The sequence below is a fragment of the Haloferula sp. A504 genome (assembly GCF_044385805.1).
GTDB lineage: Bacteria > Verrucomicrobiota > Verrucomicrobiia > Verrucomicrobiales > Akkermansiaceae > Haloferula.
Map to the genome: position 1 here is coordinate 1 of NZ_JBISBU010000002.1, position 57671 is coordinate 57671.

51 protein-coding genes (1 of these 51 running past the window's edge) are annotated in these 57671 nt (G+C 65.3%); 20 read left to right on the plus strand and 31 right to left on the minus strand.

Annotated features, from left to right (window positions below):
- Window positions 1-220: 220 nt before the first annotated feature.
- From ACG2LG_RS01025 to cyoE, 4 genes are read right to left on the minus strand one after another with little or no spacing between them, the layout of a single operon-like run.
- On the minus strand, window positions 221-781 hold the full coding sequence (locus tag ACG2LG_RS01025; protein ID WP_396255562.1) for a DUF420 domain-containing protein: 561 nt from the start codon (window positions 779-781) through the stop codon (window positions 221-223).
- Entirely contained in the window at window positions 778-1473 is a 696-nt protein-coding gene (locus ACG2LG_RS01030; protein ID WP_396255564.1) for an SCO family protein, read from the minus strand. Before ACG2LG_RS01030 ends, ACG2LG_RS01025 begins: the two co-directional genes overlap by 4 nt.
- Window positions 1470-2264: a hypothetical protein gene (locus ACG2LG_RS01035; RefSeq protein WP_396255566.1), complete on the minus strand. Its 795-nt coding sequence runs from the start codon at window positions 2262-2264 to the stop codon at window positions 1470-1472. The genes ACG2LG_RS01030 and ACG2LG_RS01035 overlap by 4 nt, the downstream gene beginning before the upstream one ends.
- An 18-nt stretch (window positions 2265-2282) precedes the next feature.
- Window positions 2283-3206 (minus strand): heme o synthase, encoded by a 924-nt coding sequence (gene cyoE / locus ACG2LG_RS01040; RefSeq protein WP_396255567.1) that lies wholly within the window; start codon window positions 3204-3206, stop codon window positions 2283-2285.
- Between the two features lie 114 nt (window positions 3207-3320).
- On the opposite strand from cyoE, the gene ACG2LG_RS01045 reads away from it, so the two are divergent.
- The gene (locus ACG2LG_RS01045; protein ID WP_396255568.1) at window positions 3321-3545 is read left to right on the plus strand and encodes a hypothetical protein; all 225 of its coding nucleotides are present in this window, start codon (window positions 3321-3323) and stop codon (window positions 3543-3545) included.
- A gap of 194 nt (window positions 3546-3739) precedes the next feature.
- Here ACG2LG_RS01045 and ACG2LG_RS01050 read toward each other — a convergent pair whose 3' ends face one another.
- Complete coding sequence (locus tag ACG2LG_RS01050; RefSeq protein WP_396255569.1) at window positions 3740-5215, minus strand: sulfatase; 1476 nt, start codon at window positions 5213-5215, stop codon at window positions 3740-3742.
- Window positions 5216-5264: 49 nt separating this feature from the next.
- Window positions 5265-6332, minus strand: coding sequence for a nucleoid-associated protein (locus ACG2LG_RS01055; protein WP_396255571.1), 1068 nt, complete (start codon window positions 6330-6332; stop codon window positions 5265-5267).
- Between the two features lie 98 nt (window positions 6333-6430).
- Between ACG2LG_RS01055 and upp the strand changes: the two genes are divergently transcribed.
- Window positions 6431-7048, plus strand: a complete 618-nt coding sequence (upp, locus tag ACG2LG_RS01060) for a uracil phosphoribosyltransferase (RefSeq protein WP_396255573.1) — start codon at window positions 6431-6433, stop codon at window positions 7046-7048.
- A gap of 17 nt (window positions 7049-7065) precedes the next feature.
- On the opposite strand, the gene ACG2LG_RS01065 is transcribed toward upp, so the two are convergent.
- The 8 genes from ACG2LG_RS01065 to ACG2LG_RS01100 all read right to left on the minus strand — a co-directional run bounded on the left by ACG2LG_RS01065 (window position 7066) and on the right by ACG2LG_RS01100 (window position 15247).
- Complete coding sequence (locus ACG2LG_RS01065; RefSeq protein WP_396255575.1) at window positions 7066-7479, minus strand: EF-hand domain-containing protein; 414 nt, start codon at window positions 7477-7479, stop codon at window positions 7066-7068.
- A gap of 52 nt (window positions 7480-7531) precedes the next feature.
- Window positions 7532-9055 (minus strand): PhoH family protein, encoded by a 1524-nt coding sequence (locus ACG2LG_RS01070; RefSeq protein ID WP_396255576.1) that lies wholly within the window; start codon window positions 9053-9055, stop codon window positions 7532-7534.
- Between the two features lie 172 nt (window positions 9056-9227).
- Window positions 9228-10316 carry an AMP-binding protein gene (locus ACG2LG_RS01075; protein WP_396255578.1) on the minus strand — a complete coding sequence of 363 codons (1089 nt, stop codon included), beginning with the start codon at window positions 10314-10316 and terminating at the stop codon, window positions 9228-9230.
- The gene (locus ACG2LG_RS01080; RefSeq protein ID WP_396255580.1) at window positions 10298-11257 is read right to left on the minus strand and encodes an enolase C-terminal domain-like protein; all 960 of its coding nucleotides are present in this window, start codon (window positions 11255-11257) and stop codon (window positions 10298-10300) included. The genes ACG2LG_RS01075 and ACG2LG_RS01080 overlap by 19 nt, the downstream gene beginning before the upstream one ends.
- A 117-nt stretch (window positions 11258-11374) precedes the next feature.
- Window positions 11375-12250: a 1,4-dihydroxy-2-naphthoate octaprenyltransferase gene (menA, locus tag ACG2LG_RS01085; protein ID WP_396255582.1), complete on the minus strand. Its 876-nt coding sequence runs from the start codon at window positions 12248-12250 to the stop codon at window positions 11375-11377.
- 99 nt (window positions 12251-12349) lie between these two features.
- Window positions 12350-13489 carry an autotransporter domain-containing protein gene (locus tag ACG2LG_RS01090; protein WP_396255584.1) on the minus strand — a complete coding sequence of 380 codons (1140 nt, stop codon included), beginning with the start codon at window positions 13487-13489 and terminating at the stop codon, window positions 12350-12352.
- Window positions 13490-13637: 148 nt separating this feature from the next.
- Window positions 13638-14453, minus strand: a complete 816-nt coding sequence (gene menB, locus ACG2LG_RS01095; protein ID WP_396255586.1) for a 1,4-dihydroxy-2-naphthoyl-CoA synthase — start codon at window positions 14451-14453, stop codon at window positions 13638-13640.
- Window positions 14454-14470: 17 nt separating this feature from the next.
- Window positions 14471-15247 (minus strand): hypothetical protein, encoded by a 777-nt coding sequence (locus ACG2LG_RS01100; protein WP_396255587.1) that lies wholly within the window; start codon window positions 15245-15247, stop codon window positions 14471-14473.
- Window positions 15248-15440: 193 nt separating this feature from the next.
- On the opposite strand from ACG2LG_RS01100, the gene ACG2LG_RS01105 reads away from it, so the two are divergent.
- The gene (locus ACG2LG_RS01105) at window positions 15441-21962 is read left to right on the plus strand and encodes an immunoglobulin domain-containing protein (RefSeq protein WP_396255589.1); all 6522 of its coding nucleotides are present in this window, start codon (window positions 15441-15443) and stop codon (window positions 21960-21962) included.
- 105 nt (window positions 21963-22067) lie between these two features.
- Here ACG2LG_RS01105 and ACG2LG_RS01110 read toward each other — a convergent pair whose 3' ends face one another.
- The 5 genes from ACG2LG_RS01110 to ACG2LG_RS01130 form a co-directional block, all read right to left on the minus strand.
- The gene (locus ACG2LG_RS01110; RefSeq protein WP_396255590.1) at window positions 22068-22802 is read right to left on the minus strand and encodes a ubiquinone/menaquinone biosynthesis methyltransferase; all 735 of its coding nucleotides are present in this window, start codon (window positions 22800-22802) and stop codon (window positions 22068-22070) included.
- Window positions 22799-24541, minus strand: a complete 1743-nt coding sequence (locus ACG2LG_RS01115) for an RND family transporter (protein ID WP_396255591.1) — start codon at window positions 24539-24541, stop codon at window positions 22799-22801. The genes ACG2LG_RS01110 and ACG2LG_RS01115 overlap by 4 nt, the downstream gene beginning before the upstream one ends.
- A 70-nt stretch (window positions 24542-24611) precedes the next feature.
- Window positions 24612-25790, minus strand: coding sequence for an NAD(P)/FAD-dependent oxidoreductase (locus ACG2LG_RS01120; protein ID WP_396255593.1), 1179 nt, complete (start codon window positions 25788-25790; stop codon window positions 24612-24614).
- 9 nt (window positions 25791-25799) lie between these two features.
- Window positions 25800-26339 (minus strand): YceI family protein, encoded by a 540-nt coding sequence (locus tag ACG2LG_RS01125; protein ID WP_396255595.1) that lies wholly within the window; start codon window positions 26337-26339, stop codon window positions 25800-25802.
- Between the two features lie 291 nt (window positions 26340-26630).
- Window positions 26631-27110, minus strand: a complete 480-nt coding sequence (locus ACG2LG_RS01130) for a hypothetical protein (RefSeq protein ID WP_396255597.1) — start codon at window positions 27108-27110, stop codon at window positions 26631-26633.
- A gap of 311 nt (window positions 27111-27421) precedes the next feature.
- Here ACG2LG_RS01130 and ACG2LG_RS01135 point away from each other — a divergent pair, with 311 nt between their 5' ends.
- The 6 genes from ACG2LG_RS01135 to ACG2LG_RS01160 all read left to right on the plus strand — a co-directional run bounded on the left by ACG2LG_RS01135 (window position 27422) and on the right by ACG2LG_RS01160 (window position 32375).
- On the plus strand, window positions 27422-27775 hold the full coding sequence (locus ACG2LG_RS01135) for a hypothetical protein (protein ID WP_396255599.1): 354 nt from the start codon (window positions 27422-27424) through the stop codon (window positions 27773-27775).
- Window positions 27776-27888: 113 nt separating this feature from the next.
- Window positions 27889-28890 carry an extracellular solute-binding protein gene (locus ACG2LG_RS01140; RefSeq protein WP_396255601.1) on the plus strand — a complete coding sequence of 334 codons (1002 nt, stop codon included), beginning with the start codon at window positions 27889-27891 and terminating at the stop codon, window positions 28888-28890.
- 90 nt (window positions 28891-28980) lie between these two features.
- Window positions 28981-30570 carry an ABC transporter permease gene (locus ACG2LG_RS01145; RefSeq protein WP_396255602.1) on the plus strand — a complete coding sequence of 530 codons (1590 nt, stop codon included), beginning with the start codon at window positions 28981-28983 and terminating at the stop codon, window positions 30568-30570.
- Window positions 30571-30575: 5 nt separating this feature from the next.
- Window positions 30576-31544, plus strand: coding sequence for an ABC transporter ATP-binding protein (locus tag ACG2LG_RS01150; RefSeq protein ID WP_396255604.1), 969 nt, complete (start codon window positions 30576-30578; stop codon window positions 31542-31544).
- Between the two features lie 136 nt (window positions 31545-31680).
- Window positions 31681-32037, plus strand: coding sequence for a hypothetical protein (locus tag ACG2LG_RS01155; protein WP_396255605.1), 357 nt, complete (start codon window positions 31681-31683; stop codon window positions 32035-32037).
- A gap of 146 nt (window positions 32038-32183) precedes the next feature.
- On the plus strand, window positions 32184-32375 hold the full coding sequence (locus tag ACG2LG_RS01160; RefSeq protein WP_396255606.1) for a hypothetical protein: 192 nt from the start codon (window positions 32184-32186) through the stop codon (window positions 32373-32375).
- Between the two features lie 49 nt (window positions 32376-32424).
- Here the strand turns inward: ACG2LG_RS01160 and ACG2LG_RS01165 are convergent, their stop codons facing one another.
- The 4 genes from ACG2LG_RS01165 to ACG2LG_RS01180 all read right to left on the minus strand — a co-directional run bounded on the left by ACG2LG_RS01165 (window position 32425) and on the right by ACG2LG_RS01180 (window position 36908).
- Entirely contained in the window at window positions 32425-33984 is a 1560-nt protein-coding gene (locus tag ACG2LG_RS01165) for a thiamine pyrophosphate-binding protein (RefSeq protein ID WP_396255607.1), read from the minus strand.
- Window positions 33985-34091: 107 nt separating this feature from the next.
- A complete protein-coding gene (locus ACG2LG_RS01170) occupies window positions 34092-34667 on the minus strand; it encodes an REP-associated tyrosine transposase (RefSeq protein WP_396255608.1) in 576 nt (191 codons plus the stop codon).
- Between the two features lie 113 nt (window positions 34668-34780).
- Entirely contained in the window at window positions 34781-36292 is a 1512-nt protein-coding gene (locus tag ACG2LG_RS01175; protein ID WP_396255610.1) for a GIY-YIG nuclease family protein, read from the minus strand.
- 79 nt (window positions 36293-36371) lie between these two features.
- Window positions 36372-36908, minus strand: a complete 537-nt coding sequence (locus ACG2LG_RS01180; RefSeq protein WP_396255612.1) for a hypothetical protein — start codon at window positions 36906-36908, stop codon at window positions 36372-36374.
- Between the two features lie 269 nt (window positions 36909-37177).
- On the opposite strand from ACG2LG_RS01180, the gene ACG2LG_RS01185 reads away from it, so the two are divergent.
- From ACG2LG_RS01185 to ACG2LG_RS01195, 3 genes are all read left to right on the plus strand, one after another.
- Window positions 37178-38014 (plus strand): MotA/TolQ/ExbB proton channel family protein, encoded by an 837-nt coding sequence (locus ACG2LG_RS01185; RefSeq protein WP_396255613.1) that lies wholly within the window; start codon window positions 37178-37180, stop codon window positions 38012-38014.
- Window positions 38014-38433 (plus strand): ExbD/TolR family protein, encoded by a 420-nt coding sequence (locus tag ACG2LG_RS01190; RefSeq protein ID WP_396255615.1) that lies wholly within the window; start codon window positions 38014-38016, stop codon window positions 38431-38433. Before ACG2LG_RS01185 ends, ACG2LG_RS01190 begins: the two co-directional genes overlap by 1 nt.
- 199 nt (window positions 38434-38632) lie before the next feature.
- Window positions 38633-41011: a tetratricopeptide repeat protein gene (locus tag ACG2LG_RS01195; protein WP_396255617.1), complete on the plus strand. Its 2379-nt coding sequence runs from the start codon at window positions 38633-38635 to the stop codon at window positions 41009-41011.
- 95 nt (window positions 41012-41106) lie between these two features.
- On the opposite strand, the gene ACG2LG_RS01200 is transcribed toward ACG2LG_RS01195, so the two are convergent.
- The 3 genes from ACG2LG_RS01200 to ACG2LG_RS01210 all read right to left on the minus strand — a co-directional run bounded on the left by ACG2LG_RS01200 (window position 41107) and on the right by ACG2LG_RS01210 (window position 43468).
- Complete coding sequence (locus ACG2LG_RS01200; RefSeq protein ID WP_396255619.1) at window positions 41107-42282, minus strand: rhomboid family intramembrane serine protease; 1176 nt, start codon at window positions 42280-42282, stop codon at window positions 41107-41109.
- 89 nt (window positions 42283-42371) lie between these two features.
- On the minus strand, window positions 42372-43052 hold the full coding sequence (gene secG, locus ACG2LG_RS01205; protein WP_396255620.1) for a preprotein translocase subunit SecG: 681 nt from the start codon (window positions 43050-43052) through the stop codon (window positions 42372-42374).
- Between the two features lie 68 nt (window positions 43053-43120).
- A complete protein-coding gene (locus ACG2LG_RS01210; RefSeq protein WP_396255622.1) occupies window positions 43121-43468 on the minus strand; it encodes an aspartate 1-decarboxylase in 348 nt (115 codons plus the stop codon).
- Window positions 43469-43602: 134 nt separating this feature from the next.
- Between ACG2LG_RS01210 and ACG2LG_RS01215 the strand changes: the two genes are divergently transcribed.
- Window positions 43603-44649, plus strand: coding sequence for a CAP domain-containing protein (locus ACG2LG_RS01215; protein WP_396255623.1), 1047 nt, complete (start codon window positions 43603-43605; stop codon window positions 44647-44649).
- A gap of 54 nt (window positions 44650-44703) precedes the next feature.
- Here ACG2LG_RS01215 and ACG2LG_RS01220 read toward each other — a convergent pair whose 3' ends face one another.
- Window positions 44704-45174 (minus strand): GxxExxY protein, encoded by a 471-nt coding sequence (locus tag ACG2LG_RS01220; protein ID WP_396255624.1) that lies wholly within the window; start codon window positions 45172-45174, stop codon window positions 44704-44706.
- Window positions 45175-45244: 70 nt separating this feature from the next.
- On the opposite strand from ACG2LG_RS01220, the gene ACG2LG_RS01225 reads away from it, so the two are divergent.
- The 7 genes from ACG2LG_RS01225 to ACG2LG_RS01255 all read left to right on the plus strand — a co-directional run bounded on the left by ACG2LG_RS01225 (window position 45245) and on the right by ACG2LG_RS01255 (window position 53318).
- Complete coding sequence (locus tag ACG2LG_RS01225) at window positions 45245-47971, plus strand: phosphoenolpyruvate carboxylase (protein ID WP_396255626.1); 2727 nt, start codon at window positions 45245-45247, stop codon at window positions 47969-47971.
- Window positions 47972-48035: 64 nt separating this feature from the next.
- Window positions 48036-49538 (plus strand): tetratricopeptide repeat protein, encoded by a 1503-nt coding sequence (locus ACG2LG_RS01230; protein WP_396255627.1) that lies wholly within the window; start codon window positions 48036-48038, stop codon window positions 49536-49538.
- A 10-nt stretch (window positions 49539-49548) separates the two neighbouring features.
- Window positions 49549-50193 carry a phosphopantothenoylcysteine decarboxylase gene (locus ACG2LG_RS01235; protein WP_396255629.1) on the plus strand — a complete coding sequence of 215 codons (645 nt, stop codon included), beginning with the start codon at window positions 49549-49551 and terminating at the stop codon, window positions 50191-50193.
- A 61-nt stretch (window positions 50194-50254) separates the two neighbouring features.
- Window positions 50255-51382: a heparan-alpha-glucosaminide N-acetyltransferase domain-containing protein gene (locus ACG2LG_RS01240; protein WP_396255631.1), complete on the plus strand. Its 1128-nt coding sequence runs from the start codon at window positions 50255-50257 to the stop codon at window positions 51380-51382.
- 189 nt (window positions 51383-51571) lie between these two features.
- On the plus strand, window positions 51572-52318 hold the full coding sequence (locus tag ACG2LG_RS01245; protein ID WP_396255632.1) for an inositol monophosphatase family protein: 747 nt from the start codon (window positions 51572-51574) through the stop codon (window positions 52316-52318).
- Window positions 52319-52471: 153 nt separating this feature from the next.
- Window positions 52472-52936 (plus strand): 2-C-methyl-D-erythritol 2,4-cyclodiphosphate synthase, encoded by a 465-nt coding sequence (ispF, locus tag ACG2LG_RS01250; RefSeq protein WP_396255634.1) that lies wholly within the window; start codon window positions 52472-52474, stop codon window positions 52934-52936.
- Between the two features lie 118 nt (window positions 52937-53054).
- Window positions 53055-53318 (plus strand): hypothetical protein, encoded by a 264-nt coding sequence (locus ACG2LG_RS01255; protein ID WP_396255636.1) that lies wholly within the window; start codon window positions 53055-53057, stop codon window positions 53316-53318.
- A 6-nt stretch (window positions 53319-53324) separates the two neighbouring features.
- On the opposite strand, the gene ACG2LG_RS01260 is transcribed toward ACG2LG_RS01255, so the two are convergent.
- From ACG2LG_RS01260 to ACG2LG_RS01275, 4 genes are all read right to left on the minus strand, one after another.
- Window positions 53325-54539 (minus strand): porin, encoded by a 1215-nt coding sequence (locus ACG2LG_RS01260; RefSeq protein ID WP_396255638.1) that lies wholly within the window; start codon window positions 54537-54539, stop codon window positions 53325-53327.
- 43 nt (window positions 54540-54582) lie between these two features.
- Window positions 54583-55347 (minus strand): HAD family hydrolase, encoded by a 765-nt coding sequence (locus ACG2LG_RS01265; protein WP_396255639.1) that lies wholly within the window; start codon window positions 55345-55347, stop codon window positions 54583-54585.
- Between the two features lie 18 nt (window positions 55348-55365).
- Window positions 55366-56661, minus strand: coding sequence for a DUF1501 domain-containing protein (locus ACG2LG_RS01270; RefSeq protein WP_396255640.1), 1296 nt, complete (start codon window positions 56659-56661; stop codon window positions 55366-55368).
- A gap of 82 nt (window positions 56662-56743) precedes the next feature.
- Window positions 56744-57671: the 3' portion of a DUF1800 family protein gene (locus tag ACG2LG_RS01275; protein WP_396255642.1), read on the minus strand. Its footprint extends 626 nt past the window's final position; only the last 928 of its 1554 coding nucleotides appear in the window; the start codon falls outside the window, past its right edge — the gene reads right to left on this strand; the stop codon is at window positions 56744-56746.

Sequence of the window (57671 nt, forward strand, 5' to 3'; positions counted from 1 at the left end):
GCTCGTCTCGGGAGGACTCAGACTCTCACTGGTTGGTTTCATGTAGGTGCACGCGCACGAGTGGCGCTTTCCAAGCGCCATACCGGGGCATGGCGGCATTCCTGCCGCGTTGGAAGGCAGGCCCTACCCTCCCGGTTCAAATCCGAACCTGGAAGACCTCCCACCACCGCGACCTGGAGGTCGCCACGCCCCGGCATGGCGCTTGGAGAGCGGCACTCCCTCAATAATACGGCCGCAGCATCCAGTAGCAGACCGGACCGGTCACCGCGACGTAGAGCCACAGCGGAAAGACCCAGCGGGCCAGCTTGCGATGCGCCGCAAAGCGGTTCGTCCACGCCGCGACGAAGGTGAAGAGGATGAAGGGAAAGCTGACCGCCGCGGTGAGGATGTGGGTCAGCAGCAAGACCAGGTAAAAACCCCGCATCGGCCCGTCCTCGGGATAGCGGGTCGGGTCGTTGGTCAGGTGGTAGGCGACGTAGGAGAAGAGGAAGAGCACCGAGAGCACCATCGCGAACATCATCGCCGCCCGGTGCAGCGCCACCTTGCCCTGCTTGATGAAGACGAAGGCCGCGATCAGCACCACGGCACCGAGCGCATTCACCGTGGCGTGAAATGGCGGCAGCATGGAAGTATCCCAGCCCTTGGGAAGGTCCAGCCGCACCCGCTGCATCACACCGACCAGCAGCAGGACGGCCGCCGAAACGATCCACGCCACCACGCGCAGCTTCGCCGCGAGTTCCTCCTTCGCCGGCCGCGCCAGCCATTTCTCGCGCTCGCTCATTTTCCGAGTTCCTTGCGGATGCGCTCGTAGAGTTCGTGCTTCTCGCGCTCGTAGCGGGTCGCGTCCACCTTGCGTCCCTCCTCCGAGGCCGCACTCGCCAGCGGGTACTTGCCGGCCACGTTCATCTCCTTGTCGATCAAGAGCAGGTCGAGGTCGTGCGCGTAACGGCCGTTCGAGGCGATGTCCACCTCGTCGGTCCGCTCGCGGATCTTGAAGAACCGCAGCTCCTCCTCGAGGAAGCGGTGGATCTCGGCCTGGTCATCCGTTCTCGTGAACCACCAGTTCGAGGCATCCGCCCCGAGGGTCTCGGCGTAGGCCGCCAGTTCCTCGACGCCGTCGGTGTCCGGATCCACCGAGATGCAAAGCATCCGGAAATCGGGATCGTCGCCGAAAGTCTCGTAGAGTTCCAGCAGGTCGCGGCCGTTGCGGATCGCGCATTTCGGGCAGACGGCGAAGAACTGTGCCAGCACGGTCACCTTGCCTTTCAGATCGCTCAGCCTGACCGGCTCACCGTCCTGGCGCGTCATCTCCAGATCGGCCTCGATCGGAAACAGGGTCTCGGGCACCTCGCGACCGACGTCGATGGCAACGGGCGTTTCCGGAACGGTGCCGGCGACCTTGATGAAAAAGGCGACCATCGCCACCGAGGCGACGACTACAAAGGCATAGATGGCAACAACTTTGGATTTCATGTCGGATCCTCGGCGGGAGTGGCGAGCAGTTCGTCGATCGTGTCGATGAGCATCTCTTCCATCGTCTCGACATTGGTTTTGTCCAGACCTTCCGACCGGCCTTCGGCGTCCCATTCGGCCGCTTCCTCGAAGTCGAGGCGCACCGGATTCCGGTAGTTCAGCTCACGGCCGTTCGGCTTGCGGGCCCGAACCGTCGGCTGCCGCACGTGACGGTCGCGGTCGACCACGATGATGGACGTGTCGTAGTTCCACTTGCCGTCACTTTTCTCGGGCATGATGCCGGCCTGGAGGACGTTCTTGAAGTACTTGTGCACGCTTTCCTCGCGCGCTCCCGCCAGCCACCAGAAGGGAAGCTCGGCTCCGAGTTCGTCGGCATGCCTGGCCAGTTCGGCCGGAGGCTCGTTCTCCGGATCGAGGGTGATCGTGACCAGATGGAAATCGTCGCGGTCGCCATAGCGTTCCTTGAGGTCGAGGAGCACCCGGCGCGTCTCCCGCCAACCTTCCGGCTGCTCGAAGACCACCGGCGCGATCACGAAGACATCACCGGCGAGGTCGAGCAGGCTCGCTTCGCTCTCGTCCTGACGCCAGAGCTTGAAGTCGTGCTTGTCGGTCCGCAGGCGGGTGATGAACGCGGGCCGGTCGTCCTCGGCAAGCTTCTCCGCCTTGCGGTTGTAGGCGATCAGCACGCCGATCGATCCGAACACCATGATCCCGACCAGAATCAAGGCCGTGCGGCGCAACTTCTTTGGGTCGCGCACGGCGGGTTCGAGGTCTTGGGCGGCGTATCTCATCGGGCGGCGGAACCTAGACTAGCCCCATGCGAAGGCAAGCAATCCGAGCTCCAGCGGCAGGTAGAGCAGTGTGAAGAGAAACAATTTCCGGAAGGACCCCCGCTCGCCGTCGCGCATGAAGCGACCGGAAAGCGCGGCCATCAGAAGGCCGAGCAAAACCCCTCCGCCAAGCGCCACATGCCCGGGGATTCCGGGCGTCCAGCCCGCCAGCCACGGCCACACGGGAAGCGCCGCCAGCACCAGCGAGAACACCGCGCTCAGCAACCCGCTGCGCCGCCCCTCGACATCGCCATTGCTCCACATCTGGTAGCCGGCCTGCTCGTATTCCTCCCGGCACAGCCAGGAGATCGCGACGAAATGCGGCAGCTGCCACAGGAACAGCAGCGCAAACAGGAAAAGCGCCACCCAGTCGAGGCCGTGGCCCGGCACCGCCGTCCACCCCATCACCGGCGGGATCGCCCCGGGAATCGCCCCGACCAGCGTGTTGGTCGTGCTGTAGCGCTTGAGCGGCGTGTAGATGAAGACGTAGATCGCGACCGTCACCGCCGCGAGGATCGCCGGCAGCGGGCCGACCTTGACCGAAAGGTGGATGATGCCCGCCGCCGACAAGATCCAGCCGACGCCGAAGGCGAACAAGGGGTCCATCCGTCGCGACGGCAGCGGTCGATCGGCGGTGCGGCGCATCCGCGCATCGAGATCGACTTCCATCAACTGGTTGAAGGCCGCCGACCCGAAGGCCGCGAGCGCCGTGCCGACCAGGGTGTGGACCAGCAGCATCAGATCGAACGCCCCGCCCTTCGAGGCCAGCAGGAAGCCGAAGAAGGTGGTCAGCAGCACGAACACATTGAGCCGCACCTTCATGAGAACCATGAGGTCCTTGCGAAGTCCCGGATTCGGGACCTCGGCGGTTTCGACCGGCTCGGCGGTTGGCTCCTCGCTCATCGCGTCGGCCCGACCATGCCCCTCCCTGCTCCGCGCGCACGCACAAATTTTCAGCCGCTACTCTCCACGGCATCCCTCCTCGCTTCTCCGGAGGGAGCTGCTACACTTCCCCTCGTGGAAACGCCGATCAACCTCGAGGAAACGCCCGGCAAGACCGTCGGACGCCGGCGGCCTCCGGTCGATGCACTTGATCCGCAAGCGCATCTCAAGGCTGATGCCGAGGCATGGAGACGCGCATTTGGAAACGGAGGGCTGCCGAAAGGAGTCTTCAAGTTCCACTCGCACGAAGAGGCAGACGAATGGCTATGGAAGATGCTGACCCGGAATCAGGAGAGCTGATATCGCGCGAGCCAACGGCGGAGGGCCTGGCAATATTGGATTCACCGCTCCCGCGCCCGCGGGACCAAGAATGCCAAGCTCAACCGATGGGATCTTAAGATTCTCTACCTTTGCGACCTTGGCGTCTTGGCGGTTAAATCTTTCGTCACCTGCAATCGTCAGGTCGACTCTCAGGGATCGCATAAGATCGCCACTCAGGGATAGTCCTCTCCCAGCAGGCTGCCGAGAACCGACTCCTGCCATTCCGTCAGCTGTGCCCGGAGCTTCCCCGCCAACTCGGGCTTCCCCTTGGCGAGATCGGACCGCTCGCCGGGATCCTTCACGAGGTCATACAATTCCGCCTCGCCCTCCCGGCCGCCGCCGATGAAGAGCTTGTAGCGCCCGTCGAGGATCGCCCGGGCCCCGGCGAAATCGCCGTCCCGGATCTCGCTGAAGCGGGAATTGGCGAAGTCGCGGGTCGGCTTGCCACCCATGAGCTTGACCAGCGGCGTCGTCCCCTTCTGCAGTTCGGGGTCGATGTAGGGTTCGGAGTTGTCCCGCTTGGCGCCGCGAAAGTCCCAGAAACAAATGGGCTTCCCTCGCTCCTTCATGGTGCCGTCGAGCATCGGGACGAGACTGATGCCATCGAGCGGACGCTCCGGAAGCGGCACGCCCGCCAGCTCGCAAAGGGTTGGCAGCATGTCGCTGGTCACGGCATTCACCTTGCTCACCTGCGGTTGCTTGATGCGGGCCGGCCACTCGATCACCCCGGGAACCCGGGTGCCGCCCTCGTAGATGCTGCCCTTCAGCGCCCGGAAGCGCGACTCGACCAGGCCGCTGGGCGGGATCCCGTTGTCACCGCAGTACCAGAGGATGGTGTCCTCATGCAGGCCCTCGCTCTTGAGGTGATCGCGCAGCTTGCCGATGGCACGGTCCATCGCGGTGATCTCGGCGAAGCGCTCACGGATCACCTCCTTCAGCGGCCGCTTCACCCGCTTGCCGGTTTCATTCGAGGTCAGTGCCACCTCGCGCTCCGGAAAATCATCCGGCAGTTCCTCGTAGAGGGCCAGATCCTCCTCCAGCGCCTGATACGGCTCGTGGGGGGATCCGAACCAGATCACCACCAGGAATGGATCCTCGGTTTTCACGGATCGATCGATGAAACGGATCGCCTCATCAACGATCACCTCCGAACCCTCGCCCTCGTAGCGCTTCGGCTCACCCCCGTTTCGCGACAGCACCGGATCGAGTTCGAAAAAGTTGTCGTGCGACAGCCACTCGTCGAAGCCCATCGCGCCCGGGTTGGTCGGCGACGACGCCTTCACCGGTCCGACATGCCATTTGCCGAAATGCGCCGTCGCGTAGCCAGCCTTCTTCAACAGCGAAGCCACCGAGATCTCCTCCGGTCGCAGTGAGCAGCCGGGGTGAAAAGTGCCGTAGCGGTTGGGGTGGCGACCGGTCAGCACGCTGCCCCGGGTCGGCGAGCAGGAAGGATGCGCCGAATAGAACCGATCCATCCTCAGCCCTTCGGCGGCCATCTTGTCCAAGGTCGGCGTCTTGAGCAGCGGATGCCCGTTGTAGCCCACCTCTTCCCAACCGTGATCGTCGCCCATCAACAGGACGACGTTGGGCGGTCCGGGGAGTGCGGGCAGAACACTCAGGAAAAAGATGAGGCCGGGGAGGGCCCCCACGCGGTGGCGATGAATACGGAACACGGAAACAGGGGGTGGGTGGTGGGGACTAGAACTCGCTGCGGTAGTAGACCTTCACGAACTTCATACCCCGATCCTCGTCGTAGCCTTTCTCGATGACCGGCTCGGCGGCATCCAGGGCCTTCGGCTTGATCTTCAGCTCCACGCCGGTGTCCAGGCGCATCACGGTCGCCATCAACTTGCGCGCCTTGGCCGCCTCGCGCTTGGCGATCGCAAAGCCGTCCTCGATCTTCAGGCCCTCGTCCTCCTCGGCCAGGCGCCGCTCTTCGGCGAAGCGGGCCCGTGCCTCCGGCGTGCGCAGCGCCTGCTCCTCGAACGCGGCGAGGCTGAAGTTCTTGTTGCCCTTGAAATAGCCCAGCGCGTCCTGCGCCGCCTTCTTCCGCTCCCACGGGGCCGGTGCGTCGTCCCCGTCGCCGGGATCGCCCCCGGCCACCGCGTTGACCGCCATTTCCGCCACCCGGCGGCTCACCAGCGACGGATCGGAAATCGGCACGACCCCGAGAAAATCCCGGACCCAGAAGCGCGATTCGGCGCCGGCCCGGTCGAAGGTCAGCACATAGAAACCCTTCGCCCCGAAGTGCTCGAGAATCAGGCAGCCCTTGTCGATCCGCTCGGGGTTGATCCCTTGCTCGGTGTGCAGCTCGAGGTCGTCGCCCCGGGTCGAGATACTCAGAAACGGGGTGACGCTCTCGGACTTCAGGATGCAGATCGCCCGCTTCCTTTCCCCTTCGCAGGCGATCCCCTCGATCAGGCTCACGCAGAGGTCCCCCGACTTGATGTTCGGGTGGTTGGACTTCGAATACAGCCGCTGGGCGATCTCGCGGCCCTTGTCCAGCAACGCCTTGTCGTCCTTGAACACCGCCGCCGCGCAGCCGTTCATCTCGTGCTGCTCGAGCGAGGCGTGGTGGTCGAAGCGATGGCCGATCAGGTTGCGGAACGGCTTGAGGAAGATCGGCGTGAGCAGCTGCTGGTCCTCGTCCGAAACGGCGAACAGCTGCTTCGATGTCTGCAGCGGTTCCTCCCGCGACGGGTTGCCGACCTTGGCCAGCACCAGTCCCACGATGCCCGCGTTCTCAAAATCCAAATGCAGATTCACGGCGCTTGGGTAGCCGCTTCCGCGCGCCGCGCAATGCCCAAGTCACCCCTTGGCACTTGGAACTTCTCACTTGGCACTGCAAGGCGCAGCCTTGGGTCATGCTGAAGGTCGTCGATCATCCGCTGATCCAGTCGGAGCTCACCTGCCTGCGGGATCGATCCTGCCCGCCCCACGCCTTCAGGACGCACGTCCGCCGGATCGCCTCGCTGATGGTCCCCGCCGTAACGGAGAACCTCGAAACCGAACCGGTCCCTTGTGAGACCCCCCTCGAGGTCACCAGCGGCGCGAGGCTCGTGCGGCCCATCGTGCTCGCTCCCATCCTGCGGGCCGGCATCGGCTTCTTCGACGGCTTTCTCGATCTCCTGCCGGAGGCCTCGACCGCCCACATCGGCCTCGCCCGCAACGAGGAAACGCTGCGCCCCGAACCCTACTATTTCAAGACCCCGCCGGAACTGCCCGAGGCCGACGTGCTCGTCCTCGACCCGATGCTGGCCACCGGCGGCTCGGCGGCCGAGGCCATCACCCGGCTCCGCGAGGCCGGTGCCCGGAACCTGATCTTCGCCTGCCTCGTCGCCGCCCCGGAGGGTGTGGCCACCCTGGAACAGGCGCACCCGGATGTGCCGATCTTCACCGCGGCCCTCGACCGCTGCCTCAACGGCAAGGGCTACATCCTCCCCGGTCTCGGCGACGCCGGGGACCGGATTTTCGGGACGTGATCCGGCCGCTCGGCGACTCAGCGCACGGCCGCGTCGACACTTGCCTGGTAAGCCAGGAATTCGTCGAGCGTGATCGAGCCGTTCTTGTTCACATCGGCCTCGTCGAAGGGCACGGCCATGTGCTCGACGGCGGCTGGGTTCGACTGCGCCTCGGCAAGCGAGACTTCTCCAGCCCCGGCCGGATCGAGGGCCTTGAACTTCTCCGCGGTGCCGCCACCGGCGATGAATTCGGCTTCACTGACCTTTCCGTCGCCGTTGGAATCCAGGGCCTTGAACCTGGTGGCGATCATGATGTCGGTCGCCTCGTTCCGGGCAAGCAGCCCATCCCCGTCAGCGTCCGCACGCTTGAATGCCTGCTCGGGCGTGAGCGGAGCGGTCGAAGCGCAGGCGGCGAGCAGAACGGCGGGAATGGCGGCTGGAATGAGTTTCATGATGAAAGTCTCCTAACCAACGGCGCCATCGCCGTCGATTTCTTTCTACTTCTCACATCAGCGTCGCCCCGGCCTCGGCCAGCTCGGAGCGCTCGCCGCGGTTCAGCGGCACATGAGCGACAAAGGGCTGACCCTTGAGCCGGTTGCGGGTGTAGACGAGGCCGTTGCTGCGGCTGTCGACGTAGGGGTTGTCGATCTGCGCCGGATCGCCGACCAGCACCAGCTTCGAGTCGCGCGACATGCGGGTGACCACCGTTTTCGCCTCCTGCGGCGTCAACTGCTGGGCCTCGTCGAGGACGAAGAAGCGGTTCGGGATCGAACGCCCCCGGATGTAGGCCAGGGCCTCGATCTCGATGATCCCCTGCTCGAGGAGCGCCTCATACGGCTTGGCCGTGCTCGGTTCCGGGGTCGGCTTCTGCTTGCGCCGCGGCCCGGTCGATTTCAGCGGTCGCATCAGGAGGTCGAGGGCGTCGTGGATCGGCTGGAGCCACGGACGCATCTTTTCCTCGAGGGTGCCTGGCAGAAAGCCAAGCTGCTCGCCCATCGCCACCACCGGGCGGCTGACGGTCAGGCCGTTGTACTTGCGGGCGAACATCTCGTGAAGCCCCGCGGCGACGGCCACCAGGGTCTTGCCGGTGCCCGCATGACCGAAGCAGGTCACCAGACTGATCTCCGGATTGAGCAAGGCGTCGATCAGGCAGCGCTGGCCGAGGTTGAGCGGCTTGAGCGCGATCCCTCCGGGGATCTTCAGGGACTCGGGAATCTGCAGGCGCACCAACCGGCCCTCGCTCGCGAGGCGCGCGGGCATCGTCTGCTTCTCGGAGGCCTCCAGCAACACATACTGGTTGAGCACCACCTCGGGACGACGCTCGTGGGGCACAACCAGTTCACCCGAGCTGGCGAAGCGCTGCATCTCACTCGCGTCGACGGGAATACGGCGGATATCGTAGCTCGTCACCTCCCGTGGGTCGACCTTGTCGTTGAGGTAGTCCTCGCAGTCGATGCCGACCGCCCGCGCCTTGAGCTGGAGATTGATGTCCTTCGTCACCAAGGTCACCGGGGCCTGGTTGTTCTGCATGATCAACAACGCCGCCGCCATGATCCGGTGGTCGACCCTTTCGCGGTCGGGAAAGATCCGGTGGAAGCGGTCGAGCGCCTGGGAATTCTTCGGGCAACTCGCCGGATCGTAGATGACCATCCGCAGCGTCCCCCCACCCTCCGTGGGCACCCCCGCCGTGATCGCCGAGGAACTGGAGAAAAGCTCGGTCAGCCGCCGGTGAACCCGTCGCGCATTCGCCCCCCGCTCCGACTGCTCGCTCTTGAAACGGTCCAGTTCGGCGAGCACGTCGACGGGAATGCAGATGTGGTGCTCCTGGAAGCGGTTGAGGCAGCTCGGGTCGTGAATCAACACATTGGTGTCGAGCACGAAGTTCTTCACGACCTGCGACGGCGCCCGCAATCCGAACTCCAGGGCCGTGGCCCGTTTCCGGGAACCCGCCTTGGACGTCTTTTCAGCAGTCGTGGGTGTCTTTTCTTCGAACAGCTTGGCTTGAGAGTCGTCGACGCGCTCGATCATCAGTAAGGGTGGGGTGGGAAGAAACGGAAAGGGACGGACATTTCGGGGCGGATCCCCAGGCCACTCCGGGCCTCCGTCAGTCCGCAACAGGGCGGAAACTCTGAACCTGAAATTATCAAGTTATCCGAAGTAATACGAACGGGGCCCTTGAGGCAATCCCCAAATGGCCGATTCAACGAAGCTGTCGCGCAACTTCGCTCGACAACTCGGCCCGCCGGACCTTTCCGAGTTCGCTGCGTGGAAACTTCGGGATCGAGACCGGGCCGTCCACTCGCTCCGGACCTTTTGCACTCGCATTGTGGTCGGAGACCGCCCCGGCGGCTTCCGGCGCCTCCCCTTCCACCACGAGCACCAGGAGGTGCTGGCGACGCGCGTCGGGCACCGCCACCACCGCCGCATTCCGGAGCCCGATCTTCCGCTCGACCGCCACCGGGTCGACCAATTCTCCGAGCACCTTGACCAAGAAGTCGACGCGCCCGGCCAATTCGAGACCCGCCTCGCCCAGCCGTCCCCGGTCACCGGTCGGATACCACCCGTCACCGCAGTCGATGAACTGAACGCCTCCGGCGGACTCCAGCGCCTCCGCCACAAACAGGGACCGGCCGCGGATGGAAATCCGCCCCTCCCCGTCGCAGGCCACCTGCCAGTGCGGAAGCACGGGCAGGGGCCCGGATGAATACGGCTTTTCTAGTACTTCGATGGGAGCGGTGGCGACCTGCGACGCAGCCTCGGTCAGCCCGTAACTCGGCAACACCGGCCAGCCCAGCTGCCGGGCCCGCATCCCGTCCACCTCCGCCAGCGCCCCCCCGCCGACGACAAGCGTGCGCAGCGTGTCCGGCGCACGCAGGCCGGCCCCGACAAGGTCGTGGATCTGGGTCGGGACCAGGGACAGGTGGTTCACCCCGGCGTCCTCGAGCCACTCCACGAAGGACCGCGGCTCCCAGCCCTGCGGAAATGCCACCAGGCGCGCCCCGCTCTCGAAAGCCCGGGCCACCACCCCGAATCCGCCGACATGCCGGAGCGGCAGCGCAAGACCCCAGACATCCGAATCCGTGACCCCCAGGTGGCGGTTCACCACCGCCGCCGAAAGCAGGAGTCCTTCGCGGTCGTGGCCGATCCAGCGGGGGGTTCCGGTCGAACCCGAGGTCCGGAACCAGACGAGCCCGGGCGATTCCGCGACCCACGTCGGTGCCCCGGCACCGGGAAAAGCGGGATCCCCGGAGGCCCAGAATGCCGGATCGATCAGTCGAGTCGTTTCCATGGCAAACGCTCCAGAAGATCATCGAAGCCGAGGCCCGTCCCACCCGGCGACTTGAAGTGCGGCGACCACCGACCAAGACGCTCGGCAAAGTCGCAGGGCGTGAAGATGTGGTGGGTCTGCAGCCCGCAGATGCCGACCAGGCCCGGAAACTGGACGTTCAGCTTCGCGGCCTCCCAAGCCGCGAAACACTGCCCCACGGGATGCTCCATGTAACTGGTCACCACCACCTGCTGGCCCTGTCCCGCCGCCGCCTCGGCCAACAGCCAGGGTTCATCGACCGCCGGCTTCACGACGACCACTCCGGCCGCCGTCGACAGCGGCGCCGCCTCGCGATCGACCGCGAGGATGGTGCGCGTCTCACGGCTCAAGGCCTTCCACACGTCCTCGGCATACGGACAGGGGTCCTCGACGAAATCCAGCCGCGCCCGCAGCGCCTCGGGAAGCCCGAGAAGGAAATCGCGGGCCTGCTCCGCCGTCGTCACCTCGTTGAAGTCAAGCCGCCAGCGGGTCTGGGGAAACTTGTCGCCCATCTCGATGAGGAAGGCGGCCTCCGTGGGAAGATCCCGTCCGACCTTCATCTTCAGCTGGGCGAAGCCTTTTGCCACCGCACTCTCGACGATCCGCTCGTCGTGCCAGGGAAGGGTGGCGTGACTGTCCGGCACGTCGATCTCGTCGAGAAGCTCGTCGCCGATGAAGCGGGCGTTCGCGTCTTCCTGCGCACAACGGATCGCCCGCCGCACGATGGGCCAGCGTCGCGCCCCCCGCAGGTCATCGAGGCAGCGCTGCAAGGTTGGATCCCCGAGTTCCGGCCACGGGTGCAGGCAGGCGAAGCCGTCGTCGATCCGCAGCAGCACGCCTTCGTAGGTCCGCCGCGTGGTCGTCGCGTTCACCGGCTGACGCGCCGTCAGCTTGTATTTCCAGTACCACAGCTCCTCGGCCACGCCCGAAGCTCACCCGCGCAAGGCCACCGATCAACCGCCAAACCCACATGGAGCGCCGATTATGGAATCGGCATCTTTCCCGGTCCTGAAGATGCCGATTTCATCATCGGCGCTCCATCACCAGACCACCGCCACCAGGTGAAACATGCCCGCGAAAGCCACCAACTGCACGCCCGCCATCGCCAGTAGGCGGTTCATGGCCGGGCCTTCATCGAGGGCCAGGCCCCCCCAGGAAATCCGCAGACCCAGCGTCCACAGCGGCAGGGTCGCCAGGAAAAGCCACGGCTGCCCGAGGAACACCCACCCGATTCCCAGCAGGCCGGCGAGCTTGATTTCGCCCCAGATCGTCAGGCGCGCCGCCTTCGGCCCCCAGCGCACCGCCAGGGTGTGCTTGCCGGTCCCGGCGTCTTCCACGCGGTCGCGCAGGTTGTTGATCGAGATCAGCACAGCCGACAGCAGGCCGATCTGCGCACCGAGCAGCAGGGCCTCGACCCGCCACTCGCCGAGTTGGACGAACACCGTGCCGGCGACCGCCACGAAACCGAAGAACACGATCACGAACAACTCCCCCATCCCACGGTAGGCGAGCGGAAAGGGACCCCCGGTGTAGCCGTAGGCGAGAAAGAGCGAGGGCAGACCGATCATCACGATCGGCCAGCCGGCTTCGCGGAAAAGCAGCAGCCCGCAAACCGCCGCCAATCCGAGAAAGCCGCTCCCCCACGCCATCACCGCCCGGGGACTCATCAGGCCGCTCGCCGTCACCCGCGTCGGACCGGTGCGATTCCCGGTGTCGGCTCCCTTGCGGTGATCGATCGCGTCGTTGAAGAAATTCGTCGCGATCTGGATGGCCAGCGCGCCGACAAGGGTCAGCAGCGCCAGCGTCAGGCTCCACCGACCCTCCAGCCGCCACGCCAGCACCGTGCCGGCCCACACCGGCACCACGGCGGCGGGCAGCGTTTTCGGGCGGGTGGCCAACAGGAAGGCGCGAAGCACGCCCCAAGCAATGCGCGGGCGTCGCCGCCAACAAAGAAAAAACGACCGCTCCGGACGAATGCCGGAGCGGCCGCAGGATTCAATGGACAGGCCGCGCGATCAGAATTCCTTGCCGACCTTGGCGCCGATGTAGTGACCCTCGACGTCGCTGCCGATCCGGGCTTCGTACTCGATCACCCCGTTCCAGCCGTTTCGCCCGTAGAAGCCGAGGCCAACGCCGACCACGGCGAAGTCCTCGTCAACCGTACCGAGCGGCAGCCCGAATACGGCACCGGCATTGTCCTCGAACTCGTGCTCCCAAGCGACCTTGGCCTGGGGAACCAGGACACCACCGCTCACCACGATCGGCACCGAAATGCTGTAGCCGAGGGTCGAGACCAGCGACTCCAGGTCCTGCGACGGGAAGATCGCTCCACCGCCAGGGCCGAACTCGGTGTAGGCATCGACGCTGCCGTCGACCCAGCGCAGTCCCGCATACGGTCCGTGGTGAACGCTACCGCCCTTGAAGGTGAGGCCGGTGTTGAAGTCCAGCGAGTGCGTGTGCCCGTCCGGCGATGCGGATGCCAGAAGACCGAAGTTGTTCCTTTGAAGATCGTAGGAGATGTCATTGTAGGCATACATCAGATCCGCCCAATAGTATCCGCCCCAGAGGGCGTTTTCCCGCTGATACGAGACATAGGGCATGACGGCGTAGGCGTCGACATCGGCCGAGTTCAGGAGGATGCCGCCCACCGTGCTGTCGACCTCGCCTGAAGAGGCTCCGAGCGCCAGGCCGAGCGCCCAGTTGGGACCGAAGCGCCGCTCGACCCCGATCGTGCCGCCGAACAGATCGAACTCGGTTTCACCGATCAAGATCGCCCGGAAGTTGGTTCCCGGAGGAGGCACGATGTTCTGCCCGTCGATGTCCTCGGTGTAATAGTAGAGCGAACCCCAAACCTCCCACAGGGCCGGCTGCGTCGTGATGATCGGGCTCTTCGGCATACCGCCCTTGGCCATGCCACCCTTGGCGCTGGGCGGAGGGGCCGGCGTCGAGGTGGTCGTTTCGTGATTCGGGATCCCGGCCCGCTCGCGGAAGAAGCGATCGCCAACTTCCCGCGTATTGACGCGCGTGGTGGTCAGGGAAGACGCCCTCGTGGCGGCCCGGGCGCTCGGCCCCGACTCCAATCCTCTGGTTTGCGAAATCGCCGGAGGAGCCCCGCCGAAAAGAATAAGCACCGTAATCAAGTGGATGGTTCTCATGGTTCTGGGTTGGTTCTGGTTTCCGGGTGAGAATGCATCTAACAGATCACACCCATTCCGACTATAGCAATAGTCGAGGCGTCAGATCAAGGTGAAACCCGAATGGGCACCTCGCGAAGCGCCCCGGAGATCCCATGCCAACCCGGCCTCAAGGCACTCGGGGAAACTTCGAGAAGTCGGGCTTCCGCTTCTCAATGAAGGCGTTCTTGCCCTCCTTCGCCTCCTCGCTCATGTAGTAGAGCAAGGTCGCATTGCCGGCGAGGTCGAGCAGTCCCATCTGACCGTCGCAGTCGGCGTTCATGCAGGCCTTCAGGCAGCGCAGCGCCATCGGCGAATGGGCGAGCATCTCGCGGCACCAGTGCAGGGTTTCCTCCTCGAGCCTCTCCAAGGGAACGACGGTGTTGACCAGCCCCATCTCAAGCGCCTGCTGGGCGTCGTACTGACGGCACAGATACCAGATTTCGCGAGCCTTTTTCTGGCCCACGATCCGCGCCAGATAGCTGGAGCCGAGACCTCCGTCAAAGGAACCGACCTTGGGACCGGTCTGGCCGAAGCGGGCATTGTCGGCGGCGATCGACAGGTCACAAACGACGTGGAGCACGTGGCCGCCCCCGATCGCGTAGCCGGCGACCATGGCGACCACCGGCTTCGGCATCTGGCGGATCTTCTTCTGCACGTCGAGGATGTTCAGGCGAGGCACGCCATCGTCTCCCACGTAGCCGGCATGTCCGCGCACCTTCTGGTCGCCGCCCGAGCAGAAGGCCTTCTCGCCCTCGCCCGTCAGGATCACCACCCCGACCTCGGGATCCTCGTGCGCCAGTTCGAGGGCGATGAGCATTTCCTTCACCGTCTGAGGGCGGAACGCATTGCGCACCTCCGGACGGTTGATCGTGATCTTGGCGATCTGTCCCTCATCCGTCGTTTCGTAACGGATGTCCTCGAATTCGCGAACGGCGGTCCACATGGCGGGCGCAGTCTGTATCAGGAAACGGCACGCTCAAGGAATTCCCCCACCTTCGCCGGAAACTCTGCGCTCTCCCACGGCACGCGGTGCCCGGAACCGGCCACGATGGACGCCTCGAATCGCCCGAACTCTCCGACTTCCTCGGCGATCGCCCGGAACTTCTCATCCCTCTCACCCGCCACCCACAGCAGCGGACAAGCGATCTCCCCAAGCCGGTCCCGCATCGCCTCCTGCGTCCCCAGCGACCAGTCCATGAAACTCCGCGCCACGGCCTGCCGCCTCATCTCCAGTCTCCCACGGTCGGCAAACTTCAATCCGAGATCTGAAATCCGAGATCTGAAACCCTCCAACACCGCCTGGCTGTTCCACTCCGTCAGGAAATCCTGCCAATCGCCCTTGAGGGCCCGGGCCGCCCACTCCGCGTCGCGCGCGCGGCGCGCCTTCCTCTCTTCCTCATCCGGCAGTCCCGGATGCGCCGACACGATCGCCGCCGCATCCCAGAGGTGACTGCCCCGGCCCGGGGCAGGCGATGATTGCGGCGGCCCGCCGCAATCTGCAAGCAGCGCGTGCAGCGCCAACCGCCCGCCCATCGAGTAACCCAGCAAGACCTTCCGCCCGTCCGTCGCCGCCGCTTCCTCGTTCAACGCCTTCCCGAACTCCGGCATCCCCATCGGGCAGCAATCCAGGAATCGCCACAGGTCGACCCGCTTCACCGCCCAGCCCGGCACCGAGAATCCGCGCCAGTCCTCCGACATTCCCACCGCCCCGTGCAGGCACCAGATCGTTCCCTTCATCGCCCGGGAGTGTCGGCATCAAAGGGGGGGTGAGGCAAGAACCGGGCGACTCTCGGAACGCCCCACCTCTTGCGGATTTTGCGCGGATCAGGCACTGATCCTGCTTCGGCCGGCGCCGGGTCGATTCCGACCCATTCCCGAACTAGACAACCCCGATTTCTCCGCTAGGAATCTCCGGTCAAAATTCGCTCCCATGCTCCCAAGAACCCTCGTTCTCGCCGCCACCGCCACCTTTCTCAACCACTCCCTCCACGCCGCGCCCGACACCGTGGATAGTACCTTTGCCTCGGCGCTCTACCGCAACACCGAGAACGACTTCGGGAGTGTCGCCTCGCTGCTCGTGCTGCCGGACGGCTCCATCCTCGTCGGCTCCAACGAAATGGCGACCACGCTGGAGGCCCCGGACAACCTGCAGGCCCCCCTCCTCCGCCTCAACCCGGACGGCAGCGTGGCCGATGACTACTTCGCCGATGACGATCCTGACGGGGAAGGCGAGGGCATCGTCTTTGTCGGCAGCGGCTGGCCGGAGGTGATGGCCCTGGGCCGCCAGTCCGACGGCAAGATCATCGCCGGCGGGGTGATGACGGGCATGAATGACGGCACCACCAACGTCGTCTCGCGCAGCATCGTGCGGATCCATGCCGACGGCACCGCGGACGGCAGTTTCCAGAGCGCCGGCACCATCGGAAGCTTCAACGGTCTGAACTACATCAACCACCTCATCATTGACCCCGACGACAAGATTGTCGTCGGCGGCGGCTTCCGTGGTATCCAGAACCAGGGCGAAGGCTTCTTCACCCAACGCCAAGGTATCGCCCGCCTCAATGCCGACGGCTCGCTCGATACCGGCTTCGTCCTCGACCCGGTGGACTTCGGAATTTCACCGGGCTTTTCCAGCTCGGTCAGCATTGTGATTTACCAGGTCGGGCGCGATGCCGCCGGGAACTACTATGTGGTCGGCGAGATCTCCGGCGCCGGTTTGCCGGTTCAGGTATTCGCCCGTCTCTTCCCGGATGGCAGCCGCGACTTTTCCTTTGCCCCCGATCTGCCGGAAGCCCGCTGGAACAGTGTCGACCTGGACACCCAGGGGCGCATCACGGTGACCGGACTGGTCGATTTCAACCCCACGGTGGCTTACCGCGTCTTTGCCGATGGCAGCATCGACAATAGTTTCAACCTCGCCATGGGATTGGGTGCCTTCCAGGCCCAGCCTTTGGAAATCGATACCGCGGGACGCTTCATTTACCGCAGCGGCGCAACGCTCGGCCGCATCCTCGCGGACGGCTCCGTCGATCCAAGCTTCACGCCCACCGCCAGCTGGGTGAACTGGACCACCTCGCCCTCCTTCAACCTCGCCACCACCGCGCCTGACGGGTCAATCTATGCGGGCGGATTTTTCGACCATGTCGAGGGCACCCCTGCGGTGAAACTCGTGCGCTTCGATGGCGACCCGGTCAGCGATGCCCTGCGCTTGGAGAATGCCGCAGTCTCGGTTGTCGAAAGTGCGGGCACGCTCTATCTCGGGGTGACGCGCGTCGGGCCCGCCGCCGGAGGGGCGACCGTCGACCTCGCCACGATCGCGGGCAGCGCCCTCGCCGGGGTGGACTTCACCACCACCAACGGCACCCTGAGCTGGGCGGCTGGCGAGACCGGCACAAGATACCTCGCCATCCCACTCATCGACAACGGCTCGACCGACGGCGACAAGAGCTTCTCCGTCAGCCTCAGCAATGCCTCCGGAGCGCCCGTCTCGGGTGCCAATCCAGCGGTGATCACCCTGGTCGACGACGAGGCTGGCCCGACCATCACCGCTCAGCCGCTCGCGCTTGAGGTGAGGGAAGGCTCCAGCGCCACCTTCACCGTCGGAGTGAGCAGCGCCAGCCCGGTGACTTTCCAATGGCTGAAGAATGGCGACATCATCCCTGGGGCGACTGGCATCAGCTACACGATTGTCGCTGCGAGTGCTGCGGACGCCGCCAACTACGGCGTCGAAGTCACCGCCAGCGGAGTGAGCGTCACCAGCAGTGCCGCAGCTCTCACTGTGATCCCGCCCAAGGCGCTGCCGGATCCGGCATTCTCCGCGCCGAGCCTGAACTTCAGCACCTCCACGGTTTTCTCCGCCGACGGCAGCTTCCTCACCATCACCGGCAACTTCGCTACGGGCTACACCGTCACTCCCCACGCCAGCGACGGCACGCCGGGAACCGCCTGGCCGCTGATCACGACCAATGCCAACAGCGGTGGGCTCGGGCTACTGCCGCTGCCGGACGGCAAGTTCATCGCACTTGGCGATTTCACGGTCATCAACGGCGAAAGCCGCCGCCGTATCGCCCGCTTCAATTCGGATGGCACACTCGATACGGGCTTTGTGCCGTTTTTCAATGACGGGACTTTCCCGGTCGGTGAATTCACGGCCAACTTCAGCTTTTTCAGTGGCGTGAAAGTCGGCGAAAACGGAGGGCTTTACGCGCTGATCAGAAGCAGCAATCAGGGCACCCGCTTCTTTAGATTCAACGAGGATGGTTCCGCTGATACCAGTTTCAACCTCGATTACAGCTTTGGCACCAGTGGCTATCTTTATGCCGTCCACGAGCTCCCGGATGGCTCGGTTCTGATCGGATACACGGCTGGCGGTTTCGGCTCGCTGGATCGCGGCATCCGTCGGCTCCTGCCGGATGGTTCCTTCGATCCGAACTTTCCGCTCTACCCCACCTCCAGTAACGTCGCGGGTCTTCTTACAATCGATGACGACCGTTTCCTCGCGATCCACGGCAACCTGCTCACGGTGCACGACATCTCGGACGGCAGCCTGCTTGCCAGCCACAGCTTCACTGGCACGCTCACGAATATCGAGCCCTTCCGCTCGCGCTTCCTTGTGACCGGGCCCACCGCCTTCGGAGCCACGCCGCTCCCCGGCCTCGGGCTTTTCTCGCTGGATGGCTCCGTCGATGATAACTTCCCCGGCGGCTCCGGCCCGGACGAAGACGTCACCCAAGCCAAGGTCCTCGACGACGGCAGCATTCTGGCGCGGGGCAATTTCACCACCTGGAACGGAGCCGCTGCGCCCGGCATGGTCCGCTTGTTAGTGGAGGGTGCGGAGGTCGGCTTTGCCACGCTCAGCGCCATAGTGTTGGAAAATGCCGGCCCGCTCACAGTCGAACTGGTGCGCTACGGCGATGCCGGCAACGCCGCTTCGGTGCGTGTGACCAGCAGTCCGGATTCCGCCACCAGCCCGGCAGACTTTGCCACCGTCGATCAGATCATCCCGTGGGCTGCGGGCGACTCCTCACCGAAGAGCCTTTCTATCAGCCTGGTGGATGATGCCGACATCGAGGGCGATGAGACCTTCACCCTGAACCTCAGTGAGGCCAGCGGAGCGGAGGCCATTCCCGGCGCCCTGAGCGTCACCCTGCGCGATGACGATTCCCTGCCCCAGATCACCAGCCAGCCGGCCGCCGTGCAGGCGGTGCTCGGCCTTTCGGCCAGCTTCACGGTCGCGGCCACGAGCCCAACCGCACTCACTTACCAGTGGTTCAAGGACGGCAGCGAGATTCCGGGTGCCACCTCGGCGACCTACGACATCGCCAGCGTGGTCGAAGCCAGCGAGGGCACCTACAGCGTGCGCCTGACCAATGACTACGGCTTCGTCAACTCGACCGCCGCCTCCCTCACCATCATTCCCGACCCGGCCGCACTGGCACCGGGATATGTCGGTCCGGGCCTCAACAGCAGCGTCGTGGCCCTCGACTCGACCCCGGATGGCGGGGCCGTCATCGTCGGCAACTTCACCGATGTCGGCGGAAATACGGCCATCGACCTGGTCGCCCGCGTGAACGCCGATGGCACCCTCGACAGCAGCTTCGTCCCGCCCGTGATCGGCAGCGGCTCCGTGCTCGATGTGGCCGTGCAGCCGGATGGCAAGGTGGTCATCGTCGGCTCCTTCTCCACCGTCGGCGGCATCAGCCTGCGCGGCATGGCCCGCCTCAATGCAGACGGCTCGCTCGACACCGCCTTCGCTGCCAACGTCACCAACGGGACCAATGGCAACGCCTTCGCGGTGGACATCCTCGCCGACGGGCGCATCGCCTTCGGCGGCCGCTTCACCGCGTGGAACGGACAGACCGGGACCGGCTACGACGTGTTCGTGGCCAATGCCGATGGCACCTACGCAGGCCGCCTTGCCCAAGGGGCCTTCCGCGACGTCAAGGCGGTCAAGGCCCTGCCCGACGGCGGCGTGCTGTTCTCTGTCGATACCACTTCCAGTTCGACTGTGAAGGTCTTCAAATTCGGAGCCGACCTGCTCGGCCGGCCCTTCAGCTACAGCACCGGCCGCACCCGGGTCGATGCGATTGATATCGCCGCCGACGGCGATTACCTGTTCGCCGGGAACGGGCAGGTGCTCAAGATCAATCCCGACGGCACCACCGACAGCAACGCCAGTCTCTTTTCTGCTTCCGAGGTCGCCGGGCAAATCAACGGCAAGTTTGTCGTCGCCGGCGGCACCCCGACCGGGCGGCCGGTTCGCTACCTCCCCAACGCCACTCTCGATCCCAGCTTCCTCCCCGGCACCGGCTTCAACAGCAGCGTCCAGGACCTTGCGGTCCGACTCGACGGCAAGATCTGGGCCGGCGGCAACTTCACCAGCTACAACGGCACGCCGGTGAGCTACCTTGCCCTGCTCAATGGCGACCCGGTCAACCTCGCCATCACCAGCCAGCCCGCCGCCCTCACCGTGGTCGATCCCGGCGAGGAGGTCACCCTCTCCGTGGCCGCGTTCGGGACCAGCACGATCAGCTACCAGTGGTTCAGGAATGGCATTGAAATGGTCGACGGCCCCGGTGTCTCCGGCAGCCAGACCGCCAGCCTGACGCTCAGCTCCGTGGACGACGCCGACAGCGGCAGCTATACCGTCGTCCTGACCAACACATCCGGCACCGAGACCAGCGATGCCGCCCAAGTGACGGTGCTCGGCGCACCGGAGATCCTCAGCCTGTCCGGCGATGTCAGTCAGTTGGAGGGCAATCCACTCACCCTCGAAGTCACTGCCTCAGGCGCAAGCACGCTCACCTACCAGTGGTTTCTCGACAGTGTCATCCTCCCCGGCCAGACCAGTGCGACTCTGACGATCTCCCCGGCCGGCCTCGACGACTCGGGCAGCTACACGGTCCGCGTCAGCAACTCGCTCGGTTTTGTCGACAGCGATCCAATCACCGTCACGATCTCGCCCAATGAGGCGGCGATCGCGCCGGACTGGACCGGCCCGACGGCCAACGGCACCGTCTTTGCCATCCTCCCGCTGACCAGTGGAAGCGCTCTGGTCGGAGGCAACTTCTCGTCGATCTCCGATGGGACAAACAGCTCCGGCGCAGGTCTTGCGGTGGTCAATGAGGACGGCAGCGTCGTCCCCGTGCCCGGCCTCTCCGCCACCGGCGGCACCGTGCGCGTGATCTCACAGCAGAGCGACGGCAAGTTCCTCCTTGGCGGATCCTTCACCGCCATCAACGGCACTTCGCGTGGGCAGGTCGCGCGCCTCAATGCCGACTTCTCTCTCGACACCGGCTTCACCCCCGACGGGGTCAACGCATTCGGTCAGGTGCGCGATATCCGGGAGGAAGCCAGCGGCTCTATCATGGTCGCCGGCGAATTCGGCAGCTACAACAACCTGCCGGACACCGCCTATGCGGTCCGCTTGACCAGCTCGGGCGCGCACGATCCAAGCTTCACCTCGAGCGCCAATTCCTGGGTCACCATGGTGCGCCCGCAAAGCGACGGCACCCTCGTGCTCGGGGGCTGGACCTTCGATTGGGCCGGCAACACCGCAGCCGACCACTTGTTCCGCGTCAGCAACAGCGGCACGGCGGTGGAGAACACGATCGTTTCCGGCTTCTTTTACGTGCGCGCTGGCACGCAATTGCCCAACGGCGACCTGCTCGTGAGTCAGGACTTTGGTTCGGCCGTGCGCCGATACAGCCTCGGTGGCACCCTCCTGCAAAGCTTCAGCGCCGGGGGTAATGTCAACGCCTTCGCCGAGGACGGTAACGGGTCTCTCCTCTTCGGTGGCACCTTTACGACCTTCGGCGGTGCTTCGAACCTCCGCATCGCCCGCGTTCTGGCCGACGGTTCGGCGGATCCGATATTCGATCCGGGCAGCGGCTTCGACGGCGACGTCGAGGCCCTGGCCATCGCACCCTCCGGCGGTATCTGGGTGGGTGGCGGTTTCTCCACCTACAACGGCATCCCCGCCACCAACCTGATCCTGTTGAAGGGCGACGGCTCCGCACCCACCGATCCCTTCACGGATTTCGTCGCGGGCCTGCCCGGCGGACAGCAGGGCGAGGACGACGATCCGGATGGCGATGGCTGGGCCAACCTGGTCGAGTTCCTCTTCGGAACCGATCCCGGAAACGCCGCAACCGCCCCGGCACCCCTGTCGACCGGCAGCACCTCGACGGGTGCCTCGCTCAACAGCACCTACGGCCTCGCCCTCGACCCCGCCAAGAACTACCGCCTGGTCGAAGTCGAGATTCCAACCGACCTGCAGGGCCTGAGTGTCGCGCTGGAAGCCAGTACCGACCTCAGCTTCTCCGGCGATGCGACCGCCACGGAAGTCGGCACCCCGACCGACAACGGCACCACCGAGACCCGCCGCTACGTGATCACCCCCGCGACCGAAGACACCGCCACGCTCTTCTGGCGACTTGCCGTCACGCGATAATTACCCTGGTCCCCGCACCCGGTGTTTTGCGCAACCTACGTCCTTTGCCTGCGGCTGAGCATCCGTCAGCGCCGCCGCGCCCTCCAACAGGTCCCGGGGCGGAGTTCACGCCCTGAGCAGGTACTGCATCATCATCCCGCCGAAGTGCCTCCTGGCTTCCACCAACTCGAACCCGCACTCCACGAACTTCCTTTCGAGGCTTTCCGCATCCGGAAAGCTCCGCAGGCTTTTCGAAATGTAGCCATGGACTTCCGGATTGCCGTGAAGCACCAGGCCCCACAAGCCGCCCCAGAATCCCAACAGCAGGAACTGGATCCTCTGGAGGATCGCCGATCGAGGCTTCGAAAAATCCAGCAGTGCCAGCGTGCCGCCGGGCCTCAGAACCCGATGAAACTCGGCAAGCGCCTCGCCGAGGTCCGGGGCGTTGCGGATCGCATAGCTTCCCGTGAGGACATCGACCGACTGGTCCGGCATCCCGAGCCGGCTCATCTCACCACAATGGAAACGGACCCTGGCATCCCGATTCCGGCCCTTCGCCAGCTCGATCATTTCACGAGTCAGGTCGACACCCGTGAAGCTTCCCTCCCGATACCGTTGGGCCAGCAGGAAGACCACATCGCCGGTGCCACAAGCGACATCCACGCAGACCGGATCCGGGATTGCGGGGAGACTGGCGACGAGCCTGCGCTTCCAGCCCATGTCCTGACCCAGCGAAAGCAGGCGCGTGGCCAGATCATAGCGTGGTGCCGATTCGGCGAAGTGCTTCTCATTGAACCACTTCTTGCCCTCGCTCGAGTGCAGCCAGTCATGGGCGCGGAGGGTGAACTTCTCGGTCTTCATGGATATTCGTGTTGGTGGTTCGCCTCGCGCGGGGAGGCCAGTCGGAGAAATGACGGGAGCACCAGCAGATCGCAGACGATCGCAACCCCGAAGCTCCTGAGCTGCGAGTCGACCAGCTGGTTCGACTCCGTGATCACCCGGTAGAATCCCCCGACCGGGATCACTTTGTACGCTCCTCCCAGGCTCTCGCCCGCCATTCGACCAATCGCGTCAACCACCTGCTCCCCCTTCTCCGTTCCGATCAGATCGGTGCTCACCGTGATCCGCAGCTTTGCCCGATCCTTCGTCAGGAAGGGGTTTCCCTCGAAATCCGCAAGGACCTTCGAAAGAGGCGTTCCCCGTTCGAGCAAGGTCATCGCGAACTCCGGAAGCAGGTCCGCGATTCCCGTGACGGCCCTCACGTGCGGAATCCTCCTGACCCGGTCCTCGAAGTCCGTGATCGGGCCGAGGTCTTCCACCGCACTGCCATCCGCGCACTCCACCAGCAGCTCGATGGCCGAGGCTCCGGCCAGATGGCCGTCGATGAACTCCGTATCCGACACCAGCCGGGAATCGCCCCCGAGGAAATGCAGGAGGTCCGTGTCGGTCCGGATCCGTTGAAGGCCCGACACGCCGACCGCAGCAACCCCCAGCGCAACCACGACCACCTTCCATGGGTGATTCACCGACAGACCGGACACCGCCTGGAGCATCCGGTCGAAGAATCCCCAGCCCCGGTTGCCGTGCAGACGATCGGAGACGGGAGGGACGAGAAATCCCAATCCCACCGCGAGGCCGGCCACGCCGAGCAACAAGGAAACCACCACCCCGAGAGCCGCGAACAATCCAAAATGCCGGACCGCCGGGGTCGAACTGAGAAGCAGGCTCAGGAAGCCGATCGCCGTGGTCAGCGTGGCAAAGAGGCACGGCTTGTAGAGCGTGCGCACGGCGCCGGTGATCCTCTTGACGCGGTCCGTTTCCCTGCTGCCCAGCCACTCGATGTAGATGTGGATACTCGTGGCCACCGACAAGGTCATGATCACCGGAGGAAGGAGCGAGGTGATCATGTTGAGCGAATGTCCGGTCCACGAATACACCCCGAGCGTCCAGCAGATCGTCAGCACCGAGACCAGCAAGGGAAACAGCATGCCCGACAGCCGCCGGGTGATCGCGAACAGGACGGTGCCCAGCACCAGCAGCGACAAGGGCGCGAACATCCGCTGGTCCCTGCGCACCAGCCGCCCCACCTCGTACTTCTGAATCGGCAATCCGGTGATCGCAATCCTCGTGAAGTCATCCGCGTGCGCATCGGTGATCCTTTCCAGCTCTCGAACGAGCCGGGCAAGGGTTTCACCGTTGTCGGAGAATTCGTGGAGGACCAAACGAATGGCCGTCACACTCTGGTCCTTCGAAATCAGCAGGCCCACCTGGTGGGGCAAAACGACGAAATCCGTATCGGCAAGACTCGTGACCCGTCGCACTCCCTCCAGGGCGCCAAGCTCCGCGACCATTCGCCGGAGGGCCGACCGTCCCCCGTCCCCGAGCAGGTCGGGGTGCCGGACCGCCACCAGGATCGATTCACCTTCGTCGAAATTCTCGCGAAATCGGGCCTCCAGCAACGCCTGCCCGGCATTGTCGGCGTCCATCGAACGATTGTCCCGGTCCACCTCCAGATGGAGGCAGCGAAAGGCCAGCAGCAGGGTCACCGCTCCGATCAGGATCAGGAACGGTACCCGCCCGCGCTCAACAAGCCACTGCATGGAGAGCCGGGGTTTCGAGGTGTCGGATGGAGATCACGGGTGGTTTTCGAGGCAGGGACCCGAACCGGGTTCAGACCCCGGCCAGACTCAGGATCCGCTTCGGAAACGCCGGGGCATGAGACTCCCAGGTCGAGTCTTCATCCAGCGAGGAGCGGATCACCCCGGGCAGGAAGGTGGCCGAGAGCGCGGGCAACAGGACACGCCGGGCGGGGCTTCGCAGCACCGAGGCCGTCAATCGCGTGAATCCCCGGTAGGACCGTCCCATCCGCCCCGCGCGTCCCGCGTAGCGGGCCAGGGAGGGTCCGGATTCCACCCCGTCGCGGCAAACCGGGATCAGGCTCTCCGCCGCCATCTCCGCCATCAGAATGCCATGGGTCATGCCCATGCCGGCGATCGGATCGAGGTTCTCGGCCGCATCGCCGACCAGCATCACCGAGCCGTGAGCGTAACCCCGCCTCGCCGTGCCCACCGGACCCACCTGCAGGGGTTTCCCCATCGCTTGGCCGGTGAAACAGGACTTCTCCTTCGCTTCCGCCAGCAAGCGGGCCCGCAGACGCGGATCCTGGAGCGCCCTCACCTTTTCCCTCTTCGCCAGAAAGGTCACGTTCAGGCGCGACGGACTCACCGGCGTGCAGTTGACCTCGAAGCCCTCCTTCAGAATCACGACGACCTCGCCCGCAAACCGGCTGAACGACCCCTCCAGGATGAAACTCATCCCCCACAATGGATTGGCCTTCCGGTGTACCGGGATGCCGAGCATCCGCCCGCACGGCGAGCTGGCGCCATCGGCGAGCACGAGGTGCCTCCCGCGCAGGGTTTGACCGGTCGACAGCGAAACGACATAGCCCTCCGGATCCTCCCGCACCCCGCTGACCGCAACCCCGCAGATCGAGGAGACCGCCGGAAGGCGCGAGGCCTGGTCGAGCAGCGCCTGATCGAGAAGCGTCCGCTGCATGCCGATGCCCCTCAGACGTCGCTCCCTGCCCGTCGCGAATTCATGGGATCTTCCCTCGAGATCAATACGGTAGGCATAGTAGGGAAGGCCGGAGTCCACCACGTCCCCCATCTCGAAACCCATTCGCCCCAGTGCCGCCAGGGCCACGTTCGAGAGCCCTTCGCCGCACGCCTTCCGGCGGGGAAAGGACGCCTTGTCGACGAGCGCCACCGCAAGCCCCGCCTTCCCGAGACATGCCGCCAGCGACGCGCCGGAGACCGACGCGCCCACAATCACAACATCGTAGCTCCTCATGGTCTCCGGCTAGACTTTTCCGACGATGTGGAAACGGACCGTCAGCTCCGGATCCACCTTCATCACCGCGAGCGCACGGATGATGGGAAGCCCGAAGTCCTCGTAGTCGAGGGTGGCAACGCCATCGATGGTCACCCAGTTTCCGTCCTTCTTCACCGTGAACGGAAAGGCGATCAACTTGTCCACGCCGTGGATCGTGATCCGTCCCTGGGCATGGGTCTTGCCGTCCTGCTCCCAGGTCTTGATGAACTTGAAGGACCCCTTCGGAGACCCCCCGCCCAACCACTTGATCATCTCCGCGTCCCGCTTCTTGTCCTCGGTCTTCAGGTCCTTGAATTCCCATGACAACTCGAAGGTGTGCGGCTTCATGGTTGCCGGATCGCCGGAAACCTTCGCCGTGTAGTCTTTGAGCGTCCCGGTGAATCCATGTCCGGTGGAGCGGCCATCCACCTGGATCCGGCTACGGGCCTTGTCCACCTTCAGCGTCGCCGCACCGGCGGATGCCACCATCAACATGCCGCACAAGGCGGCTCCTATAAGTCTTTTCATTTGGTTCATCTCAATTGTCACTTCTCCATCCTTTTCGAAGGCAGGGCCACATCCCCGCACGCTTCACTTTTCAAAGGTCCGTCCATTCCATGGATCGGTGGTGCCTTGAAATCCCGAAGGCCACCCGTCGCAGGGTCCGCCTGGATTCATGCCCCGGACCGACCGTCCCAACGGTCTGGCTCGAACACCCGCACGGCACGACCGACGATCATCCGGACCGGGGGCAGGCATGCCTGCAAAGCAGACCTTCCACGGGCCGGGCAAAAGGCAGCACCGGCGATCCCGCAGGAATCAACGCCGCATCACCTCGCCGCGGCGCATCGCTCGCGGCGGGGACAATCCGCCGCCCGCGGCGTCCGGGCACGCGACAGCAACCCGGTCGCACCCGGCGACCTCCAAGCGGACGACCTCGATGCATCCCGGCTCATGACAGGCAACCCAGCCCACTTCCTGATCCCGGGACTCGTCGTCATCCACCAGAATCTCCTGCCATCCGAAACTCCATCGGTGATCCGGCTCGTCATGGGAAACCCCGCGGCCAACCAGCAGTTTCTCGACCATGGTGTGCCGGTGAGTCCGCTGGGCCGTTCCAAGCACCGCGGATAACCGGGGATGGTGAAGGGTGAGTTCGACCCGGTGGTTGTCGAAATGGCACTGGAGCTCGTGGTCACCCTGCAGGCTCCCCATCACCAGCACCCCGGCAAAGACTTGCGGAAAACAGGCACCCAGCAGCAACACCGCCGCCAGACAACGGGCCGGTGCCGACGACATGAACCCGAGAACCCGCCGCCGCCCCACCCTTGTGGAGGCTCGAAACCGGAGGAGGTTGGGTTGCTTCGGCGTCATCAGATCAAACGGCCCTTGATGACCCGGAAAATACAGGCATTCAAAAAAATCACCATCCAATTTTTCGGCACGGATTCCATCAGGCATGGCACCAAATCGGCCGGCACCGGATTGAGCTGCCGCTCCAGGGAGCATCGAGGCGACGACTTTCCACGGTTCCACACCCTTGTAAATTTGTATTGCGACTCAATCGCAACAGCGGCAAGTTTCTTCCCGTGACGCCGAGCGATCTTCAAATGCTGCTGCCCACCGTGACGCCCACGACTTCGAAGGGCGCCGATCTTCTCCTTGATCTCCGCGATCTGCTGCTTTCCCACGGCCATCCCGGCAAGTGCGTGAGCTGCTTCTTCGGCCTGCTCGGCGACCTCCGCCAGCCGGGTGCGCTGAAGCCACTGCGGCACTGGTTGGAGCAGCACCTCGAGGTCGAGGTCAGCGCCGGCGGACGCGAGATCGACGTGCTGCCCGTGCGCCTCGACGAGGCCGCGGATCTCGAGAGTTTCTGTCACCAGGCGATCAAGACCGTGCGCTTCGACCGATCCTTCCGCGATCGCCGCATCCAGCTGCGTTTCCGCTACAAAAGCGCCGCCTGAATTTCCCTCCCCTTCATCTGCTCCAGAGTCGCGGGCCTCTCCCTTGAAGGCCCCGTCAAGCAACTCTTGCGATCCGAGCATCAGGCCTCTTATTGCCCCACCCCACCCGTGTCATGAAACGAGTCATCCTCCTCCTCAACATCCTGTTCCTCGCCGCGACGGCCGCCAAAGAAGTCCGCCTCTACACCGAGCGCCACTACGATTCGGACAAGCGCATCTTCAAGCAGTTCACCGAACAGACCGGGATCGAGGTCAAGGTGGTCAAGGCCGGCGCCGATGAGCTCATCGCCCGCATGGAGGCCGAGAAGGACGCGCCGCAGGCTGATCTCTACATCACGGTCGACGCCGCCACCCTCGGCCGCGCCTCCGCCAAGGGCCTCTTCCAAGCCCACGACAGCCAGACGGTGGAGGACCGGATTCTCGACGGCCTCGCCGCGGCGGACGGCACCTGGGTCCCGCTGACGATGCGCGCCCGCGTCTTCGCGACCTCGAAGGAGCGCCTCGAAAGCCCGCCGACGAGCTACGCCGGACTCGCCGAACCCGGGTATCGCGGCCGGGTGCTCGTGCGTTCCTCCACCTCGCACTACAACCAGTCGCTGCTCGCCGCCATCATCGCCGCCAGCGGCCGGGATGCCGCCATGAAGTGGGCCGGCGGAGTGAAGAACAACATGGCCCGGCCACCCCAGGGCGGCGACCGCGACCAGATCCGGGCCGTCGCCCTCGGCCTGGGTGACATCGCGGTGACCAATTCCTACTACCTCGGCCTGCTCGAGAAATCCGACGACCCCAAGGACCGCGCCGCCCGGGCTGCCGTGAACGTCGTCTTCCCCGATCTCGACGGGCGCGGCACCCACGTCAACATCAGCGGTGGCGGCATCATCAAGGGTGCGCCGAACCTGGAGAATGCCGTGAAGCTGCTCGAGTTCCTGACCTCCGATGAAATCCAGGGGCTCTATCAGGAACTCAATGCGGAGTACGCCGTGGTCAAGGGGGTCGAGCCCACGGCCATCCAGAAGGGCTGGGGTGAATTCACCCCGGACTTCGAATCCCTCGACGAACTCTCCAGCCACACCGTCGACGCGGTCCGGATCTTCAACCTCGTCGGCTGGCCCTGAGCAATGACGTGGCCGGGCCTTCCAGGCCCGTTGCCTCGACCCTTGTTTTGATTGGCGACGGGGCTGGAAGCCCCGGCCACAGTCACCGACGTGACCACCCTCCGCCTCATCTTCTGGATCGTCTGCGCCCTGCTGCTGCTGCCGGTGGCCCATCTCCTTGCCGGACTGTTCACGGCGGTGCCGGACGACTCGTGGCAGCAGGTCCGCGACTACCTGCTCGCCCCGGCGATCCGCGACTCGCTGATCCTGACCATCTCGGTCTGCGCCCTGACCCTGCTCATGGCGGTGCCCGCGGCGTGGTTCGTCACCCGCTTTGACTTTCCCGGGCGGCGGCTGTTCTCGATCCTGCTGGTGCTGCCCCTCGCGGTCCCGCCCTACGTCGCCGCCTACGTCAGCACCGAAGCCCGCGAGGCCCTCATCCCGTGGCTGGTGGAAATCCGCAACCGCCACGGCGTCGACACCTTCCTGATCGTCGAGCAGGTCCATCGCTTCGCGTGGCTGGCGGTGATGCTGGCGGCGGTCCTCTACCCCTACGTTTTTTTGGCCGCCCGGTCGGCCTTCGCCAGCCATGGCAGCCGGCTCGCCGAAACCGCGCGCACCCTCGGCGCCGGACCGCTGCGGTCCTTTTTTCGCGTCAGCCTGCCACTCGCCCGCCCCGCGCTCGCGGCCGGGCTGTTCCTGGTCGCCATGGAAACCCTCAACGACTACGGCGCAGTCGCCCATTTCGGGGTCCAGACGCTGACCCCCACCCTGTTCCGCACCTGGTTCCAACTCGGGGACCTGGAGAGCGCCCGCCGTCTTGCGGCGTGGATGCTGCTGGCCGTGCTGCTGGCCCGCTTCGCGGAAATCCGCCTGAGGGGTCGCGCCGGGTTCGACAGCCGCCAGCGTGCCTCCGACCCGCGCGAGAAACCCGGTCCGGTCGTTGCCGCGCTGTGCCTGCTCTCGTGCAGCCTCCCGGTCGCCATCGGGTTCCTCTATCCCCTGCTCACCCTCGGACAATGGTTGCGGGTCACCGGCGGGCCCGAGGAAGTCGGCCCCTTCCTGCGCGCGTCCTGGCACAGCCTCTCCCTCGGCCTGGGGGTCACGGGAATCTGCCTGCTGGCAGCCCTCGTCCTCACCGCCGTCCAGCGCTTTCACCGCGACCGCCTCCACGACCTCACCGCCCGCACGGCATCGATCGCCGGCTATGCCGCGCCCGGGGCGGTGGTCGCGATCGCCCTCTTCGGCACCGCCGCCTCGGCGCGGGATGTTCTGCCCGATTTCCTGGCTCCGGTGCTCGTCTCCGGATCGCTGCTGTGGCTCGTTTACGGGCTCACGGCGCGCTACTTCGCGGTCGCCGGCCAGCTCACCCGCGAGGGCCTCGACGCCATCCCGGCGGGCTACGATCACGGGGCCCGGCTGCTCGGCTCGACCCCGCTGCAAGCCTTCCTCCGGGTCCATCTGCCCCTGCTTCGCCCGAGCCTTGCCGCCGGCGCGATTCTCGTCTTCATCGATGTTCTCAAGGAGCTCCCGCTGTCCCTGATCCTGCGTCCCTTCGACTACGACACCCTCGGCACCTGGACCTACGGGCTGGCAACCCAGGGCCAGGTCTTCGCCTGCGCCGCCCCCGCCCTCTCCATCATTGCCATCGGCTCGGTCGGCCTGATCGTGGTCGAACTCCTGATCTGGAAACGCCGCTGAATCCCATGAGCTTGCTCGACATTCAATCCCTGACCCATCGCTACCCCGGAAACTCCCGACCGGCGGTGGACCGCATCACCCTGGAGCTGAGCCGCGGCGAGGTGCTGGCCCTGATCGGTGGCAGCGGCAGCGGCAAGTCGACCCTGCTGCGCTGCATCGCCGGCCTCGAGACGCCCAGCAAGGGCCGCATCACGCTCGGCGGGAGAACCCTCACCGGCCCCCGGCTGCATCTGCCCCCCGAGCGACGCCGCATCGGCATGGTCGCGCAGTCCGGGGATCTCTTTCCCCATCTCACGGTGTTGAAAAATACCGCCTTCGGTCTGCACCGCCTGCCCCGTGCAAAGCGTCGCGAGCAGGCGCTGGATGCCCTCGCGATGGTCGGACTCGACGGCCTCGCCGACCGCTATCCCGCCGAGCTTTCCGGGGGCGAGGCCCAGCGCGTGGCCCTGGCCCGCTCACTCGCGACCGACCCCGAACTGATCCTCCTCGACGAGCCCTTCAGCAACCTCGACGCCTCGCTCCGCGATCACCTGCGCAGCCAGACACTGGAGGTCCTCCGCCAGCGGGGCATCACCACGATCTTCGTCACCCACCACGGCGACGACGCCCTCGCCGCCGGCGACCGGATCGCGGTGCTGCGGGACGGTCGACTCGTGCAATGCGCCCCGCCACGCGTGGTCTGGCGCCACCCGGTGGACCGCGAGGTCGCCGCCCTCTTCGGTGGCGTCAATCTACTTCCCGGCGCTGAGGTGCCACAATGCCTGCGGCCCGAGGAACTCGGTCTTTGCTCCGGCGACCAGGACGATTGCCTGGCCTGTGGCCGGATCGAGCGGGTCGACTTCCTGGGTTCGTGCCAGCTTGTGCTCGTCCGCACCCACGACGACGAAAACCTGATCCGCGTTCAGATCGGAGCGGATGACCGGGTCGAAACCGGCACCCGGGTCGGCATCGTTCCCCGTCCCGCCCGCCACTGAAATTGCGATGGAAAGACCGGAAATCCACGCCATAGATCCCGCGTGGTGCGTTGCAGCACCCCGATCATCGGCCAGGCACCGGCCCTGATCGACCGCTTCCTCCTTCAATCCAACACCAACGAACCGCCATCCCACCATGACCACCGCCGTCCGCACCGCCATCATCTCCGGAGTTCTCCTGATCCTCTGGTCCGTCGTCTCCTATTTCATCTCGGAAAGCCGGAGCTTCACCGCCTTCATCCCCGCCATCTTCGGCGTTCTGCTCGCCATCTGTGGCGTGATCGGTCGGAGTGAAGGGGCGCGCAAGCACGCCATGCACGCCGCCGCCGTGGTCGGTCTGCTCGGCCTCCTCGGCGGCTTCGGGATGGGCCTGCGCAAGGTCTTCTCCGAACCCGGACTGGCCGCCTACAGCCAGGTATTTCTCGGAATCGTGAGCCTGGTTTTTCTGGTCACCTGCATCCGATCCTTCATCGCCGCAAGGCGTGGCTCGTAAAGGGCCGGGCGTGGGTCCTGCCGCATTGCCGATGGGACGAAGTCTTCGCTCTTATTGAGACTGACTCTCAACCAGAAACCTTTTGATCTTTTGGAAATCCGGCAATTGGTGTTGTGCCTATTGAGACAACGAACCAACACAAGATCATGACGAGCGAAACCACGACCAAAGCCTGCGCAAGCTGCGCCCACTGGAAATCAGGAGCTGCCGGGGACGGTGAATGCCGCCGCCATGCGCCGCAGTTGATCACCTTCGAGATCGATGACGATGTGAAGGTGGAATCCCGTTTCCCCACCACCGCCCAGGATGACTGGTGCGGCGATTTCGAGGCCAGCTGACAGTCTCTGCCTCCTTCTCCAAGGCCCGCCGGAAACGGCGGGCCTTTTTTCATGCCGGCGACCCGTCCCAGCGACTCCAGAAATCCGTGGTCTCGCTCGCCGATGGCCGCAGCTCGACCAGCAGCGGCTTTTCACCCGGCTCCAGCGCGTCGAAACCATCCTGCGAGTCGATCACCCGATAATCCATCCCCCACATCGACGCCCACCCTTCCAGCGAGAGTTCGTGAGGGTTGAGCATCAGCTCACGACCCCGCCCGCTCATCGAAGCCAGCCGCGGCACCCGGGAAAAGATCTGCCCGCCGCCGTTGTTCACGACCACGAGCACCCGGCCCTTGCGCTCCACCTGCCCGAGCATCGCCGGGGCCGCCAGGTCGTAAAGCGCCGTCAGGTCCCCCACCACGCACCACGCGTCTTCGCGCGCGGCCGTCCAGCCGAGCCAGGTCGAGATCTGGCCGTCGATCCCGTTCACTCCGCGATTCGCGCGCACTTCGGGGATTGGCACGTCCCACTGCGCGAACAGGTTCCACTCGCGAATCGGCAGGCTGTTTCCGAGGAACACTCCCGAGCCCAGCGCCGCGTAGGTGGACAGCGTCCTCAGCATGGCGGGCTCGCTGTCGGGAAAGGCCTCCAGCAACTCGTCGATCAGGGCCGCCCGTCGCGAATTGCCTTCCAACAAATCGAGGGCGTCGTCCGCGACTTCGACCTCTCCCAGCCCACGGATCGCGGCCCCGACCCGGGCCTGGATCGTGTGCGACTCGCGTGCCAGACCGGGATAGCCGCTGCGGGTCACGTTCCACACCTCGGTCTCCGGCATCTCCTCGAGATCGCGCCAGAAGCGCCCGCTCGGCACCGCCCCCAGCCGCAGCACCTTGCCCGGTGGATGAGCCTTCAGCTGGCGGTCCGGATCCGCCAGCACCAGCGGGCCCAGCGCCTCGCGCAGGCCGCTGGTCGCTTCCGCCACCACCGGCACCTTCAGGTCATGGATGAAATGGTAGACATCCTCGGCATCTTCCGGCTCCAACTCACCGATCATCACCACGAGTCCGCGGTAGAGATCGTCCTTGAGCCAGCGGGCCAGTCCCGCCATCGCCAGGCGCGGCCACTCGGCGCCGTGCCGCCGACCTTCATCCGCGAGACTCAACTCGCCGGGTTCGAACTCTTCCTCGAGTTCCACGTTCACATGCCACGGCGACCGCCGGTCCCATGCCTGCCAGTCGCCGCTGCCGGCGTGCCCACCGAAAATCCCCGGCTGGGTGATGCACTGCGGCGCGCCGGATTCTCGGAATCGCGCCGGGCGATCGGCGGTGACCAGCACCAGCGGCCGTCCCTGATAGGCCGCCTCGATCACCGACGGCAGCAACTCCGCCACCGCCGTGCCGCTGGTCGTGACCACCGCGCAGGGGGTTCCCTGCATCGTCCGGCCGAGGGCAAAGAATCCCGCCGAACGCTCCTCGAAGTGCCGTCGCAGGGTCACGTGGCCCGCCGCTTCCGCCCGCGCCAGCACCTCAACCAGCGCCGCATTCCGAGCCCCGGCACACACGACGAACTCCCGCACGCCGTTCGCCAGGCAATCCCGCACCGTTTCCACAGCGATGTCCCAACTCGTCACGGCGGGATGCTAGCAAGGAGCGATGCCTGGCCAAGAAAGGACCGCCGATCTCCGAATCGGCATCTTGGAGCATTGACTTGGGTGCCGATTCGGAGATCGGCGGTCCATTACTCCCGGAACGCGCTCCCGAAGGGCCACTCCTCCGGCTCCGAGCACAGGCCCGCCTTCACCGGATTGTTGCGGATGTATGCACGGGTACGGTTGAAGTGACTTTCATCCCGGATGTAGCGATCAAAGTAGTCGCGGGCCCAGACGATTCCAGACCGTTCGAGACGGCGATTGATCTGGCGGGCACTGAAACGCTTCCAGCTCTGCACGATGCGATCCAAGGTCGCGGCATCAGGTCGAAAGAGGACGTGAACATGATTGGGCATCACGACCCACTCCAGCAATCGATAGCGATCGCCGTCGAAATGCTGCAAGGTCTCCGCGACAATCCGGGCATGGTCCGGGTTGCGAAGCAGGCAGGCCCCTGCACCGACGTCTTCGTACCTGGCGATCTTTCTCAGCAGCTGCGTTCTCTCCTCTTCGGACTCGTAGCGAAGCGCGGATCGCCAGCGTTCGATCAAGTGCCTTGGCACCGCGTCCGCCAACCGGAAGGTCACCGCCTGAATTGCCTCTCGGAAATCCAAATGAGGTAGGTAGCCCCGTGAATACCAGCCACGCTGTTTGGCTTCGGGCATGCTGAATAAGTATTCACTTGAACAGCTTTTTCAAGTCCGAAAGCTCACAAGGTTGCCGATTCGGAGATCGGCGGTCCGCGCGTGAGGACCGCCGATCTCCGAATCGGCAAGCCTTACCCCAGCCACTCCAGAATGGCCTCGGCGCTTTTTTCGGAGATGCCCGGCAGGCTGGCGATCTCGGCGGCGCTCGCCTTGCGGATGCGCTCGACGCTGCCGAACTTCGCCAACAGCGCCTGCTTGCGCTTGGGCGAGACCGCCGGGCAGTCGTCGAGCAGGCTCTCCTTCATCCGGCGACGCAGCAGCAACTCGTTGTAGCCGTTGGCAAAGCGGTGCGCCTCGTCGCGGATGCGCTGGAGCAGCTTCAACGCCCCCCGGTCGTGCGGGATCAGGATCGGCTCGCTCCTGCCCGGCACGAAGACCTCTTCACGCTGCTTGGCGAGTCCGATCACCGCCAGTTCGTGCAGCCCGAGTTGGCGTAGCTCCCTCACCGCGGACGTAAGCTGACCCTTGCCACCATCGACGATCACGAGGTCCGGCAACACGATCTTCGCCCGGCCTTCCTTCGCCAGGCGGCGCTGGATCTCGACCACGTCCTCCTGGGAATCACTCAACTCCGGTGCCCCCTCCGCATTCTCCTTGAGGATCCGCGAGTAGCGGCGGCGGATCACCTCGGCCATCGAGGCGAAGTCGTCCTGACCCGCCACCGTGCGGATGCGGTAGCGGCGGTAGTTCTGGTTGTCCGGCCGGCCTCCGGTGAAGCGCACCATCGAGGCGACGATGTGGTTCGACGACACATTCGAGATGTCGAAGCACTCCATCACCCGTGGCGGCCCGGCGAGACCGAGCTCCTCGCCGAGTTCGGCCAGATCCTCGGTCGGCTTCACGGTCGTCGGCACGCCGCGACCGCGCGCAAACCGCCGGGTCGGATTCAGGGTCTTGCGCAGGTTGCCGAGCACGTCGCGCAGCAGCGCCGCCTTCTCGAAGTCCATCTTGCCGGCCGCCTTCTCCATGTCGGCCTCCAGCTCGTCGAAGATCTCGCGCCGGCCCTTTCCCGCGAGCACCTCGCAGGCCTCGTCGACCTTCGCCATGTAGTCCTCGCGGGAAATGCGATCCACGCAGGGCGCCGAGCAGTTGCGGATCACGTCGGCGTTGCAGTGCTTGTAGGCGACCTCGTCCGGCACCCGCGGGCGGCACACCCGCAGGCCGAAGCGGCGGTTGATCCATGACAGGGTGGCCCGCAGCGCCCCCGAATGGGCGAAGGGTCCGAAGTAGCGCGAGCCGTCGTCCTTTTTCAGCCGGGTGAGCACGAAGCGAGGCCACGGCTCGGCCGGATCGATCTTCACCAGCAGGAAGCGCTTGTCGTCGCGGAACGAGACGTTGTAGCGCGGCCGGTAGTCCTTGATCAGCTTGCCCTCGAGCAGCAGCGCCTCGGCCTCGTTGCGCACCTCGTGGATCTCGAAGTCGGCGATGGTGTCGATGAGCGCGCGCGTCTTCAGGTCCGCGCGGGTCTTGCGCGAGGCCATGAAGTACGACGAAAGCCGTTTCCGCAGGTCCCGCGCCTTGCCGACATAGATGATCGAGCCGAGGCGGTCCTTCATCAGATAGACCCCCGGCTTGTGCGGCACCTCCCGCAGTCTGGCTTTGAAATCCTGCGCCACTCTCGTGCAAGCCAAGCCCCGCACCGCTCATTCGGCAACCTGCAACTTACCGTCCACGCAGCCGCTGCCGGTGATATTCGGCCCGGAGTTCCCGCAGGTCGCGGCGGGCCGATGCGAGACCTTCGCGGTCCAGACCGATCCGGGGCTCCGACAGTTCGGTGAAGATGGACCATCCCCCTTCGTAGAGCCTCGCCGCCTCCTCGTGGGGCAGGCCGCCATAGAGAAAAATCCGGCGAAGCCGGCGCTTGGCCTCCTCGTATCGGTCTCCCTCCGGATCCGCCAAGGCCGCCATGTAGTAGCCGACGGCTTCCTCGCGCATGTCCACCTCCATCCCCTCGAGCTCGCCGGCGACGTCGAAGAGCAGCTCTCCGATCCGGCTCTTCGGGATGCGGGTCGCCGCCCCTTGCAGGCTGGCTTCGGAGAGCCCCCGGCGGGCGTTCCCGGCAGCGGTGTCGCCGGGAATGACACGACCGACGGACCGCGCGGACGATTCGTTCCGGGCCGATTGCAGGCGAATCGCCGACTGCCTGCGGCCAGACTGAAGTCGGGTGTTTTCTGGACGCTTTCCACCCTGCAGCTCCATCCTGCCTGATCGCAATCCATCGCCACCCTCCAGCCCCCGGCTCCCTTGGAGTCCCCCGGATCGCGGTTCGGCCTCCGCCGACAACATGAGTCCGAGCACCACCGCCGGAACGATGCCGCCATAAAACCCACGTTCACTTGGGAAGAAAGATAACACGCTCCTCTCAGGTTAGGCGACGCTCCCAGGGAGCCAAGGCCTTTTCGGGGTTGGTCCGGGGTTCCGCCCCCACCCTTGCCTTGAAGGCATCCTCCGCTAAACTCCGCCCCAACATGAGGCGCTTCCCAATCCCAACGGCGATCCTGCTCCTGACCGCAACGGTCGCCCGCGCCGCCGAGGAAGGCGATGCCGGCACCCCCGCGCGCGAGTTCGATTTCATGGAGATCGTCGAAAAGGGCGGCGTGATGATGTACCCGCTGGCCGTGCTCTCGGTCTCGGCGATGGTGCTCATCCTTCTCTACCTCCTGACCATCCGCCGCAACGCCGTCGTCAGCGACCGCTTCATGAACACGGCGGAGGCCATGATCCGCAAGCGCGACTACCTCGGGTTGATCAGCCACAGCCACCGCCAGAACCAATGCATGGCGCGGATCACCCAGAAGAGCCTCGAGTTCATGACAAAGAACAGCTCGGCGACCTTCGGCGAGGTCCGCGAAATCGCCGAGTCGGAGGGTTCGCGCCAGGCCGGCATGCTCAGCTCGCGCATCACCTACCTCGCCGACATCGGATCGATCGCGCCGATGGTCGGCCTGCTCGGCACCGTGATCGGCATGATCAAGTCCTTCCTCGAAATCTCCGGCGGAGCCTTCGAGGGCGTGCGGCAGATGAAACTGGCCGAAGGTGTTTCGGAGGCTCTGGTCACGACGGCAACCGGCCTGGTCGTCGGCATCCCGGCGCTCGTCTTCTACTCGATCTTCCGCGGACGAGTACAGAAATACGTGTCCGAACTCGAGGCCGCCACCACCCACCTGATGGCGATGCTCCACGCGCAGGTCCAGCGCGAGCGACCGCAGCGCGAGCCGGCCCCCGAGCAGCGCCGCTCGGATGACTACGCGATGCCCGTTCCTTCCCCGCTGGCCGACGACCGTCCCGATCTTCACGGCATCTGATGAAGTTCCAGAACCGAGAGCCGCAACCCGCGGCGATGCAGATGGCACCGATGATCGACATCGTGTTCCTGCTGCTGATCTTCTTCATCGTCACCTGGCAGTTCTCGCGCGAGGAAATGGACCTCAAGATCGCGGTGCCCAGTTCCGAGGAGGGGGCCGATCCCAAGCGGGTGCTCGGCGAGATCGTGCTCAACGTGCGCACCGACGGTTCGGTATCGGTGTGGGGCGAGACCAAGACCAAGGATCAGCTCAAGGAGACCCTCGCCGCCATCGCCACCCAGCACAAGAACCAGCCGGTGCGGGTCCGCGGCGATGCCACCACGCCCTTCCAGAAGATCGTCGAAGTCATCGACACCTGCCAGCAGGCCGGCATCTGGAACATTTCCTTCGCCACCCAGCGACCCGAGACCGGGAACTAGGAATCTCTCGTCGTGAAAAAGGGATCGATTATCGCCATCGTCTGACGCCTCCCGACACCTTATGGAGGTCGTCGACATCTGCCGAGAAGCCGGCATTCAGGAGATTTCCTTGGCAACGAGAACTCCGGAGAACGCTGAGTAGCCGGGGATCCGTCGTTCGACGACTTGCAAATCGATCCCATATCCCGACACTTCCACCATGCGCCACACGCTGCTTCTGCTGCTTTTCCCGACCCTTCTGGCTGCCCAGGAGGTGCCTCGCGCGCAGCCGGTGGACCCGACCCTGCAGCCCAACGCACCGGTCGATTCCTTCCAGCACGGCCGGAATGTCTACGAGTCGGCCAAGCGCTCGAGCGGCCCGGTCCAGCGTGACCTCTACTTCCGCTCGATCGAGATCTTCGTCCGCTACCTCAACCAGTTCCCGAACCACCCCAACGCCGAACCGGCCTGGTGGTATCTCGGCGAGTCCTACTACGCCGTCGGCCGGGTCGAGGATGCCAAGCGCTGCTTCCACTCGCTGCTCAACCGCTTCGGTCGCGGTCGCTACGCCGCCGCCGCCGCCTACAAGCTGGCCGCCGATCATTTCAACAACCGCGAATATGCCCTCGCCGCGACTCTTTTCGACAAGCTGGCCACGATCGCGACCAAGCCGGCCGAACGCCAGCGCGGGCTCTACTACGCCGGCCTGAGCTATGAACTGATGGGCCGCGGCAAGCAGGCCCAGGGCTACTTCCGCTCGGTCATCGAGGATCCCGAACAAGAGAACCCCTACATCGACAAGGCACGCATCGGCTACGGCAAGTTGCTCGCCGCCGACGGGAAGCTGGACGACGCGCTGCGCCTGCTCGATCAGGTCGCCGTGTCCCGCGCGACGCTCAAGCTGCGCGGCGAGGCCGCCCTGCACGCCGGCGCGGTCGCCGCCCGCCTCGGCGACAGCAAACGCTCCGACCTCTACTTCGACCTCATTCTCAAGACGCCCGGGATGGAGGACTACCGCCCGGATGCCCAGATCGCCATGATGGCGGCCCGCTTCGACCAGAAGCGGTACAGCGATGTCGTCTCGATCTTCCAGCGCAGCACCGATCGCAGCGAGGGCGAACGCGAGGCCCGCCGCCTGATGCTGGCGGCCCGGGCATTCATGATGCTGGACCGCAACGCCGAAGCGCTGCCGCTTTTCCGCGAGGTCGAGCGGCTGCAGGATGCGGATTCGAAGTATGCCTTCGACGCCACCTACTACCGGCTCCTTTGCTTCTACCGCATCGAGGGTCGTCACGTGCTCGACCAGGTCGAGGCCTTCCTCCAGCTCTATCGCAAAAAGCATCCGCGCGACCCGAAGATCCACACCGCCCTGCTGATGAAGGCGGAAACGCTCTACGCCGAAGGCAAACCGGCGGAGGCCGCGGATACCTACCGCGACATCGACCCGGCCGCGATCTCGGAGAAGAACCGCAAGGGGATGCTCTACCAGCGTGGACGCTGCCTCGCCGAGGCGGGCGATCCCGAGGGGGCGATCGGATCGCTCGACGCCTTCCTCACCGCCTATCCCGACGACGAGCGCGCCCCTCTGGCGCTCGCCGCCCGTGGCCGGGCCCTCGCCACCACCGGTGCCACCGGCAAGGCGCTCGAGGACTTCCGGAAGATCATCGAGCTCACCGAGGATCCCAAACTCCTGAGCCTGGCCTACCTCGAGGGCGCGGCCATCCACAAGCAACGCAACGAGCTTGAAGCCATGGTCGCGCGTTACCGCGAGTTTCTGGAAAAGGTCGGGAATGCCGACTCCGCCGCCACCGCCAAGGCCTCCTACTGGGCCGGCTGGGGCATGGTGAAGACCAACCGCGGGGGCGAAGCCATCCCGTATCTTGAAAAGGCGCGCGAGCTGGCACCCGAGCTCTATTCGAAGCACGCCGGACTGCTGCTGTGCCTGGTTCATCTCGCCGAGAAAAGCCCGACTCCGCTCATCACCGAAGTCGGCAAGGCGATCGAAGGCGACTACGCCGGCGATCTGCCCGAGCCGCTCATCCGCTGGGCCGCCGACCAGGCCTTCAACGCCGACGACTTCATCAATGCGGCGCGCTTCTACGACCTCATCGCCGATGACGAAAATCCGGAACTGGTGGTCAAGGAGGTGTGGCGCTTCCTCGGCAAGGCCCGCATCCGCGCCGGCGATCCGGCCGGGGCCCTCAGCGCCATCGAGCATGCCCTTGCCGCCGAGCAGGAACCCGCCTGGCGCGCCGACACGCTGGCCGACAAGGGCCAGGCCTTGCTCGACCTGAAGCGCTTCGACGAAGCCACCAAGGCCGTGGAGGAAGGGCTCAGCCTGCGCCCCGAAGGCCGGGTGGGTGCCGCCCTACACCTCGTCCGGGGAGACATCCTGATGGCCGAAGGAAAGCCCCCGGAGGAAGCCGTCCGCTCCTACATTCTCCCCGTCCAACTCATGGACGACAACGACCGCATCGTGAAACCCAAGGCGCTCTACAAGCTCATCGCCGCCCTGGAAAAAGCCGGCAAGTCGGAGGACGCCGAACAGTACCGCCAGCAACTCCAGAGCAAGTATCCCGACTGGGAACCGGAGGAGTAAAAGCTGAAACGCTGAAATCCTGAAAAGCTGAAAACATCCGGGGAGCGCATTCCTTTGTCGAATTTCAGCGTTTCAGAATTTCAGTTTTTCAGCTTTTACCAAAGCACCCACGCCGTCCACGCGACCGAGCAGATGATCAGCCCGAGGGCGATCCCTCCGGCCACACGGTCGAGCCCGGTCTCGGTCGGTCGCCGCGCCGACGACGAACCCGGGAACACGGCAAAGGCATAGGCCATCCCGGCCAGCACGCCTCCTCCGTGCGCGCCGTTGTCGATGAAGGCAAAGCCGACCAGGCCGATCGCCGCGGTCAGCAGCAGCCCGGCAAGCAGGCGACGCCGCGAACTCTCCGGCACCAGCGGCCGGTGCATCCACTCGAAGACGAGCAGGAAGCCGAGCATCCCGAGCAGGCCGCCCGATGCCCCGAGCGACGGTTTGTCCGGCAGAAACCAGGCCGAAGCCTCACCGCCGATCCATGCCGCCAGCACGAAGACGAGAGGCACGTGCGGCCAGCGCACCAGCACCTCCATGCGCCGGCCCAAATAAGCCAGCGCCGAGACATTGAAGAGGAAATGGATGAGGTTGCCGTGGAGAAACGGTGCCGTGGCAAGGCGCCACCAGTCGGCCGGCCGCCCGCCTTCCTTGACCAGCCCGGCCCGGGCCACCGTCTCGCCGATGCCTCCGGGAGCCAGCCACTGGATGACCCCGATCACCCCGAATAGAATGATCAGACCGCGGGTCACCGGTGCCTTCTGGCGCATCAGCCACGTTTCGAACCGCAGCCCGATGAGGTCGGGCTCGAGTTCGCCCTCGACCCAGCTCCGGGCACGGCGCAGGCGCTTCCTGCCCTGGTACCAGGGGAAAAAACCCAGCGCGAGGAACAAGAGAATCCCGAGCCCCAGGGGACCAAAACCGAGGACCGGTTTGCCGGTGGTCAGGGAATACAGGCCGAGCAGCACGAGAAATCCCCCGAAGATCATCATCTGCCGCCGCCCTTCCTCGATCTCCCACTCGGCCCAGCGGATCCTCGCCTCCTTCAGGGCCGGGTGCAGTTCCGGCAACTCCTCGGGCAACACGAGGTGCGTGTGATCCGGGGTCCACACCAGATCCACACGCGCCCCGGCATCGTCGACGATGGCCGAGGTCAGGCCCTCAAAGCTCGAGCTGGGGTGGCGCCGCCCTTTCCGGTCCATCCAGCCCCAACCTTCGCCCGCTCGGGGAAAGGCCTCGGGCCGGGCCCAGATCGGCAGGTCCGTTGGCGCGGGTTCGCTCATTTCTATCGGCCTAGCGTCTCCGGACTCCCGAACTGTTGGAATGAAAAAGGGCGCACTTCCGTGCGCCCTTCAAGAATGGTGTGGGCCACTCAGGGCTGCTCGCCGGCCTCTCCGGCTCCGGCATCGCCACTGGCTGGCGGCGTCCCGGCAGCAGGTTCTTCAACCGGAGACTCCTCCGCGGGAGCCTCTTCCGCGGCAGGCTCTTCAGCAGGAGCCTCTTCGGCGGCAGGCTCGGTGGTTTCCGTCGCCGTGCCGGCTGGATCGCCGGCCGAAGACTCGTCGGCATCCGGAGACTCGGTCGTCCCTTCCGCAGGCTCGGTGGACTCGACGGACGGATCCGTTTCCCCGGCGGAATCCGTTTCGCCTGGATCGAGCTGGCCCTCGAGCGACTCCTCAAGCGAGGGCGTCTCTGCGGGCTCTTCGACCGGTTCCTCCACCGGCGGGGTCACGACCTCCTCTTCGGCGGGCGTTTCCTCGACCACCATCGAACTGGCATTGCCCCGCTCGTTCTTGCGGGCAAAGAGGATGGCCAGCGTCAGCGTGAGAATGAAGAACAGGGATCCAAGATAGACGGTGCCCTTCTGGAGCACGTTGGTCGTCCGCGCGCCGAACATCTGGTCGGTCATGCCCGAACCAAAGGCGGCACCGAGGCCTTCCTGCTTGGGGCGCTGCATCAGGATCAGCAGGCTCATCAGCAGCGCCGTGATGACGAAGAGAATCAGCAGCAGGTTGATGCTGATCGAAAGCCAGTCGATGGACGCGAGAATCATGGGGGCGGGAAACTGTCAGAGGGTCCCGGGCTTGTAAAGCGGGCTTTTGCCCCGGAACCCGGGAGCATTCAGCGACCGGAGCGGACGATGTTGTTGTTGGCGTCGAGCACCAGCTTGACCGGCTCGATCGGTGTTTCACTGAGTGCGAAGGCCATGATGGTCAGGCGCTCGCCCTTCTTGATGCGGTTGGCGGCTCCGCCATTGACCAGAATCTTGCCGGTTCCCGGCTCGCCGGGCAGCACGTAGGTTTCGAGCCGGGCGGTGGTGTCGATCGATGCCACCAGCACCTTCTCGCCGGGCCACAGGTCGGCCTCCTTCATCAGATCCCTGGGGATCTCGATGCTGCCCTCGTAGTCGACGATCGAATCGGTGACGACCGCCTGGTAGAGCTTGGACTTGAGCACCTGACGGAGCATGGCGCCGGGACGGAACCACCCGCGCCCCCCCGGGTCAAGCGCCAAGCAGCCACTAAGGTGGTGGCGGGAACCAGCCGGACCCTCACGCGCGGGCACTTGCAAGATCCCCCGTTCCTGCTTCCCTTTCCCTGCCCATGAAACTCCTGCTGCTGCCGCTGCTGCTCCTGATGCCGGTTTTCGGGGACCAGGCGGCCTTTCTCCGCAAGGCCGAGCAGTGGATGGCATCGACCGAAGCCTCCAAGCGCCAGGCCGCCTACCGTACCTGGCTTCAGATGGGACCCGAGGCGATGCCGAAATACGAGACCTCCCTCGAACGCGCCCGGCGCTACCATCAGGACGCCATCGACAAGCTCGCCGCCGGCCCGCGCAACCGGCCGAATCCCTACGCCGGGCACGAACTCTCCGACGACGCCCTCAGGGTCGAGCGCGAGCGCATCCTTCCGCTGATCCGCACCGATTGGAAAAAGGAGCCGAAACAGATCGCGATGCTGCGCGACGAGATGGCCACCCTCGACGACCTGCACAAGGAACTCGAACGATCCGCCAAGGTCGACACCACCGACTTCGACCAGGCCGTCGAGGGGCACCTCGAGGCACTTTTCGAAATCCACCGCGAGCTCGAGCGCTTCGATCCCGAGGCCGACAGCCGCGACCTCGACGACGACGAACTCCGCGAGTACGTGCTCGAGGATCATCTTGAAGCGTCACACCTCGAGGAGTTGCGCCGCCGCTTCGAGCAAACCCGGGAGTTCCTGGCCGCCCACGAAGCCGCCAAGGAGTCGAATGCCGGCCACGGCAACTGGGCTTCGGGGACGATGAAGACCTTTGCCGAAATCCTCAATCGCGAGCGCCTCCTGCTCGGGCTGCAGCCCCTGCGCATGGACGAAAAGCTCTCCGACGCCGCCAGGGGCCATTCCGAAGACATGGCGCGCCTGGGATTCTTCGCCCACGAGTCCCCGGTGCCCGGAAAGAAAACCCCCTGGGATCGCGCGAAGAAGGCCGGGTTCGAAGGCCGCGGCACCGGCGAGAACATCTACATGGGCTCCCCCGAGGCCCAGGCCGCCTACGACGCCTGGTTTGCCTCCGACGGACACCGTTTCATCATGCACGCCGCCGGCCCCGACACCCTCGGCGTCGGCATCTCCGGCCGCCACTGGACGATGATGACGGGGAGGAAATGAATCGTTCGGAACCTCCGCGATTTCAAACCGCAAAGAACGCAGAGATCGCAAAGATCATCTTGGTGATTGGCTTCTTGCAAATTTGCGGATCTCGAATTGATAGGATCCGAAGTTGATCAGGAGCCCGTGCTCCAATTTTGCGGATTTCAGATAGCCAAGGATCTGGGCCGTGTGCTCCGGAGCGAGTTTTTTCACGGCCTTCAGTTCGAGAATCAGGATGTCCTCGACCAGGATATCTGCAAAGTAGTGGCCGATGGGCGTCCCGTCTTCGTCGAAGACATCGATCTCCCGCTGCTGCTCAGCCTTCAGCCCCAGCTTCCGCAATCTGTGCGCCAGAGCATTCTCATAGACTTTCTCCAAATGCCCGTGCCCATGATAGACGTGGATGTAGTAAGAAGTCTGCCGCACGCGGTCACACAGGTCTTTGATTTTCGGTTCCATGACCCCGAAAAGGGAATCTCCCGGTCTTGGTTCATCAAGCATCTCTGCCTCTTTTCTGCGATCTCTGCGTTCTTTGCGGTTCATCCTCCCCCCCCAACCAGCCCCCAACCCCGAATCGACATCGGCCTGATCCCTGCTTCACTCCCCCCGACCGATGACTTCCTCGAAACGCGCTGAACTCCGCCTGCAGGGCTTCGACCTGATCGATGACAAGCTGCAGTTCCTGATCGGCTGCCTCACCGACGCCCTCGGCGCCCTCGGCGAGGAGGAGCTGGTCCGTTACATGCCGTGGTCGGGAAACGCTCCCGAGGATGCGCCGCCCGAGGGACTCCAGCAGCTCTACTCGATCGGCTTCCAGCTCCTCAACATGGTCGAGGAACGGGTTGCCGCCGCGATCCGCCGGGAACGCGAGAAGGAACTCGGCGCCGAATCGATCCGCGGCCTCTGGCCGCGTGCACTGAAAGACATGGGCGAGACCGGGCTTTCCCCGGAGGAAATCATCGCCGTGCTGGCCGACGTCGATGTCCAACCGGTCCTCACCGCCCACCCGACCGAGGCCAAGCGCAGTTCCGTGCGCGAACGCCACCGCTCCCTCTACGATGACCTCGTCCGCTCGGAATACCCGAAATACACCGAGCGTGAACGCCGCCGACTGCGCGAAAAGATCGTCACCTCGCTGGAAACCCTGTGGCGCACCGGTGAGATCCACCTGGTGCGACCGGATGTGTTCCGCGAGCTGCGCGACGCGATCCACTACCTCCGCGACCTGTTCCCGTCCGCGCTTGATCGGCTCGACCTCCACTTCACCGAAGCCTGGCGCGATGCCGGCTTCCCGTTGTCGTTGCTGCGCTCGGCCGGCAACGTGCCCAACCTCTCCTTCGGCACCTGGATCGGTGGCGACCGCGACGGCCACCCGCTGGTCACCCCGGAGGTCACCCGCAAGGCGCTCGGCATGCTGCGCACCGGCGCCTTCCAGCTGCTGCACCGCGAGCTGACCCAGCTGGCCACCCAGCTCACCCTGTCGCGCCACCTCAACGAGGTCCCCGACGAACTCGAAACACGCATCGACGAGCTGGCATTCACCCTCGGTGACGAAACGACCGCCAACGAGCTGCACACCCGTTTCAACGAGGAACCGTGGCGTCATCTGGTGGCGCTGATGGCCGCCCGCATCCAGCGCCAGATCGACGGTCATCCGGGATACCCCGGTCCGGCCTCGCTGCTCGCCGACCTCGACCTGCTCTCGAAGACCATCCGCGGCACCGGCTGCACGCTCATCGAGGAACAGTATCTCCGTCCGCTGCGCCACAAGCTGGAGATCTTCGGCTTCCACCTCGCCACACTCGACGTCCGCCAGAACTCCGAGTTCCACGACCAGGCGATCTCGCAACTTCTCACCGCCGCCGGAATCGAGGACGGGGAAAACTACGCGACGTGGCCCGAGGAAAAGCGCGTCGACTTCCTCACCCGCGAGCTCGAGTCGCCGCGGCCCTTTCTTCACGACTCCGCCAGGGCGGGCGAGCAGGCCGATCTCGTGCTCGACGCCTACCGGGTCCTCGTCGCTCATCGCCAGGAACACGACAACCGGGGCCTCGGCGCGCTGATCGTCTCGATGACTCGCCAGCTCTCCGACCTGCTCGGCGTCTATCTGCTGGCCCGCGAGGCCGGGCTGACCATCGAGAAGAACGGCGGCCTGACCTGCCCCCTGGAGGTGGTTCCCTTGTTCGAAACCATGGACGACCTCGAGCGCGCGCCGGGAATCCTTTCGGCCTTCCTCGAGCATCCCGTCGTCCGTCGCCGCGAGGCCGACGGCCAGCAGGTCATGCTCGGCTACTCCGACTCGAACAAGGACTGCGGCATCCTCACCGCCGCATGGTCGCTGCATCGCGCCCAGGAAGAGCTCACCGAAGTGGGCCGCAAACACGGGGTGCCGCTTCGTTTCTTCCACGGCCGGGGCGGCACCATCTCCAGAGGCGCCGGCCCGACCCACTGGTTCATGGCCGCCCTGCCGCATGGCTCGCTGGCCGGCGGCTTCCGCATGACCGAGCAGGGCGAAACCATCGCCCAGAAGTACGCCAACCTCGCCAACGCCACCTACCACCTCGAACTGCTGCTCGCCGGGGCCGCCTGCACGACGGCCGATCACCGCCAGCCGAAGACCAAGGACGACCCCGCCGACGAACTGTTTCCCGCCCTCTCGAAGGCCAGCCAGAAGGCCTACCGGGACCTGCTCCACGCCGAGGGTTTCATCGACTTCTACCGTCAGGTCACGCCCATCGATGCGCTCGAAAACTCCCGCATCGGGTCGCGCCCCGCCCGCCGCACCGGCAAGAAGGGCCATTCCATCTCCGACCTCCGCGCCATCCCCTGGGTCTTCTCGTGGACCCAGGCCCGCTTCTACCTGCCGGGCTGGTACGGCGTCGGCACCGCCCTCCAGACCCTGAAGGACGAGAATCCGGACGAGTTCGCCCGGCTCAAGGCCGCCGTTCCCGAGTCGCCGTTCATCTCCTACATCCTGACCAACGTCGAAACCAACCTCGCCTCCGCCAATCTCGAGCTGATGGGCGAGTATGCCGCGCTGGTTGCCGACGAGGACCTGCGCAAGCGCTTCATGGACCGCATCACCACCGAATTCCACCGCACGCGCGAATACCTCGCCGAGCTCTTCGATGGCGACATGCAGAAGCGGCGCCCCCGCATGGCCAAGACGCTCGACATCCGCGAGGAGCCGCTGCAAGTCCTCCACCGTCAGCAGATCGCCCTCCTGGCCGAATGGCGCGGCCTGCTCGCCGCCGGCGAGGAAAGGCAGGCCGACGAGCTTTTCCCACGACTCCTGCTCTCGATCAACGCCATCTCCTCCGGCCTCCGGACCACGGGTTGATCAGGCGCAGGGGCGTCCACTTCGCCCTTCCAACCGGAGGATTTCCCTCCAAACTGCGCCTCCCGTGAAAGCCCTTGCCCTGCTCCTCGCCCTCGCTCTTCCCGTCGTCGCCCAGGACCCGATCGTTCCCGAAACTCCGGCACTTTCACCCGATGCCGGCGACGGTCCCGCCAAGGAAGCGCTGGCACTCTTCAATCAGGGCCGTCATCGCGACGCGGTCGAAGCCGCCCGCCCGCTGGCGGAAGAGGGAGACGCCGACGCGTTGTTCCTCCTCGGCTATGCGGCCGAAACCGGACAAGGCATCCTCGCTTCGCGGGAAGAGGCCCTCGATTTCTACCGCAAGGCGGCCGCGAAGGATCATCAGGAGGCCACCTATCGCCGGGCACTGATCCTCCTCAACTCCAAGGACAAGGCCGAGCGCGAAACCGGCCGCAAGGTGCTCGAAGCCGCCTCCGAAACCGATCCGGGCACGGCGGGCCGGATCCTCGGCGAGGCGTGGTTGCGCGGCCTCCCCGAGGGCAAGGCCGACTTCGAGAAGGCCGCCAAGTGGTGGACCAGCGCCAGCGAAGCGGGCGACACCACCGCCCTTCTCCTGCTCGCCCGGCTCTACAGCGGCAACTTCGGTTTCGCTGAAAAGGCGGATGCCGCCAAGGCCCTCGAACTCTATCAGAAAGCCGCCGACCTCGGCGAGAAGGCCGCCTACCTCCCGCTCGGCTCCCGCCTCCTGAACGGCGACGAGGCACTCCGGGATGAGGCCAAGGGCCGCGAATGGCTGGCCAAGGCCATCGAGACCGACCAGCCGGCGGCATGGCTCGCGATCGGCGACTTCGAGGAGACCGTCAAGGAAGACGACAAGGCCGCTTACCTCGCCTACCTGAAGGGGGCCGACGCCGAGCAGCAGGACTGCATGCTGCGGGTCGCCGGCATGCTCTACAACGGCCGCGGGGTGGAGGAGGACAAGGCCGCCGCCACCCGCTGGCTCGAGAAGTCCGCCGAACTCGGAAACGCCCAGGCCCACCTCGAACTCGCCAACCTCGCGTCGGCCGGAGAAAACCCCGACCTGCTCACGGCTTACCGCCATCTGGTCGCGGCCGCCGATGGAGGCCTGGCGACCGCCCAAAACGAGCTCGGACTGCTCTACGTGTCGGGAAATCTTGGCGCAGCCGACGGGCCGGCCGCGGTCGCGTGGTTCACGCGTGCGGCGAAGGCCGGCATGGCCGCCGCGCAGAACAACCTCGCCACCCTCTACGAACGGGGTGCCGGAGTTGCGCTCAACTACGGCAGTGCCGGCGAACTCTACAGCCTCGCCGCGAACCAGGGGCATGCCGAGGCCACCACCGCCCTGGCCCGGATGCACGCCCTCGGTCTCGGCACCGAGCCCGACCTCGCCAAGGCGTGGGCCCTCGCCACGATCGCCGTGGAGCGGGGAGACGAGAATGCCAAGTCCCTGCTCGGCGAGCTCTCACCCCGGCTGACACCCGAGCTGCTGACCGAAGCGAAAAAGCAACTCGAAGAGCTGAAAGCTCCGAAGACCGAGGAAGAAGAAGACGCACCCGAGGAACCCTGACCCTTCCGTCTTGAAAGTCCTCATCACCGCCGGCCCCACGCGCGAGCCGCTCGACCCGGTCCGCTACCTGACCAACCGTTCGTCCGGCAAGATGGGCTATGCCCTCGCACAGGCCTTCGCCGATGCCGGCCACCAGGTTCTGCTGGTTTCGGGACCGAGCCAACTCGACGTCCCTCCCGGCGTCGATTTCCTGCCGATCGAAACGGCCGATGAGATGCACCAGGCGGTCGCCCGCCATCTTCCCCGCATGGAGGCGGCCGTGTTCGCCGCGGCCGTGGCCGACTACCGTCCCGCGACCGTGGCCGGGCAGAAAATCAAGAAGGCAGGCGAAACGCTGACCCTCGAGCTCGTGCGCACCCCCGACATCCTCGGCGAGGCACGGGATAAAATGGGCTTCGACGGGATCCTGGTCGGCTTCGCCGCCGAAACCGAGAACCTCGAGGCCAACGCCCGCGACAAACTCGGGCGCAAGCGCTGCGATCTCATCGTCGCCAACGATGTCTCGAAGCCGGACATCGGCTTCGACTCGGACCGCAACGAACTTCTCCTGGTCTTCCCCGAACACACCGTCGCCCTTCCCGAAGACGAGAAGCACCACCTCGCCCGCCACGTGGTGAAGGAGATCGAATTGCTCGCGGCCGGCCGGAAAAGCTGAATCGCCCGCCCTTTTTCGCGCTGGTCAATTGCCGGCCCAACCCCAAGCGTCCACGCCGCCCATGCTGAAGCACGCCCCAACCGCCAAGCGCCCGCGCCTCGGCTTCATCGACCTGGCCCGGGCCGTGGCCATCCTGCTGATGCTCGAGGGGCACTTTGTCGACATCACCCTGGCCGACGAGTGGCGTCACGGCGATGGCACCTTCTTTGCGATCTGGCAGCACCTTCGCGGACTGGCGGCACCCATGTTTTTCACGGTCACCGGGCTGATCTTCGCCTTCCTGCTTCAAGGTTCCAGCGAGCCGGGATTCTGGCGGAAGCGCCGCGTCCGCCGGGGACTGCGCCGGGTCGGTGAACTCCTTTTCTGGGGATACCTGCTGCAGATCAACCTGATGTATCTGCCCAAGGTCCTCGAGTCCGGACCCACCCTGCGCATGGGTGCCTTTCACGTCCTCCAGTGCATCGCCACCGGGCTGCTGGTCATCCTCGCGCTGTATGGCCTGGCAGGACGCCTCGGAAGAAAGGCCCTCGCGCTGCTCTTTGCCGCAGGCGGATTCTCGATCTTCGCGGCTTCGATCCTGCTGGCCAACCACGACGGATTCCTCCCTGCCAACGCCCCCCTCGCGATCCAGAACGCCATCCACGGCCCCGTCGGCCCGTTTCCGATCTCGCCCTGGCTCGGTTTCACCCTCTACGGCGGAGCCATCGGCATCGCCCTGCAGGCCTACGGCAGGGTCAGCCGCCGCTTGGCCGGAGCATTCCTCGCCGCCGGCACCGGGCTCGCGTTGTTCGGCTGGAGCTTCGACCACTCCTTCGGCAACCTTTGGCTGGAGGTCACCGGGCATGCCGCGGATGGCCGCACCCTCCCCACCCTTTTTCACGGTCGGTTCGGTGAGATCCTCGTGATCCTCGGCCTCCTGATCTGGATCGAACGTCAGTTCGCCGGCGTCCCCGAATGGCTGCAGACCATCGGTCGCAACACCTTTCCGATCTACGTCGGCCACGTCATCCTCCTCTACGGCGGCATCTTCGGCATTGGTCTCGACGACTGGCTGCGCAATTCCCTCAACCCGTGGCAGGCGGCCCTGGGTGCCGTCCTGTTCTGCGCCCTCTTCGGCTACGCCGTCCAGTGGACCGGACCGATGACCCTCCGCTGGCGCGACTGGCGCCTCGCCAGCTCGGCCTCCTGAGCCGTGGCGCAAGGTTGCACCTTGCGAATGCCAGGCAAAGCTCCCGCTTTGCCGCCCCGGACCGGAAAAATTCATCGGCACCTTGCTCGATCACCTCCGCCCAGAATTCTCAATGCCGAGGCGCCCGGCCGACCATTCCATTCGACATTTAACATTTGTCATTCGTCATTGGAGGCGCAGCCTCCCCCCGTGACCGATCTCGAACTGACCATCCACGCCGCCCACGAGGCCGGGAAGCTGCTTCGCGAACACTTCGGCCGCCCGGCCGACGTCGACGAGGCCCACCACCACGACATCAAGCTCGCCCTCGACCGCCAGTCGCAGGACCTCATCGAGGGCATCCTTCTCGGCGCCCGCGAGGGCGACGCCTTCTACGGCGAGGAAGGCATCGGCGGGACCGCCGGGTCGAACCGTCAGTGGATCGTCGACCCCATCGACGGCACCGTGAACTTCTTCTACGGCATCCCGCACTTCTGCGTCTCGATCGCCCTGCGGGTCGATGACGAGGTGGTCCTCGGCGTCATCCACGATCCGATCGTCGGGGAGACCTGGACGGTCGAGAAGGGCGGCGAGCCGATGCTCGACGGGAAACCGATCCGCTGCAGCAGCCGCGACAAACTCGAGGAGAGCGTGCTCTTCATCGGCTGCGGCAAGGACGAGGAGGCGCTTCGTGTCGGGCTCGAGCGCTTCCGCAAGGCCTCGGTGCGCGCCCGCAAGATGCGCATGATGGGCTCCGCCGCGCTGGGCCTCGCCTACATCGCCACCGGGCGCCTCGACTCCTACGTCGAGTCCCGTATTTCCCTGTGGGACATCGCGGCGGGCAAACTCCTCGTCGAAGCCGCCGGCGGCAAGGTCGACCTCGGCCCCTCCGACAAGGAGGACGCCTGGTCCATCGTCGCCACCAATGGCAAAATCCCGATTGAAGAGATTCTGTAAACGGCCTGCAACCGTGATGGTCGATAGGCGACGGAGCGCCGATTATGAAATCGGCAGCCTCACCCCAACCCGTCGCCTCGTCAGGATAGAGAGCATCATCCACCACGCCAACCAACCACCATCCACCACCCACCATCCACCATCCACCATCCCATGACCGGTCTCGGCTACGACATCCACCGCTTCGCAGAGGGCCGCCCGCTGATTCTCGGCGGGGTGGAAATCCCGCACACCCAAGGACTCGACGGGCACTCGGATGCCGACGTGCTTTCCCACGCCATCGCCGACGCCGTGCTCGGCGCGCTTGGCCTGCCGGACATTGGACACTGGTTCCCGCCGGGCAATCCCGACTGCAAGGACATCTCATCGCTCAGGATCCTTGAGAAGGCGGCCGCGCTGATCCGCGAAAAGGGCCACGAGATCATCAACGTCGATGCCACCCTCATCGCCGAAGCCCCCAAGGTGCTTCCCCACCGCGAAGCGATGCAGGCGAAGATCGGAGCCGCCCTTGGCATCGCGCCGGAACGGGTCGGCATCAAGGCGACCACCAACGAGTTGCTCGGCGCCATCGGCCGCCGTGAAGGCATCGCCGCGATGGCGGTGGCCGAGGTCAAGTGAGGAGGTCAGACGCTCCTGTCTGACATATGGAACTCTCGGGTGGTGCGGGTCAGACAGGAGCGTCTGACCTCCGTTCGCACCCCTTGCCAAAACCCCTTTGGTTTTCTAAAGTAACCGCATGCCTCCTCCCGAACGCCGCCACCTCGCCCAATGGCTGCGTCGCGCCCGCAAGCAGCTCGCGCCGAGCGGTCGCCTCAGCGAGGTGGCCCTGCTCCTTTCCCGGAAGGACGGCGGCAGCCCCGAATGGCACGCCGAACGCCTCCGCGCGATCCTCGAGGGCCACGTCGTCCCGACGCTCGATGAAGTCACGGCGCTCGACTCGCTTGTGGCCCGCCCCCGGAACATCCCGGCCTCGGTTGCCGAGCCCCCCTCGCTTTTCTGAAACCCCTCAGAAAATCACCCGCGTCGAAAGCCACAGGGTGGTGCCGCGATACACGTTGGTGGAACGCGAGGTCAGCTGCTCCCACTCGACGCCACCCAGGACGCTCAGGTGCTTCGGGCACACCCACCACACCAGGCCGGTGTAGGCAGCCTGATGGAAGTCTCCCCGACCCGTTGCCAGCGAGGGAATCGCCTCGTTCTGCGGCCGACCCGCCTCCCGGGCGTAGCGCGAGCGCAGTTGGACGCCGAACGGCGCATCCGAGTTCATGAACTCGTAGCGGAAGACCAGTTGAAGACGGTCCTCCACCAGCCAGTAAACCGGCATCAGACACGCCCCGTAAAACGACCCGCCCGTGGTGGCTGCCGGACCCTCGAGTTCGCCGACGGCCGCACTGAAATGCCACTGCCAACGACCTTCGGTGATGCGGAACCAAGGGGTGAACACCCACTCCCACGGCGAATACACTTCATCGCCCGCCTTGACGTCCTGAATCCCGCCGCCGATCGACAGAAGCGCTTCCTCCAGACCCAGGGCCGTCGAGAAGTCGTGCTCCCACGAGCCGATCAGAAGTGTGCCGTCGTCCCACGTTCCGAACTCGGGAGTCGTGTCGGTGGAGAACACCCCGAGCGTCACTTCATCACGACCCCGGCCCATCGTCATCCACGCACCGGTCGTCCCGGTCGCCGCACGGAAGGGCACGACGAAACTTGAAAGTGAGGACCGCTCGACGGTCAGGATGCTGTTGATCGAGGTCTCGTCCTCCTCGTTCAGCTCGGTCAGCTTGCGCTTGCCGTAGCTCACGGAAAAAGTGTCGAGCGGGTTGTCGGGGAGCAACGCGTTCAGATCCAGCGTCGCATACGCGGTGAACAGCCCGAAGTAGTCGAACTCCACGCCGCCGCCGGTGCGCCCATCATCCTCGCTCATGTTGGCGTGCACACTCCACGAAAGGGCGTTGAGGGCCTTGCCCTTCATGGTGAGCCGTGAGCGCCGCACATCAAGGCCCCGGCCATAGGAAAAGTCCCGGCCGCCGGCTCGTCCATTCACCGCGGCGGACTGCAGGTGGATGTAGCCGCCGAACCGCAGCGACTGCAGCCACGGCGACTCGGCATCCGTCGGCACGGTCCCGATATCCCACGGGATCGCCTTGCACCAATCTCCATCATTGCCCTCGGCCGTCACCAGGACGGTCGCCATCAGCGAAAGCAGCACGCTCGGATTCACGGCTGGAACCAAGCAGACCGGAGGCCAGCCCGGAAGCGCATGGTCAGATTCCGGCAGCGAAACGCAGGATACGCCGGATCTTGTCAAACCGACCCCGCCAAGGCGTCCCGGGCCGGATCACCTCCCACCCCTTTTCCGCGGCGATCCGGGAGAGCCGCTCCGAGGGATTGACCACGGTCCCCTTGCGGCAGGCCATCATCATCGGCAGGTCGGCGGTGCTGTCGGTGTAGCCATGGCTACCCTCCCAGCCCGACCTTCCCGGCACTCCCAGCATCTCCGACAAACGTCGTACTTTCTCCTCGCCCTTGTGATTCCTCAGGTCCGGGAAAAGCGGCATCACCTGCCCGAACTCGACCTCGGTGCCGAGGGCCACGTCGAAGCCGAGGGCCCGACCCACCTCGGTCACGTAGAGGTCCGGGCTGGCCGAGGCAAGGACGGTCAGGTGGCCCGCCGCCTGGTGCTGCTCGAGCCGCTCGATCACCGCGGGATGGCAGATCGGCAGCAGCCGCTTTTCCACGAATTCCTTCGCCCACTCTTCGATCCTTCCCCTTTCGGCACGCCACAGGTAACTCAGGAAGACCCGCTTCATCCCCTCGTCGCCGAGCACCCGGTAGAAGGGCCCGAAAGCGGCGAACAAAGTGAGGTAGAGACGACGGACCGGTTCCTGGCGCAGCACGTGATCCGCGAAAATCACCTGCGTGTCCCACGGGATCAGGGTCCCGTCGAAGTCAAAAAGTGCGAGCCCCCGCTTCCGTTTCTCGTCCTGCTCCGGCGTCACCCGCGCAGGCTTTCCCCAATCGGCTGCCATGCCAAGGACGGACCTCCCTCAACCCATGAACCCGAGCGTTCCGTAGTTCTTTCCGAGGATCGGCGCCGACTTCGTGCGCAGCCATTGCTCGAGCATGGTCGAGTACACCTGACGGAAGTCGACCGTGTGCTTGAGGTCGCCCTTGTCGAGATCCGTGAGGCTCGGGTAGCGGCCGTAGAGACCGCCCTTCACCGGTGCTCCGGCCACGAACAGGCACGACGCCTTGCCGTGGTCGGTTCCGCGGCTGGCGTTCTCCGAAACCCGCCGCCCGAACTCCGAAAAGGTCATCACCGTCACCCGGTCCGCGTTGCCCTGCGTCTTGAGGTCCTCGAAGAACGCCTTCAGCGCGTCGTCGAGCTGCCCGAGCAGGCGGTCATGCGAGTTGGTCTGGCCGTTGTGGGTGTCGAAGCCGCCATGGCTCACGTAATAGACGCGCGTCGACATCCTGCCGGCGATCATCCGCGAGACCATGTTCAGGCTGCGCGCCACCGGCGTGCCCGGGTAACTCACCGTCGAGCGATGCTTCGCGGCCAGTTCGAGGATTTTCTTCGAGGAAACCCGCGCGTCCATCGCCACCCGCTCGAGGAAATCGAGGTTCGTCTCACCGACAATGCCCCCCGTCTTCGTCCCCGGCGACTCGGCGATCGAGGCGCCGTCCACCGGATCGTCGGGCGCATTGAGCGAATTGAAGAACTGCTCCGCTTCCGCCTTCTCCCCGCCGCCGTGGATCCAGCGGTAGAGCTCGGGTGAGGAAAGCGAGACGCCGGGATTCTTCATCGCACCGAAGGCCTCGGGATGCGTCTTCTTCAGCGAAATGCCCACCGTCGGATCCGCCCCCTGGCAGGCGTTGTCGAAGTAGCGACCCAGCCAGCCGGTATTCGCCCGGGCCAGTGTGTCGCCGGTCTCCCACACCGAGGTGGAGACGAAGTGCGAGCGGTTTGGATTGGGGTAGCCGACGCCCTGGACCACCGCCAGGTCCCCCTCCCGATACATCTCGCCAAGGTAGGGCATCGACGCATTCAGTCCGATCCCGTCGTCGAGCCGGATCAGATCCTTCGCATCCTTCGCCAGCTGCGGACGCGCCTTGTGGTAGGCGTCGTCCTCGAAGGGAACGACCGTATTCAAGCCGTCATTGCCGCCGGCCAGCTGGAGCACGATCATGATCGTGTCGTCCTTTCCCGTCACCGCCTGGGTCGCCAGGTCCCGCGCGCCCAGGTGCAGGTCACCAAAGGTTCGCTCGACAAATGCCGGCACCGTCCAGACCGACGATGCCCCCAGCATCGTCGACCGCAAGAACTCCCGTCTCGTTTTCATATCTTCCTCTAAATTGGAACTTGTTACTTGTTACTTGGAACTTGCTTGCCCGCCAGAGCCCGCAGGGCGACGGCGGGGAACTTCAACAGAGCTGGTAGTGCGGAGTGCTCATCATCAGGTGGCACAACTCCGCCACCTCGTGGTTGGTGAAGACCACGCCCTGCTTCGACCTCGCATAGTCGACGAAGGCCGCCTTCTGCTTGCTGCCGAGATCCGCCTGGAACAGCCGGTCCATCAGCGATGCCACCAGCTTCTCCGGATCCTTGCGCAGCTCCCTCGGCGCGATCGACTCGTAGTCCGGGCCGTCCCAGCGGTCCATCGAGCGCTTGACCATCCGCGCAAGCATCTGCTGGCCCGGCCGCCCACCGGCCGCGGCCATCTCCATCATCGAGTCGCCCTCGTCCTCGACCCCGTCAGCATTGACCGCTCCCTGGGTCACCACTCCCGCCGTGTTGTAGCGGCTGAGCAGCGTGTTGGTATTGATCCATGCCCGGCCCCAGTCCCAGCCCGCGACGTTCGGCGGGTAGAAAAGCTGCTGACCGAGCTCTCCCTGCGCGATCAGCACGAAGCCGCGCGGCAGGTCGTCGATCTCGAGTTCACGGCACATCTGCACCATGAACTGCACCGGGCTCTTGATCTGGTTCCGGATCACCGTGCCGTCGTAGAAGGCGCGCGACAGGAAAATCTCCCGAAGCACCGGCTTCAGCTGGAAACCGCCCGCCTTGAACGTGGCCGCAAGGTCCCTGACCACGGCATTCGGGGCCTCGTCTTCGACGAAGAACTGCCACAGCTTCGACGGCAGGTAGGCGGCCGCCGCATCCTGCTCGAAAATGAGATCAATGACCTGCGGGCCGTCGAACTTCCCGGTCTTCCCGAGCACCGTCTTGGTGCCATCGTCCCACTGGCGCTTGTTGTGGTCCACCGCCCCGGTCAGGCGATTCACCTGATATCCCGTGAACGCCCGGGCCGCTTCCTTGATGTCCTGCTCGGTGTAGTTGCCCTGGCCCAGG

Coding starts and splice junctions, on each gene's coding strand:
- ACG2LG_RS01025 (WP_396255562.1), bottom strand. CDS start 781: ATGAGCGAGCGCGAGAAATGGCTGGCGCGGCCGGCGAAGGAGGAACTC.
- ACG2LG_RS01030 (WP_396255564.1), bottom strand. CDS start 1,473: ATGAAATCCAAAGTTGTTGCCATCTATGCCTTTGTAGTCGTCGCCTCG.
- ACG2LG_RS01035 (WP_396255566.1), bottom strand. CDS start 2,264: ATGAGATACGCCGCCCAAGACCTCGAACCCGCCGTGCGCGACCCAAAG.
- cyoE (WP_396255567.1), bottom strand. CDS start 3,206: ATGAGCGAGGAGCCAACCGCCGAGCCGGTCGAAACCGCCGAGGTCCCG.
- upp (WP_396255573.1), top strand. CDS start 6,431: ATGCTGAAGGTCGTCGATCATCCGCTGATCCAGTCGGAGCTCACCTGC.
- ACG2LG_RS01065 (WP_396255575.1), bottom strand. CDS start 7,479: ATGAAACTCATTCCAGCCGCCATTCCCGCCGTTCTGCTCGCCGCCTGC.
- ACG2LG_RS01070 (WP_396255576.1), bottom strand. CDS start 9,055: ATGATCGAGCGCGTCGACGACTCTCAAGCCAAGCTGTTCGAAGAAAAG.
- ACG2LG_RS01075 (WP_396255578.1), bottom strand. CDS start 10,316: ATGGAAACGACTCGACTGATCGATCCGGCATTCTGGGCCTCCGGGGAT.
- ACG2LG_RS01090 (WP_396255584.1), bottom strand. CDS start 13,489: ATGAGAACCATCCACTTGATTACGGTGCTTATTCTTTTCGGCGGGGCT.
- menB (WP_396255586.1), bottom strand. CDS start 14,453: ATGTGGACCGCCGTTCGCGAATTCGAGGACATCCGTTACGAAACGACG.
- ACG2LG_RS01100 (WP_396255587.1), bottom strand. CDS start 15,247: ATGAAGGGAACGATCTGGTGCCTGCACGGGGCGGTGGGAATGTCGGAG.
- ACG2LG_RS01105 (WP_396255589.1), top strand. CDS start 15,441: ATGCTCCCAAGAACCCTCGTTCTCGCCGCCACCGCCACCTTTCTCAAC.
- ACG2LG_RS01110 (WP_396255590.1), bottom strand. CDS start 22,802: ATGAAGACCGAGAAGTTCACCCTCCGCGCCCATGACTGGCTGCACTCG.
- ACG2LG_RS01115 (WP_396255591.1), bottom strand. CDS start 24,541: ATGCAGTGGCTTGTTGAGCGCGGGCGGGTACCGTTCCTGATCCTGATC.
- ACG2LG_RS01120 (WP_396255593.1), bottom strand. CDS start 25,790: ATGAGGAGCTACGATGTTGTGATTGTGGGCGCGTCGGTCTCCGGCGCG.
- ACG2LG_RS01125 (WP_396255595.1), bottom strand. CDS start 26,339: ATGAAAAGACTTATAGGAGCCGCCTTGTGCGGCATGTTGATGGTGGCA.
- ACG2LG_RS01130 (WP_396255597.1), bottom strand. CDS start 27,110: ATGTCGTCGGCACCGGCCCGTTGTCTGGCGGCGGTGTTGCTGCTGGGT.
- ACG2LG_RS01135 (WP_396255599.1), top strand. CDS start 27,422: ATGCTGCTGCCCACCGTGACGCCCACGACTTCGAAGGGCGCCGATCTT.
- ACG2LG_RS01140 (WP_396255601.1), top strand. CDS start 27,889: ATGAAACGAGTCATCCTCCTCCTCAACATCCTGTTCCTCGCCGCGACG.
- ACG2LG_RS01150 (WP_396255604.1), top strand. CDS start 30,576: ATGAGCTTGCTCGACATTCAATCCCTGACCCATCGCTACCCCGGAAAC.
- ACG2LG_RS01155 (WP_396255605.1), top strand. CDS start 31,681: ATGACCACCGCCGTCCGCACCGCCATCATCTCCGGAGTTCTCCTGATC.
- ACG2LG_RS01160 (WP_396255606.1), top strand. CDS start 32,184: ATGACGAGCGAAACCACGACCAAAGCCTGCGCAAGCTGCGCCCACTGG.
- ACG2LG_RS01170 (WP_396255608.1), bottom strand. CDS start 34,667: ATGCCCGAAGCCAAACAGCGTGGCTGGTATTCACGGGGCTACCTACCT.
- ACG2LG_RS01180 (WP_396255612.1), bottom strand. CDS start 36,908: ATGGAGCTGCAGGGTGGAAAGCGTCCAGAAAACACCCGACTTCAGTCT.
- ACG2LG_RS01185 (WP_396255613.1), top strand. CDS start 37,178: ATGAGGCGCTTCCCAATCCCAACGGCGATCCTGCTCCTGACCGCAACG.
- ACG2LG_RS01190 (WP_396255615.1), top strand. CDS start 38,014: ATGAAGTTCCAGAACCGAGAGCCGCAACCCGCGGCGATGCAGATGGCA.
- ACG2LG_RS01195 (WP_396255617.1), top strand. CDS start 38,633: ATGCGCCACACGCTGCTTCTGCTGCTTTTCCCGACCCTTCTGGCTGCC.
- ACG2LG_RS01200 (WP_396255619.1), bottom strand. CDS start 42,282: ATGAGCGAACCCGCGCCAACGGACCTGCCGATCTGGGCCCGGCCCGAG.
- secG (WP_396255620.1), bottom strand. CDS start 43,052: ATGATTCTCGCGTCCATCGACTGGCTTTCGATCAGCATCAACCTGCTG.
- ACG2LG_RS01210 (WP_396255622.1), bottom strand. CDS start 43,468: ATGCTCCGTCAGGTGCTCAAGTCCAAGCTCTACCAGGCGGTCGTCACC.
- ACG2LG_RS01215 (WP_396255623.1), top strand. CDS start 43,603: ATGAAACTCCTGCTGCTGCCGCTGCTGCTCCTGATGCCGGTTTTCGGG.
- ACG2LG_RS01220 (WP_396255624.1), bottom strand. CDS start 45,174: ATGAACCGCAAAGAACGCAGAGATCGCAGAAAAGAGGCAGAGATGCTT.
- ACG2LG_RS01225 (WP_396255626.1), top strand. CDS start 45,245: ATGACTTCCTCGAAACGCGCTGAACTCCGCCTGCAGGGCTTCGACCTG.
- ACG2LG_RS01240 (WP_396255631.1), top strand. CDS start 50,255: ATGCTGAAGCACGCCCCAACCGCCAAGCGCCCGCGCCTCGGCTTCATC.
- ispF (WP_396255634.1), top strand. CDS start 52,472: ATGACCGGTCTCGGCTACGACATCCACCGCTTCGCAGAGGGCCGCCCG.
- ACG2LG_RS01255 (WP_396255636.1), top strand. CDS start 53,055: ATGCCTCCTCCCGAACGCCGCCACCTCGCCCAATGGCTGCGTCGCGCC.
- ACG2LG_RS01265 (WP_396255639.1), bottom strand. CDS start 55,347: ATGGCAGCCGATTGGGGAAAGCCTGCGCGGGTGACGCCGGAGCAGGAC.
- ACG2LG_RS01270 (WP_396255640.1), bottom strand. CDS start 56,661: ATGAAAACGAGACGGGAGTTCTTGCGGTCGACGATGCTGGGGGCATCG.